The organism is Streptomyces sp. NPDC004838, assembly GCF_053600955.1.
In genome coordinates this window covers 1-56,692 of the sequence record NZ_JBSGAW010000039.1, presented here as the reverse complement: position 1 = coordinate 56,692, position 56,692 = coordinate 1, and the positions used below count along the sequence as shown (strand labels likewise).

Genomic DNA, 56,692 nt, shown 5'->3' with positions numbered 1-56,692 from the left:
CCTCCTCCAGGCGGATCGCGGTGGCACACCGCCGCTGGATGGGCCTGGAGGCCATGGTCGGCGTCAAGTTCTACCGCCGGGTGGGCATGATCACCGCCTGGGCCGAGGACGAGATGGACGCGGTCCTGGCGGCGGCGTCGGCGGCCAACCTGCCGGTGGACGTGGTACCGCCGGACGAGGTCCCGCACGTCCGGTTCCCGCCGGGCACCGTCGGCATCCTCGAACGCCACGGCGGCATCCTGCTCGCCGACCGCGCCCTCCAGGTGATCGCCCGCTGGCTCACCGAGCAGCCCAACGTCACCCTGCGCCCCTGGCAGGAGGTCAAGGCGGTCGACCCGGAGACCGGCGAGGTGCACCTGCCCGACGCGGAGACGCTGGGCGGCGACCTCACCCTGATCGCCACCGGCCCCTGGTCGAAGAACCTGGTCGACCTGTCGATGGTGCTGCACCGGCAGACCCTGGTCTACCTCAAGCCCCCGGAGCAGCTGAACGGCGTCTGGGCGAACACCCCCGGAATCGGCCGGATCGGCGCCGAGGGAATGGCCTGGCTGCTGCCCCCGGGCGACGGCACGCTCCTGAAGATGAGCTCGGCCTCGGCCTGCCGGGAGGCGGACATGGTCACCGCCGGCACGCCGGAGGAGGAGCGCGAGTGGGCCGAGCACGTCCTGCTCGAACCGATCCTGGCCGAACCCGACCGTTACACCGTGATGGCGGTCAAGCGCTGCCACTACCTGCTGGACGCCAAGACCGGCGCCGCGCACCTGAACCGGATCGGCCCGCACACCTGGGCCAGGACCGCCAGCGGCGGCGACGGCTTCCGCACCGCACCGCTGGTGGCCGAACGCATTCTCGAAGCACTCAGCACGGATTCCCGGGAGGAGACGACATGAGCACCGACGACCGTGTGCTGCTGGTGATCGGCAGCGGACTCAAGGTCTACCGCGAGTACCTGATCGAGTCCGCCGCCCGCCGGGCGGCCGAGCTGGACCTCAAGCTGGTTCTGGTCAACAACCTCAAGCCCGTCTGGCAGCAGTCCTACTTCGACGAGATCACCGTGGTCAACGTGTTCGACCACGACGAACTCCGCAAGGCGGCCCGGGAGATAGCCGGCCGCCGGACCGTGGTCGGACTGTTCTGCTACGACGAGCCGCTGGTCATGCCGACCGCCGAACTGGCCGCCGAGTTCGGTGTGCCGGGCCTGGGCCTGGCCGGCGTCGAGGGCTGCCGGGACAAGCACCGCACTCGTACCCGGCTGACCGCCGCCGGGCTCCCCCAGCCCGGCTTCGAACTCACCGACAGCCTGGAGCAGGCCCGCGAGGCCGCCGCCCGGATCGGCTACCCGGTGGTCGTCAAGCCGCGGGCGCTGGGCGCCTCGATGGGCGTGGTGCTCGCCCAGGACGAGACCCGGCTCGACCGCGCCTACACCGTCGCCTCCAACGCCAGCCTGGTCGGCGACGAGCCCTACCGGGGCGGGGCGATCGTGGAGGGCTTCGCCGATGGCCCCGAGATCAGCATCGACGGCGTGGTGCACCAGGGCGAGTACCGGGTGATGTTCATCGCCCGCAAGGAGACCGGCCACCACCCGTACTTCGAGGAGGTGGGCCATGTGGTGGACGCGGCCGACCCGCTGCTGCACGACCCGGAGCTGACCGACGTCCTGACCAAGGCGCACGAGGTGCTCGGCGTCGAGAACGGCATGACCCACGCCGAGGTCAAGCTCACCTCCTACGGCCCGGTGATCATCGAGATCAACGGCCGGCTCGGCGGGGACCTGATCCCCTTCCTCGGCCGGATCGCCACCGGGATCGACCCCGGTGAGCTGCTGGTGCAGGTCGCGGCCGGACACCGCCCGGACCTCGCCTTCAGCCGACACGGCGTCGCGGGCATCCGCTTCGGCTACCCGGAGCAGGACGTGACCGTCCGCGAGATACGGGTGCCGACCGGTCTGCCGGGCCTGGTCACCGCCTCCCCGATGGTCGAGCCGGGCACCGAACTGCGCCTCCCGCCCGGTGGCTACCTGGCCCGGCACTCCTTCGTGGTCTGCACCGGCGAGTCCACCGAGGAGTGCGCCGACCGGCTCGGGGCCGCCCTGTCGGCCGTCGGCCTGGACGCGGACCCGCTGGAGCGCAAGGACATCAGGGCACGGCTGGAGATGCCGGCCGGACTCCTGGACGTGGAGAAGTGAACGTCGACTACAACGGGCGCCGGTTCCGCAAGCTGGCCGCCGACGACGGAGTGACCACCCGCTACCTCCAGACCGAGGACCTGGTCTGGGCGACCTTCGCCGGCGGGCCGATCCGCCGGGGCAGCGTGAACGGGATCTGCGGCCCCGACGGCGTCCTCCGGTTCGCCTACACGATGGTCACGGACGGCGGCGACGTGATCGTCGGACACGCCGTCAGCACCCCGGAGCGCGACGCCGACGGCGTGCTGGTGCTGCGGGAGGAGTGGGAGCGGTACGGACCGCACGCGGACACCGGCGTGTCGTACCTGGCCGAAGTGACGGATACGGAGGACACGCGATGACCGGCTGGGAGGGCCTGCGGGAGCGGGTCCGGGGAACGGTGCGACTGCCGGGCGAGCCCGGTTTCGAGGAGAACAGCAGCGCCTTCAACAAGCGCTACGCGGACGTCCGGGCGGCCGGCGTCCTCTCGGCGGCCGAGGTCGAGGACGTCGTCCAGGGCCTCGCCTGGGCCCGCGAGCAGGGGCTGCCGGTGGTGGCCCGCGGCGGCGGCCACAGCTACGCCGGTCAGGCCGCCACCACCGGGCTCGTGATCGACCTGCACAGCCTCGACACCATCACCACCGACATCGAGCGGGAGTTGGTCACGGTCGGCGGCGGAGTCCGCTCCGGGCAGCTCTACGCCGAACTCCAGCGTCACGACCTGGCGGTGCCGCTCGGCAACTCCGACACGGTCGGCATCGGCGGGCTCACCCTCGGCGGCGGCGTCGCCGCGGTCTCCCGGGCCTTCGGCCTGACCTGCGACTCCCTGGTGGAGACGGAGATGGTGCTCGCCGACGGCACCCTGGTCACCTGCAACGAGACCAGCCACCCCGACCTGTTCTGGGCCTGCAAGGGAGGCGGCGGCGGCAACTTCGGCATCAACACCCTCTTCACCTTCCAGGCCCGGCCGGCGGTCGCCAGCTCCACCTGCCTCCTGCTGTGGCCGCTGAACGACGCCGAGGCCGTGCTGCCGGTGATGCAGCAGATCATGCGGGACGCCCCGGACCGCTTCTCCGCCCGGATCGGCGTCAGCCGGTCCGGCGTGGAGGACGGCAACGTGTCGGTGATCGGCCAGCACCTGGGGTCGGCCGCCGAGCTGCGCGAGCTGCTCGCGCCCGCCCTGGCGGTCGGCTCCCCCTCCACCGTCGACATCGAGAACCGCAGCTACTGGGAGGCCAAGGACTTCCTGCACCACGAGACCTCCGGCGACCCCTTCGCGGTCCGCACCCGCACCGTCACCGAGCCGCTCACCGCGGAAGGGGTGGAGACGCTGCTCGTCGCGCTGCGCAAGTGGCCCGGCAGCGGCAACCCGGACGGGGCCGGCGTCGCCCTGTTCACCTGGGGCGGGGCCATCAACCGGGTGCCCGTCACCGAGACCGCCTTCCCGCACCGGGACGTGCTCTTCCTGATCTCGATGGACACCTCCTGGTCCACCGAGGACGACGACGACGTCCGCCGCGTCAACCTCGACTGGCTGACCGACCTGCACGCCGCGATGGGCGCGCACGCCAGGGACGCCTCCTACGTCAACTTCGCCGACCCCGACCTGCCGCAGGCCCAGGCCGCCTACTTCGGCCCCAACCTGGACCGGCTCCAGGAGATCAAGCGCCGCTACGACCCCCAGCGGGTCTTCACTTTCAACCAGGCCATCTGATGACTCCGATGTCCCTGATGTCGAGGAGAAACGGCATGTCACCTGATCTGCGAAGCGCGATGCGCAACTTCGCCACCGGCGTCTGCGTCGCCACGACCTACACGGACCACGACGGGGTCCGCGCCCACGACGCCGTCACGCTCAACTCGCTCACCTCGGTGTCCCTCGAACCGCCGCTGATCTCCCTCTCGCTGCGCCGCGGCTCCCAGTTCCTCGACGAACTGCTCGCGACGAAGAAGTGGGCGATCTCCATCCTCGACCGCGACGCCGAGACGGTGGCCCGGCAGCTCGCCAGGAGCCGCAGCGACCGCGCCGAGACGGTCGCCGCCCTTCGGGCCGGCCCCGGCCCGGCCACCGGGGCCCTGATGCTCGACGCGCAGAGCGGCCTGGAGTGCGTGCTCTGGGACAGCTTCGACCTCGGCGACCACACGATGGTGATCGGCGAGGTGGTCGCCACCGGAACCCGCGACGAGCAGCCCCCGCTGCTCTTCCTGCACGGCACCTTCCAGCAGTTGGCGAGCGCACAGGCCGCCGGGAGCACCGGGACCGCCCAGGTCACTCAGACCGCCCCGGCCGCCCGCACCGCACAGACCGCCCCGGCCGCACAGACCAAGGAGTCCTGACCATGACGAACACCCAGGCGGTCCCCAACACCGCCGCCGGCATCCTCGCCGCCGCCAAGGCGCTGGCTCCCCAGCTGCGGGAGCGCGCGGCCGAAATCGAGCAGAACCGCCGGCTCCCCGCCGACGTCGTCGAGCTGGTCCGCGCCACCGGCGCGTTCCGGATGGGCTTCAGCAAGGCGTGGGGCGGCCCGGAACTGACCTCGGTCGAGCAGACCGAGGTGGTCGAGGCGCTGGCCTACGGCGACTCCTCGGCCGGCTGGGCCGCGATGATCGGCATGGACTCCGGCCTGTACGCCTCGTTCCTCGACGAGACGGTCGCCAAGGAGATGTTTCCCCGGCTGGACATGTCCACGGCCGGCCTGCTCTTCCCTACCGGCCGCGCCGAGCGCGTCGAGGGCGGCTACCGGCTGACCGGCCGGTGGCAGTTCGGCAGCGGCATCACCCACGCCGACTGGGTGATCTCCGGCGCCTTCATCCACCAGGACGGGGCCCCGCTGCTTGTCGACGGCTCCCCCGACTCCATCCTGCTGATGGTGCCGCGGGCCGACGTCGAGATCATCGACACCTGGCACACCACCGGCCTCTCGGGCAGCGGCAGTTGCGACTACGCCATCCACGGCGTCTTCGTCCCCGACGGCCACACGCTCACCTTCGGCGAGGTCCGCAACGGCGAGGGCCCGCTGGCCCAGCCCGAGGTCCACATGCGCAACATGCCCGGCGTTCCGCTCGGCGTCGCCCGCGCCGCCCTGGACTGGGTCCGCGAGCAGGTGAAGGCCAAGTCCGCCCCCACCGGCACCGGTTGGGCCGACGCCTGGCGGGTGCAGGTCACCCTCGCCGAGTGCGAGGCCGACTTCAACGCCACCCGCAGCGCGGTCTACGGCGCGATGAACCGCCAGTGGGACGTCCTGGCCGCCCATGGCACCCTCGACGACCTCACCCCCGAGGAGCGCGCCGCGCTCCCCCTCTCCCGGCTGCACGCCTTCCGCACCGCCCGCTCCATCGTGATGCGCCTCTACGACATCATGCAGACCTCCGCGATCTACAAGTCGAGCCCGCTCGACCGCTGGCTCCGCGACACCATCACGATGTGCCAGCACGTGGTGGCCCAGGACAAGATCCTGCAGTCCGCCGGCGCCCACCTCCTGGACCGCCGGCCGAGCTTCCCGCTCAGCCTCGGGATCACCGGCTGACCCCGACCGGCGTCCTCGAACTGCCCCTCGTCTCGCAAAGGACCCCGCCATGACCGCTCCCCTCGCGCCCGGGACCGCCCCGGCCCCCCGTTCCTCGCGCCCCCGTGAGTACGTGATGTGCCGCCCCGAGCACTTCGAGGTCACCTACCGCATCAACGAGTGGATGGACCCCGCGAAACCCACCGACCGAGCCCTGGCCATCGCCCAGTGGGAGGACCTGCGCGACCTCTACCTGCGGCTCGGCCACACCGTCCGCACCATCGAGCCCGCCGCCGGGCTCCCCGACATGGTCTTCGCCGCGAACGGCGCCGTCGTCGTCGACGGCAAGGTCCTGGTCTCCCGCTACCGCCACCCCGAGCGCCGCCCCGAGGCCGCGCTGTGGGCCGCCTGGTTCGCCGAGCAGGGCTACCCGGAAGTGGTCCAGGCCGCCTTCACCAGCGAGGGCGAGGGCGACTACGTGCCCACCGGCCGGACCGTACTGGCCGGCAACGGCTTCCGCTCCGACCCCCGCTCGCAGGAAGAGGCCCGCGCCCTGTTCGGCCGGCCGGTCTTCGGCCTGAGGCTGGTCGACCCCCGCTTCTACCACCTGGACACCGCGTTGGCCGCGCTCGACGACAACCAGATCGTCTACTACCCCGGCGCCTTCGACGCCGAGAGCCTTGAGGTGCTGCGGGCCCTCTTCCCGAACGCCGTCCTCGCCGACGAGGAGGACGCCCTGGTCTTCGGGCTCAACCTGGTCTCCGACGGCGGCGACGTCATCCTCCCCGAGCCCGCCACCGCGCTGGCCGCCAAACTCCGCGCCCACGGTTACCGCACCCACCACGTGGACCTGTCCGAGCTGCTCAAGGCGGGCGGCAGCGTCAAGTGCTGCACGCTTGAGATCCGCCGCTGATCTGCCCGCGCCCGGCCCCCACCGATCCCGTATCCGACCCCGAATCCGATCCCGTAAGGAGAAGCACCATGACCGAGCAGCCCTGGATCATCGTCGGCTACGTCAACGTCCTCCCCCACATCAAGGAGTTCGCCCCCGGCTCGGTGATCGTCATCGACGAGCCGGACGTGATCCGCAAGTGCGACGTCAAGAACGCCCTGGAGGGCGCTGCGATGCTGCGCGAACTCATCGAGTGGGAATACCAGTTGCCCGCCTCGGCCGACGAGTTCTACAGCACCTATCCCGACCTCGACCCGGCCGTCGTGGCCCCGCTCGTCGAGTACGCCACCCCGTTCGCCGCCCGGCTGGCGGAGCGGTACGGGCTGCCCGGGGCCGGCGCCGGAGCCGCGCAGATCATGCGGGACAAGTCGCTGCTGCGCCGGGTCACCCGGGCCGCCGGCGTCCTCAACCCGGCCTCCGGCGAGGTCGAGTCCGTCGACGAGGTCCGCGAGTTCGCCGCCGCCCACCCCGGCTCCCTGGTCCTCAAGCCCTCCAACCGGCAGGCCTCCGTCGGCACCAAGGTGCTGCACTCCCTCGACGGCCTGGACGCCGCCTGGACCGAGTGCGTCAGCCAGGACGAGGGAAACCGGGTCCCCGACCGGGAGCGCGAACTGCGGATGCTCATCGAGCAGTACGTCCACGGCGACGAGTACAGCGTCGAGTTCCTGGTCCGCGAGGGCGAGGTGCTGTTCTCCAACGTCACCGGCAAACTCCTCTACCCCGGGCCGCGCCCCATCGAGCTCGGGCACACCATCCCCGCCGCCGGCATCTCCGACGAGCTGTCCGCGCTGCTGGTCGCCCAGACCGAGGCGGTGCTGCGCGCGGTCGGCTTCGGCAGCGGCATGGTGCACTGCGAGTGGATCGTCAGCGGCGGCCGTCCCTACCTCGTCGAATGCGCCGGCCGGTTCCCCGGCGACGGCATACCGATGCTGATCGAGGAGGCGTACCGGATCAACCTGGCCGGGGCGTTCTACACCGTCATGCTGGGCGAGCGGCCCGAACCGCTGCCCCGGAAGGCCGCCGGCGGCGCCGCGGTGCGCTTCCTGGAGGCCACGCCCGGCGAGGTCGTCTCGGTCGAGGGCGTCGAGGAGGCCCGGGGACTGCCCGGCGTGCTGTCGCTCTCGCTGCCGCTGGAGGCCGGGGACACCGTGCGCGAACTGTCCAGCTCCTGGGACCGGGTCGGCTCGGTGATGACCCGGGGCACCACCTCGGCGCAGGCCCTGCGCAACGCCGAGGCCGTGGCCGGCGCCGTCCGCATCACCACCGCCTGATCAGCACCGACCGATCACCGGCGGACAGTGTCACCGGGCGTGAAACGAGGGCGGCGGCCGTGCGGCGGTCACGGCCCGCCCCGCCCCCGGGCCCCCGCCCGCCCCTCCGGCTCGCCGGACGCACGACCCCTCTCCCCGGTCCCGTGTGGCCGGCCCCACCCCCCTGACTTCCCAGGAGCCACCATGCTGCGTACCGCCGCCGTCATCGGAACCGGGCTGATCGGCACCTCGATCGCGCTCGCCCTGACCGCCAAGGGCGTCACCGTCTACCTCGTCGACCGCGAACCCATGGCCGCGCTCACCGCGGCGGCCGTCGGCGCGGGCATCGCCGAGGTCCCCAACGAGACCGTCGACCTGGCCGTCCTCGCGGTGCCGCCGGCCGACCTCGCCCTCACCCTCGCCGAGGCACAGAAGCGCGGACTCGCCCATGCCTACACCGACGTCGCCAGTGTCAAGTCCCGCCCGATGCGGGAGGCCGCCGCGCTGGGCTGCGACCTCGGCTCGTACCTGGGCGGCCACCCGATGGCCGGCGGGGAGCGCTCCGGGCCCCTCGCCGCCCGCGCCAACCTCTTCGAGGGCCGGGTCTGGGCCCTCGCCCCGTTGCCCACCACCTCCGAGCTGACCCGGCGGACTGTCGCCACGATGATCGACCTCTGCGGCGCGCAACCGCTTGTGATGGACCCCGACGAGCACGACGCCGCGGTCGGCCTGATCTCCCACACCCCGCACCTGGTGGCCAGTCTGATGGCGGCCCGCCTGGAGACCGCCGCGGACTCCGAGATCGCGCTGGCCGGCCAGGGAGTACGGGACGTCACCCGGATCGCCGCCGGTAACCCCCGGCTGTGGCTGAACATCCTGGCGTCCAACGCCGACTCGGTCGCCGACCACCTGACCGCCCTCGCCCGCGACCTGGAGACCGCCATCACCGCCCTGCGCGGCCTCACGGCCGGCGACGCGGCGGAGTCCGACGCGGCCGCCGACTCGCTGCTCGGCCTGCTGCGCAGCGGCAACACGGGCCGCGACCGGCTGCCGAACAAGCACGGGGCGCCCAAGACCGGCTATGTGACGGTCTCGGTCCTCGTCGGTGACCAGCCCGGCGAGCTGGCGCGGCTCTTCGCCGACATCGACGCGTCCCGGGTGAACATCGAGGACGTCTCCATCGACCACGCCCCGGGCAAGGCGAGCGGACTGGTGGAACTCCTGGTCACCCCCGAGTCGGCGCCGACCCTCTCACGCAGCCTGCGGGCCCGCAGGGCCGGCCACCGTTCGCCGTCCCGGTAGTGCCTGCCCTGCGGGCGTTCGCGGAGTTTCCCGATGCCGCCCGGTGGACTTGATCGCGGCGAGTACGGCGGCGAGGCCGGGGGCGTTCTCCTTGTGGTGTTCCATCGCCGCCAGGAACGCGCGCTCGTCGGCGTTCTTGCCGACCGGGACGCCGAGGCCGGCCATCGTGGTCACGTACGCCTCCTTGAGCCGGTCGTGCCACGGATCCAGATAGGCCCCGTACTCGCGGCGCAGATACGCCTCGACCGGCCGGACGTCGGCGCCGAGTTCCGCGGCGTAGGCGACGGTCGGGGTGGCGTACCAGGCCGGGCCGGACGGGCGGACACCGGACGGGGTGAACGGCGACGGGAGACGCGGGTCGATCGTGACGCCGGAGAGATCGACCAGCCAGGAGCCGGGGATCTTCTTGTCGAACACCGGCCGGCGGACGTGCTCGGGGCCGCCGAGGCCGACGGACAGTCTCGCGGCGGCGGCGAGGAAGGCGGTGTTGATGTCCAGGCCGACCGCGTACGGCAGGGCGCACTCCGCCCCGGTGAGAGTGTCGATGTCACGGGTCCACTGGTACGCCTCCTCGTCGAGGAAGCCGCCCTCCCAGCCCTGTGCGACGGGGTGCTCCGCCGGAGCCTCCGGCGGCGCCGGATCAACCACGGCACCGAGCGCGCCCGGGTTGGGCGCCGGGACCCAGGCACCGGCCGCGTCCTGGGCGGCGCGGGTCGGCGGCCGCAGAGCGGTCATCAGCTCCAGGCCGGAGACGGCGGTGGAGCCGCGCGGGGTGAGAACGCGGGTGGCGTACGTGCCGAGGACGCGGGCGAGCTCCGCCGGCGGCAGATCGAAGGCGCCGGGCCGTTCGGCCACGGAGCCGACAGGCCGGGGCGGAGGTCGTCGAACCGCGGAGCGGCGCCGGGGTGCTCCGGGGCGGAGGCGGGGAGGCCACAACGCCGCCGGAGCCGGTGGCCGAAGCCCCCCGGGACCTGCCCGGAGGACAGCGCTCCCGCGGTCGCGCCTCGGGGGATGTGGGCACGACCACGGGAGCCGGTCCGGACCGGGAGGCCGGGAAAGCGCCTGCTCGTGCCGGAAGCCGACGGAGCCGACGGCGACCGGCCCCTCCGACAGATAATCATACCAACGTGGCGGTTTTCAAGACCCTCCGGCGGCACAACCACCCACACACTCCCCCGGACGGCCTCCCGCCAGTCGCGGCCCGCAGGGGACAAGACGACAGGCGGCACCTTGCCGGTCGGCGGAAACCCTTGGGGTCGAGAGCCCTAAGAAACCGCTATGCTGGTTTTATAACTCCAGGTGTAGCCCCTGAGCCAAGGAGCACCCGTGACAAAACAGAAACGTGCCGCTCGCACACGCCACTCACTCATCCGGTCCGCGGCTGAGGCGTTCGAGCGGCACGGATACGTTCAGGCGAAACTGACCGACATCAGCGCCGGTGCGGGCGTCAGCCCCGGCGCGCTGCACTTCCACTTCGAGAACAAGGCCGCGATGGCCTCGACCGTGGAGGCGGCGGCGGGTGCGAGCCTGCGCCGGGAAGCCTGGCTGGCACAGCGACCCGGCATGAACGCGCTGCAGCGGCTGATGAACATCTCGCACGCCCTGGCGGCCCGGCTGCGCTGGGACGTGGTAGCGCGCGCCGGCGTCCAGCTGAGCTACGAGGCCCCCCGGCGCACCGGGCCGGACCTGAACCAGGAATGGCAGCTGTGTGTGCGGCAGTTGCTGACCGAGGCCGCCGACGAGGGCCTGCTCGCCGACCAGGCCGGGCAGGCCGGCGCGGTCGCCGTGATCGTCGCGGCGACCACCGGCTTCGAGCTGCTCGGCAGAGAGGACCCGGCGTGGTTCTCCACCCCGGCGCTCACCGCGTTCTGGCGGCTCTTCCTGCCCTGTCTGGCCCTGCCGGAGGTGCTCCGCACCCTCGAACCGGGCGGCACGCCCGCCGTCTTCGGGAGCGCCGGGGCCCAGAACGGGTAGGGCGCCGCGGCCGTGACGGGCCCGGGCGGGACGTCACGACCGCCGGCCCTACGGTGCCGGGTGGGGACCGGTGGTGACAGCACGGCGGACGCCTGTCCCGGCGGCGGCCCCGGCAGGGTCAGTACGCCCCGGCGGGGGTGCCGGAGGCCACCAGGTCGTTGAGGACCGCCTCCGCCGCGAGCCCCGGCAGCAGCAGTCCCCAGAACCAGGTGACGGCGCCCACCTGCCCGTCGCGCCCCTCCCGGTCCTCGTATCCGTCGTACCCGTCCTGCCTGCTCAGGACCCCGAACCCCATCGTGACGGCGACCACCGTGGCCGCCACCGTGGCCGCCGTCACGTCCCGCGCCATCGCCCCCTCCCGGTCGGCCCGGACGAGCACGTCCTCGACCCAGGCCCTCCAGATACGGCGCGCGCCCGCGGCGGGGCCCGGTGACCCGAGGTGCCGGCCGGGGTCGAAGCCGGCGCGCAGGACGGCGTCGCGGCCCAGCCCCCGTACCACGGCGTGCGTGGCGTCGATCAGCAGTTGCAGGGCCCCGCCGGGCACCCGGTCCCCGCTGCCGGTGATCCGCGCGAGTCGGTGCACCGCCTCGATGCTCACCGCGTCGGCGAGGGATGCCTTGCACCCGAAATGGAAGTGCAGCGCTCCGTTGCTCACCCCGGCGCGGGCACTGATCGCGGACAGGGACGCCCGTGCGAAGCCGTACCGGTCGAACATCTCGGCGGCGGACTCGATCAACGCGTCGCGCGTATGGACCGCGCGTTCCTGCTGGGCCATCGCGGCGCTCCGTTACGGCGGGGACAGGGGGGCACGTGGGCAGGGCCGAGCCGGGGCTCTGCCGGGGGCTCACCATCCTAGACCAACAAACCGCTCGCTCGGTTTTCAGGGACCGCGTTCACATCCCGACACGTCGCGCTCCCGGCGGCCGCGCGGAATCCGCCGGGAATTCGCAGGGGCGATACAAAGAACCGGTACTCCGGTATATTTTGAGCGCCGTCGTGCCGCTGCGAGGAGCGGCCGGGCCCGCCCCGGGCGAGGACCCGGGCGAGGACCCGCGACGGTGCCGGTCACGGAGACGAGGAGTGCCCGATGGTGCGCCCGATACGTACGGACGTGGTCGTTGTCGGGGGAGGTCCGGTCGGCATGCTGCTCGCCGCCGAACTGGGCGGCTACCGGGTGGGAGCGCTGGTCCTGGAGGCGGCGGCGGCCACGTCCGCGAGGCCGAGGGCCACCACCCTGCACGCCCGCACGGTGCAGTCACTGGCGCGGCGGGGCTATCTTCCCGGGCCGGAGCGGGCGTCGGACACGGGGACGGTCAGCAGCGCGTTCCACTTCGCGGGCCTGCCGGGGCTGTTCATCACCGCCCCCGCGGCCGAGCCCGTGCCGATACTCAAGCGGCCGCAGGCCGATCTGGAGCGGCTGTTCGAGGGGCGGGCGCGCTCCCGGGGGGTACGGGTCCTGCGGGAGCACCGCATGATCGAGCTGCACCGGCGCTCCGGCGGGATCCGGGTGGTGGCCGAGGGGCCGCAGGGGCGGGTGGTGTGCGATGCGGCCTATGTCGTGGGCGCCGACGGGGCGCGCAGTTCGGTGCGCGAGCTGGCGGGGATGGCGTCCGACGCGTACGGGGCCACGGTCTCCGCGATGATGGGCCTGGTCCGGCTGGAGACGGCCGGTGCGCTTCCTGCGGGCTGGCACCGCACGCCGCGGGGGTGGGTCGTGGCCAAGGACGCTCCGGGCGGCGGCACGCACATCCGCACGGTCGACCACACCCGCCCCCATCCGGACCGCGGTCTGCCCCCGACGCTGGAGGAACTGCGCCGGGAGACGTCGCGGATCATGGGCCGGGACATCGGCATGACCGCGCCGCGGTGGCTGAGCCGGTTCAGCGACTACACGCGGCTGGCTCACTGCTACCGGGCAGGGCGTGTGCTGCTCGCCGGGGACGCCGCCCATGTGCACTTCCCGATCGGCGGTCAGGGCCTGAGCACAGGGCTGCTGGACGCCGTCAACCTGGGCTGGAAGCTCGCGCTGACGGTGCGGGGCACGGCCGGCCGCGGTCTGCTGGATTCGTACGACGCGGAACGCCGGCCCGCCGCCGGGCGCGTCATCGGGAACGTCCGCGCGCAGGTGTCGCTGATGCATCCGGAGGCCCGGCTCGACGCGCTGCGGGCCCTGTTCCTGGATCTTCTCGCGAAGGACCGGGGCGGTGCCGGTCTGAGCGCCATGATCAGCGCGCAGGACACGGTTCTTCCGGCGCGTTCGGCGACTCCGTCGGCCTGGGAAGGAAGGTTTCTTCAAAATATCGCCCTCACCACGTCCGCGGGGCCCACGGACGTGATCCGGCTGCTGCGGGACGGCCGGATGCTTCTTCTGCTCCCGGGCCCGGACGGCTGCGACGCGGAGGAGAGGGCCGCCCGGGAGTGGGCCTGCCACCTTCGGGTCGTGCGGGCCGAGCCGTCGGCCGGGTTGCCGTGCGCCGCCCTGCTCGTACGCCCCGACGGCTATATCGCCTGGGCCTCGGACGGCGGGGATCTGGGCGCGGCACTCTCCGCCCATCTGGGCGGCGGGGGCGGGTCCCGCCGGGGTGGGTGACCGGGCGCGGCGTTGCGCCGGACCGGACCGGTCCCTCCCGTCTCCGCCTTCTCCCGCGGGTTCCCCCGTTTCTGCCGCCGCACCGGGCCGCGGCCGTGCGCCTCCGGTTCCGCGCCGGTCCCCGCGCGGCCGGCTCACGGTCAGCCGGCGGCGGCCACCAGTTCCGTCTTCCCCGGGAGACCCGTCACCTCGGCGAAGACGACGGCTCCCCGGTCGGCGGAGAGCTCGACGGTGGTGAGCACGGAGGACAGGACGACGTTGGGCAGGAGGTGGCGCAGCAGTTCGGAGGTCCGGCGCCCCAGGTCCTGGTAGCCGCTGATGATCTGCGACATGGCCTGGACGCCGGCGAAGGAACCCACCAGGACGTCGGAAGTCTCGGCGGTGACCACGTGCGGCAGCAGTTCGCCCTGCTCCTGGGCCTTGTCCAGGAAGGCGCGGATGAAGTCGCTCCAGCGCAGGAACGGCCCGCTGCGGTCCAGGTCGGTGGCCTGCTGGTCGAGCGACAGGCGTACCCCGGCGCGCACCATCGGGTCGGTCTGCAGGCGGTAGGCGTGGAGGGCGACGGTGTCGACGATCTCCTGGACCTTGCAGGTGCGGGCGGGAATCGTCAGGCGCTGGTCCTGTTCGGCCAGCACGCCCTGCGCCAGGTGCTCCTTGGACTGGAAGTGGAAGTACAGCGCGCCCTTCGTCACCCCGGCGGCGGCGAGGATCTCGGTGATGGTGGAGGCTTGGTATCCGCGCTCCTCGAACACCTTCGCGGCGGCCGCCAGGATGCTCTGGCGAGTACGAATGGCTCGGTCCTGCTTTACCACTGTCCCTCCGTTCACAGATCGCTGAGCCCTGAGATGGCTCTTCAAAAAAACCGTCAAGTATGTATCTTACAACCCGGGTGGGGGCCCCGGTCGGCCCGCCCGGTAACTTCTTCCGGCAGGAATCATGACCGGCAGGCGCCGGATTCACCACCGGCCCCTGCCGGGAGGGCCGCCCGGGCCCGACACCGGAGACGGCGGGCCCGGCGTCCCGGCCCCGCAGGAGGCGCGGGCGGGGGCCATCCGGCCCCTCTCCGGGATCGTGTGGACGCCGCGGCAGCCGCGTCCCCCGGCGTCCGCCCGGCTCGGTTCGGCACGGGCCGGCGCTCGCGGCGCCGGCGACCGCTCCCCGGGACCGCGCTTCCGTCCGGTGTGTGACCCGCCCTGCTGTTTCACTGCCGACGCACGCGGTTTCTCCAACCACTCGACAAACAAAACGTACACCCGTTATTTTTCACGCACGGTCAAACGCCGGACCGGCACGGGGCCGTACGTACGCCGGGGGGAGCTGTCGTCTGACGCGTCACATCGAACTCCGCCTGCCTGCCAGCGCATCGGTGTCACCGAGTTCGTCCAGCCATTCCAGACGCTTGGTCAGGTTCTTGAAGTGCGACCAGGTCGGGCCCTTGGCGGGCTTCTTCAGCCGGTTGAACAGCGTCGTCCCGTCGCTGTCGCGCTCCTCCAGCAGCCGCATGAGCCCCGCCCGCTGAGCGGCGCTCATGCGGTCGTGGACGCCCGCGCAGACCGAGGCGTTCACCTCGGTGCGGATTTTCGAGGCCGTCTTGTCGAAGGTGGAGAACCCCGGCAGCTCCAGCCCGGCCTCCACCACCTTCTCCAGCGCGATGTCGATCAGATCCGCCGGGCGGTTCTTCGCCGCGGCTTCCTTGCGGATCGACTGCTCGACGATCCCACGGTCCTTCGCCTGGTCGTACGTCACGCCGGCCTGCTTGCGGACCAGGCCCCGGTGATGCTTGGCCGTCCGCTCCGCCCGGTACACCGGCAGCGTGCCCTCCGGCAGCTCCACCGCCCGCCGCACGAAGTCCACCACCATCTCCGGGACGTCCTCCAGCACCGGGAAACACCCCATGCGCCGGTACGACTTCAGCATCAGCAGCAGGGCCGGCAGATGCTCATCGCACTCCGTGGAATCGGCCGCCCACTCCAGCTCATCGCGGCTCGGGGAGAAGAACAGATGCAGCTCATGCGCGGTGATCAGCCGCTTGAACCGCGGATACGCGGTCCGTTCAATCGATGTCACAACCCACCCGAGGCCCCAGACGACGCTCGACATCACCACCAACGACACTGAGCCGAATGGGTGATGGGCGACGAGCGCTCAGGGCTTCAAGATCATCTTGTTGCCCCTTTGGCGCGTATCTCGGTCACACCCCTGGAAGGCGAGTACATCCGCGACCGCCCCCTCGAAGGCCACGAGTCCGCCCGCAAGCGCGGCAAGACCATCGGCGGCGCGGGCGTCACCGACGACCACATGCTCTCCATGGCCCTCCACCTGCGGGAGCAGGAGATGAGCCTGCGCGACATCGCCGCCCGCCTCGTCATCACCACCGGCAAGAAGAAGGGCCAGCACCTCTCAGCCGCGACCGTCATGCGCATGCTCCGCGAGCACGACGAACAGACCACTGCGCCGATGCGACCCAGCCGCCGAGCTGGGCCGGAGCCGCTTGGCGTTGTTCTCTCGGCGTGTACTACCGGGACCCCGCTGTGGCCCGTTCAGTCGCTGCCCCACTCCCCCCGCGTTGTGCTCTCTCCCCCAGGGGAGCAGAAAACCGTCCAGTCCGTATTATATGAGGGGTGAGAGCCATCCCGCCGGGCGTTCGGCGTTCCCCGGGCGGAGAACGGGCGGGAATCCAGTCAGGAGGGGACCTGATGATCCTTGTGACCGGTGCCACCGGGACGGTCGGGCGGGAGGTGCTGCGGGGGCTCCCGGCAGGTCTGCCGGTCCGGGTCCTCACCAGGCGCCCGGACCGGGTCGCCGAAGCCGCGGCGACGGCCGAGATCGTTCAAGGGGAGTATGGCGACCCGCGGTCGCTGGCTCGTGCGCTGCGGGGAGCGGTCGCCGTGTTTTTGGTGACCGGCTGCGTCGGGGAGGACGATTCACGTTTCCTGCGGGCAGCGCGGTGCGCCGGGGTGGAGCACGTGGTGAAGCTCTCCGCAGCAGCCGTGGAGGACCCGCTGGCCGATGATCCGATCACCCGGAGGCAGCGGGAGAACGAGGCCCTGCTGCGCGCGTCGGGGATGGAGTGGACGCTGCTGCGTCCACGCTCGTTCATGTCCAACACCCTGTCCTGGGCCGCCTCGGTACGTACGGAGCATGTCGTGCGGGCGCTGTACGGTTCGTCGGCCAATGCCTGTGTCGACCCCCGTGACATCGGGGATGTGGCGGTACGGGCGCTCACCGCGCCGGGCCTGACCGGGCGGGCCTGCACGCTGACCGGACCGCGGGCGGTCAGCGCGGTGGAACAGACGGCCCAGCTCGCCGAGCTGCTGGGCCGTCCGCTGCGTTTCGAGGAGTTGGAGCCGGCCCGTGCCCGTGCCCTGTGGAGCGAGCGGCATCCCGCGCCCGTGGTCGACGCCCTGCTGCACAGTGCGCAGCGGCAGCGGGACGGTGCCAAGACGCGGGTGGAGAACACGGTGGCGGAGCTGGCGGGCCGGCCGGCGAGGTCGTTCCGGGACTGGGCCGCGGCCCATCTGCCGGCTTTCACGCAGCTGTGACGCCGCCCCGGCCGGGGCGGCGGACCGTCCGGCCCTCAAGCCGCTTCACCTGTGGAGGCGGCTTGAGGACCGGTGTGCTCCGGGGAGTCAGGCGCGCTGCCTCACCACGACATCGTCACGGTCAGCCGTTTGGCGGGGCCGCCGTCACGATGGAGCTGAAGACGAGCGAGCCGTCCTGATGGCCCGTCACGCGCACTGCTTCCGCCCCGCCGGGAGTTTCCCGGGGCAGCCGGTGGGCCTCGACGATGCAGGGGGCGTCCAGCTCGGCGTACCGCTGGAAACTGCCGGTGATGCCGAGAGGGAGGAAGGTGGAACGTTCCAGCACGGCTGCCGCCCCTTGGCGGGCGGCCTCCAGCAGCACCATCCCCGGCACATGGTCGACCGGGTGGTCGAAGAGCACGGGATGGCGGGTGTCCACTCTCAGCTGCCAGCGGTTGCGCTCGCCGATGGGTGAGAGCACGACGTCGGCCGACGACGTGCGGCCCATGGTCTGCGGCGCGGCGGGCGCGGTGAGGGCCAGCAGCTGCCGCTGGTCGTCAAACACGTGCTCGGGCCGTACCCTCCGGTACACGGCGGAGCTGGTGCAGGCGTAGGAGATGCGTCCCGTCGCGGCGAGTTGTCCGTCGCGGCGGACAGCCGCCTCGTAGCACAGCCCCGCCAGACGGCCGCCCCGCCGCTTCACCTCGGTACAGGTGACCTCGATTTCGAGCGAGGCGGGCGTCTGACGGACCTCCAGGTGCTCGGGGTGGACGGTGAGGGTGAGGTCCCCCAGCAGGAAGTGATGATCGAAAGGAACGCCGAACTCGGCGTGCGCCAGGAGGGCACCGACCTGGCGAATTGTTTCGGCTGCCATCAGCGGATCGTGGAACCTGCCGCCGATCGGGGTGAAGAAGCTGTGACTGCGAGGCCACTGGGCGGCCACCATGAAGCGAGCGTCGTCCAGCCGCTCCCAGTCGGTCAGCATGACTTCGGCCACGGCGGCCCGGTGCACGAACTCCTTCGGGACGGTGGCCGTCAGTGTGGGGTAGTGCGGGATGTGGAGCGGGGTGGGTGACAACGCATCCCACTGGCTCGAATACGTGGTGATCGCAGGGCGCTCAACTCGAAACGTCGCGGTCATTGTTCCCCCTGAACAAGCTGCTGGCGAGTTGTGCTCTCGATAGTCCGAGACTCGACGAAAGATACATACCAACCGGTTTAATTTCCAGATCAAATCGATCCTCTGTACGTACATTTTCCGGAGAGGGATGTTCCGCTTGCTCTCCCTCGGGCATCGCCCCAGCTCCGCGTCGTGCGGCCGTCCCGCCGCGCCCTTTCCGTCCCCGGCGGGCCTCAAGCGGGGACGGAGCGGTTCTGTAGCCGGGCGGCCCCCGCGGAGGGCGTGGATCCCGGGACCGGTGCGGCGGGCCGGCCGGGGTGTGCTGCCGGGCGGGGAGGCCGAGCGCCGCGCGGGCGGGCTTCTCCGATCCGGAACATCATGGTGTTCCGGATGGGCAGGCGCCGGAGCACACGGCCGACGGCCCGGTCGCCCGGGTGTTCCCGATGCCGTCATCCGCCCCGCGCCTGTTCTGAACCCGCCGGGACGGCTTCGAGTCCGACCTGCGCGCACTGCTGCGGAAGTCCTCCGCGTCGGGCCGGTTCTCCGAGCGGCGGCCGAGTACCGAGGTCTTCGACCGGCGGAGGGGTCCCGCCGGGCAGTGCCGGCGGGGCGGCGGGGTACCGGGAGGGGAGAGCGCCCGATATCACACCGTGATCGGAGGCCGGGCCGTCTGTGATGATCACCGCGCGGATCACCGTCACCGTCACCGGCCGCGACAACCGCAGGCCGCCCGCCGAGACCGGGCCCGCCCCACCGCTGACCGGCTTGCCCTGTGCCTCGCCGTCCTGTGCCTCGTCCGTAGGCCGGCACGCCGGCCGGGGGCGGGGGGAACGTTTTTGACCGGGTTCGAGGTGCAGGTTTCGAGGTCCAGGGTGCGGGAGCGGGGCCCGGCGCGGCCGGGTGGCTCGCCGGAATGCGGCGGCTTTTGCCGGAGGCCCGTTGCCGGAGGGTCCCGGCCGGAGCACCGGCGATCCGGGAAAGAGTGCCGTGCACCGGCCACCGGCCGCCCGCCGGGCCGGGCACCGCGTCCGCGGCATCGCCGCCCGGGAGAACGGCTGTCCGGCCGTGGGCCTCCACCACTGACCGGGCGGCCTGTTTCGCCCGGCCGGGCCCGCCCGCAGGCGTCGCGGGCAGCCGTTCGTCCGGTTTCTCCCCATGGGGTCGCCTCGCCGTGCCACCCGCCCGGTCGGAGATTCCCGCCGGATCCGGGCCAATGCCCGCTCCATTCCGGGTTTTTCATGGCATTTCTCCCGCTATGACGAACCGGGGGCATCCGTGGGGGTCGCCGGAAGCGTTCCGTGAAGGGTTGGGATCTCGCGAGGATTGACAAACCGACGACGCTGTTTTTTTATGGGGGCGGGTCCGGTTCTCGCTGCGCATTGGCCCCCGGGACCGCGAACCGCACAGGCCGGAACCCGGCCTCCGGGCACATCTTGGGGGAGACGTGGACATCGAAGTGCTGGGCACTCTGTCGGTGCGGGAGAACGGGGTGCCGATCGCTCCGACGGCACCGAAGCCGAGGCAGGTTCTGGGGCTGCTCGCGCTCCACGCGGACCAGGTGGTCTCGGTGGCCACACTGATCGAGGAACCCCTGGGGGAAGTCCCGGGCAGCCGGATCGGCGTCGAGATCAAACGGCTGGAGGAGGCCCGGCTGTGCGCGCTGGACCAGCGCATCGAGGCCGACCTGCTGCCGTGAGGCGCTCCACGTCTTCCAGAGGCTGCGTTCCACGCTGGTCTCGGAACTGGGGCTGGAGCCCTCGTCGGCACTCAGCCGGCTCCAGCGCTCGATCCTCGTGACCCGTCACGAGGCGGCGGTCACCGCCGGCGGTGCGCGGCTCGTCGTGGGGTGAGCCGCGCCGGCCCGGCCCGCGAAGGACGGGGTGCGGCCTCACCGGCCCGCTTGCGCAGGGTGAGGTGAGCCGGTCGACCCGGTTCACGAGATCCCGCTGTTCCCGCGAGAGTCGTTCGATGTGGCGGTGCAGCCGGTCGATCTCGTCGCGCAGCAGGTGCAGGCCCGACTCGGCGCCGGCCCGCTCCTCGAACGCCCTGCCCGGACGTGCCGCCCCGGCCCCCTCTCCCCCGTGTGGCCGGCGGGCCGGGCCGCCGTCTGCCCGGCCGTGAGCCGGTGCGGGTCCCGATGGTGCAGGATCGCCTCCATGTGGCCGCGCAGCTCGGGCCCGGGTTCGGTGCCCAGGTCGTGCACCAGTCGGCGGCGTGCCCGGTCGTACGCGCCGAGCGCCTCGGCCTGCCGGCCGCACCGGTACAGCGCGGTCATCAGCAGTTCGTAGGGCCTTTCCCGCAGTGCCGCGGCCCTCTCCCCCGGCCTCTCCCCCGGCGTCCGGGTGTCCCGGGCCGGGGGATCCTGATGCTTCCTCACATGCGCTGGTGCAGAGGGATGTTCAGCCTTCTGGCCGGCCTTCCCGTAGAAGCCGTCCTCATGGATCGCCTCCACGCGGACCTCCTGCCCCTGGGACTCCGGCCACTCCTCGCGCGCAGCCGCGCCGGCTCGTCGTCGGCCTCGGACGCGGCCAACGCCACCAGCAACGCCCTCTACCAGCGCATCGGACTTGTCGACGGGCCGGGCCGGTGCGTCTGCGCATGTCGACGGCGAGCTCGTCGAGGGTGATGGCGTCGTCCTGGTCCAGGAGGATCGTGTACTTGCTGGGCTTGGGCGGGGCCGGCTGCCGGGACCTGGGGGCTGTCGTGCCGTCCTGCCGTCACTGGCGTTCTGGGCTGTGGTTTCGTTGCCGAACCGGTCGGACAGGCCGGTCAGCAGGTCGCTGACGGTGCTGGTGTCGACGGCGAAGTCGTCGGCGTTCTTGCGGCTCACGCGGGGTTCTCCGGGAGGTACCCGGCCGTTGACGGCCAGGGAATGGAACATGCGCGCCACGTCGGAACGCGGCTCGTACTGCGCGATGGCCTGCCCGCGGTTCTTCTCCTCCGCCACGACGGTGCGGCTGCGGGACGGGCTGTCTTCCGGCGGAGGTTGCGAAACCCTCGACGGACGCGGGCCGGGGACAGCCGTTCGGTCTTCACGGGCCGTTCCCAGGGGCGGCGCAGGTCCTCGGCGAGGGGACGGGCGAGGCGGAGCTGGGTGTGTGCGGCGATGATCAGCCAGGTCCACAGGTCGGCCGTGGCGGGGTGACGGACGCGTGGCGCGGTCCAGCCGAGCGTCTGTTTGATCATTCTGAAGGTGTGCTCGATGTCGAACCTGCGCAGGAACGTCCGCCACCACAGGTCCACGGTGTCCGGGGCGGCGTCGGTGGCCGAGCACCACAGCCACACCGGCTTGGGGGCGGCCTCGCCGGGCAGTCGTTCCACGGTGAGACGGATCAACGTGCCGTGCAGCAGTGGGAGTTCTTCCGCGGCGTGCTCCGGCCAGGGGCCGCGGTGGGTCAGGCGGGGGTGCATGCGGTCCCAGGCCATCGCCTCCGCTTTCCCGTAGCGGGTGGTATCCGTCACCGTGGTGACCTCGGGTGCGTGCCAGGACTCCGGCTTGGCGAAGGTCAGCACGCCGCCGTGCTTGCGCGGACGCCCGCCCCGAGGGCCGGAGCGGGCCGGGCCCGCGTCGCGGAGCATGACGCGGTCCGAGCGCAGGCGCCCGGCCAGGACCACGGGCAGGTCGGCCAGGGCGTGGGAGAGGTAAGCGCTGTCGTAGCCGGCATCCATCACGATCAGGATGTCGGGGTCGCCGATGCTCCAGTGGCCTGCGGCGATGATGCGGGTGACGACTCCGCGCAGCTGGGCGGCGGTGACCGTGGCGGCGTCGTCAGCCGGCCCCAGGCGGACGGCGTCCAGCAGCGCGCACCAGGAGGTGCGGCCCGGTTCGAGGGCCGCGACGAAGGAATAGGGCCATCCCGGGATCAGCTGGTCGCAGCTGCGGTCGGCGCGGCGGCCGTGGACATGGCAGAAGAGCCGGTCAGGGCTGGTGTTCGCGTCGGGACGCAGCCAGTTGGAGACATCCGCCGCCAGGGCGATGCGGCCGTCGGTGATGCGGGGCAGCGGGAGGTCGGCCAGCGCCCGGCGGATGCGGGCCGGTTCGCACCAGCCCTTGTCCAGAGCCGCGTACAGGGCGCCGTGCCCGCGCCGCATCTCATGCGCGAGGGAAAGTTCGACCAGCGTCCTGACCGGGCCATCGGTGCACAGCACCGCGTCGGTCAGCTCGAAGAGCACGTCCGCGCGGGCGTACAGGCTCTCGTAGAACTCAACCCGAAAGCGGGACAAGACGTTCAACGCGCCGCTCGCGGGCGCGGCGGCAGGGAAACTCATGAACAGCGGCCGTTCTCTCGTGCTTTGTGACTCGACATCTCGAAGCGTGGAGAACGGCCGCCTCCGCTGTCCCGGGAAGAACCGCAGATCAGCAGGTCGGGTGACCCGCGAGGTTAAACGCCAAGCTCAGGGGCAGAGCGCGGATGTCACGCCCAGGGCCGCGCGGACCCAGGTGGCGCTGTCGGTGGGGGGCAGACCGAGGACGTGTTGCTGGGAGAGTCCGCGCAGAAGGGCGCTGAGAGTGGCGGCGAGTCGGGCCGCGTCGTCGGGGGGGAGCGGGCCGGAGGGTGTGGCGCGGCCGACCAACAGCCGGACCAGCCTCTGCTGGGGCTCGTCGACGCTGTCGTGGAAGCTGGTGCCCGAGCTGCCGTCCCCCTGCAGGGCGAGGCCCAACGCCTCGGACTCGATCCGCAGCGCGCGCCAGCCGTCGACGCCGTCGACGCTCTCGAAGTAAGCGCGGGTGTACGCCTCCACGGCGCGCTCCAGCGACAGTTCCGGGGCGTCGCCGAGAAACGCCGTCGCCGCCTTGATGCCGCCGAGCTGGCTGTCGATGACCGCGTACAGCAGACCCTGCTTGGACCCGAAGATGGAGTAGATCGCGCCGGTCGTCAGATCGGCCTTGCGGGCGATCGCCTCGATGCCGACCGCGTGGTATCCGTGCTCGACGAACAATTGCTCCGCGGCCTTGATGAGCGCCTCTTCGTTGCGCTTCCGCGCCGCGGCCCGCCTGCCCGCCATTCCGCGCCTCCCTCGGATGTCTCCCGCTGTCGTGCCATTGTGCCCGCCGGAACCATTCCGTAGAGTCACTATTACTGTAGCAACTCTACCGAATGGGGAGGCCCCGTGCCCATCGACATCCCCGCGACCATCGCGGCGATCCCATCCATCGACCGGTTCCCGAGCGTCGACGAGATGCAGGCCGAGCTGGACCGGCTCGCGGCCGGGTACCCGGAGCTGGTCGAGATCCGGCGGATCGGCACCTCACGGCAGGGCGAGCCGATCCGGATGCTCTCCATCGGCAGCGGCGAGCGGAACGTCCTGGTCTTCGGCGGACCGCACCCCAATGAGCCCGTCGGCGCGCTCACCGTCCGCGAGCTGGGGCGCGCCCTGTGCGCCGACGACGCTCTGCGGAAGGATCTGGGGTGTCGCTGGCACTTCGTCCCGTGTGTCGACCCGGACGGCGCACGGCTGAACGAGGGCTGGTACGCCCGCCCGGACAGCCGGGAGCGCTACGGCCGGGAGTTCTACCGGCCCGCCGGTGACGAGCAGGTCGAGTGGACCTTCCCGCATCTGAGCGGCCCGGGGTACTTCGACCGGATGCTGCCCGAGACCGTGGCGCTGACCCGTGTGATCGACGAGCTGAAGCCCGCCGTGATGTGCTCCCTCCACAACGGCGAGTACGGAGGTGTCTTCCACTACGTCAGCACCGCCGACCCCGACCTCGCCGCCCGTCTCGCCGCCGTACCGGGGTACGAGGACCTGCCGCTGCACAAGGCCGTCTGGGAGATCCCCGCGAGCAACCTCATCGCCCCGGGCGTCATCCTCGCCCCCGGCATCGCGGAGACCACGGCGGCGATGCCCGCCGGGGTGGAAGCGGCGACGGGCGCGAGCAGCATGGACTACGCCGCCCCTTACGGCACGGTCTCCGTCATCACCGAAGTCCCCTACTGGGAGGACGAGTCCGCCGCCGACACCTCCCCGTGCGGACGCACCTTCGGAGAGATCGTCGGTGAGATCATCACGGCTTGCGAGGAGACGGCACAGCAGCTGACCGGTCTGATCGAGGACGCCGGCAACGACCTGACGCTCGACACCCCCTTCCGGCGTGCCTTTCAGGACGGCCTGCGCGGGCTGGCCGAAATGTCCTCCGGCTGGCGTGCCCTCCTGTCGGACGCCGACGCGGCGGGGTGGTCCGCGACCGTGTCCGAGGAGTTCTCGTTCCGCATGCTGCCCCACATACTGCGCGTCCGCTACGGCGGGACCGCGCTGCGGCTGTTCGGCGCGGAGACCGGCGCGGGCAATGTCCGTGCCGGAGTGCGCCGGGGTCTCGCCGAGGCCGAGCGGCTCTTCACGGGGTGGCTGACGGAGGCCGACACCGCACTGCCGGGCAAGCGCGTCGACATCCGCCGGGTGGTCGCGGTGCAGGTCGGGTCGGCGCTCGCCGCCGCGGAGTTCGTACGCGACAGGGACGCCGGACCCGCCTAGCCCCCGGCCCTCGTACCACCGGCCGCAGTGGAGTTCGTACGCGACAGGGACGCCGGACCCGCCTGGAATGCGCCCGCCCGCACCGGGACACCCGACCCCCTGGAACCCGGCCTCCTCCCTCTCATCCCCCCAGCGCCACCGCAGAGTTCGTACGCGACCGAGCGGCCGGGATCCGGCTGGATCCTGGCGGACCTCACCCCCACGGCCACCACGGAACTCGTACGACCGGGCCGCCGGATCCCGCTGGATCCCGGCTGCTCCCCGGTCCCCTTCGCCCCCGCCTTTCCTCGCTTCCCATCGGGGCCGCCGTCCCCGAAAATCCGGAGGTCAGCCGTGCAGGACACCCCTTCTCCCAGCCGCGCCCCCATCGTCGTACTCGTCGGCGCGGTCGTCGGCTTCACGCTGATGGAAAGCCTGATGGCACCCGCTCTGCCCCTCATCCAGCGCGGGGTGGGCGCCTCCCTGGCGTCGATCGCCTGGATCTTCACCGGGGTCCTTCTCGTGGGCGCCGTCAGCGTCCCCGTCGTCGCCCGGCTCGCCGACATCCGCGACAAGAGACCCCTGTTCATCGGGGTCGTGACCATCGCCGCCGTGGGCGTCCTCGTCGCCGCCCTCGCAGAATCGGTTCTTCAGCTCACTGTCGGTCACGCCCTCCAGGGCGTCGGGCTCGGCCTGATCCCCCTGAGCGTGGCGATCATCCGGGACACCCAGCCCGAGAGCCGCGTCCGCAGTGCCAACGGGCTCATCATCGGATCCTCCGCGCTGGCGACGGTGGCGGGACTGCTCATCGCCGGTCCCCTGCTCGAACGGCTCCACTACAGCTGGCTGTACTGGCTCACCCTCGCCCTGCTGGCCCCGATCGCCCTCTGCTCCTGGTGGGTCCTGCCATCCTGCCCGCCGGTGAACCGGGACGGCCGCCTCGACGTCCCCGGGGCCGTCCTGCTGGCCGGTTCGCTGACGGCACTGCTCATCGGCGTGACCAAAGCGGCGTCCTGGGGCTGGACCTCACCCGCGTTCCTCGGTCTGGAGGCGCTCGCCGTTCTGGGACTGATCGCGTTCTGTGTCGTCGAGTCGCGCACCGAGCACCCCCTGGTCCGGCTGCGGCTGGGCGGCCGTCCGGTCGCCGTCGTCTGTCTGGTGTCGTTCGTCATCGGGTACGTCGTCTCGGCCATCAACATCGCCATGCCCACCATCGTCGACGCACCGGGCATCACCGGATACGGCCTGGAGGGGGATGCCACCACCGCCGGGCTGCTGCTCCTTCCCCTGGGCATCGCGGGCCTTCTCGCCGCACCCCTGACCGGCTGGCTGGAACGGCTGCTGGGGGCCCGGGGCGTGATGGCACTGGCCGGTATCGCCATCGCCGGTTCGTGCGTGGCCCTGTTCTTCGCCCGTCAGGGGGCCGCCGCGCTGGCGGTGTCCTCGGGGCTGATGGGCATCGGCATCGGCTGGGGCCTGACCCAGGCGATGAACACCGTGGCCACGGAGATCCCCGTGGAGCGGGTCGCGAGCGTCACCGGGCTCGCCTTCGTCCTCAAGAGCGTCGGCGGCACGCTCGGCGGACAGATCAGCGCGAGTGTGCTCGCCGGGAAGCCCATGGCGGAGCTGCCGCTGCCGTCCTGGTCCGGGTTCACCACGGTGTTCTGGATCGCGACGGCGGTGGGAGTGATCGCGGTGGGCCTGAGCGCGTTGCTGCCGCCGGCCGCGCGCCCGGCCACCGTCCCGGCGAAGGTCGCCGACTCCGTGGCCTGATCTCGGCGCACGCCCCGGCCCGGGGGGCGGCGGTGCCCTTGCGGGTACCGCCGCCCCCGGGCTCTTGCGTACCTCGGGCACAGGGGTCGGCTTCGCGGGCCCCTGCTCCCCGAGCGCGTCGTACGGCCCGGCGCCCCGAGCGCACCCACGTGGTCCGGGGCGGAGCCCCCGGCGCACTACCCAGCCGTGATCGGCTACACCACGACAAGGGACGCCATCCCTCCGCCTCATCCTGGTTCAGGGCGACGCGGTCCCCGCCCCCGGCGCGGCGCAGCACCGCGGACAGCAGCTCGTGGTCGGCGGCGCCGCGCGGGCCCTCGAAGGGCGAGTGCAGCACGGGCGACAGCGCCTGTCGCGCGCACCCGGCGACGTCGGCCGCGTCTATACCCGTATGAGTAGGCTGGGCTGGTGTCTGAACTCCTGGCGTTGCACGACTACTTCGTCCGCTGTGTGGAGAGGTCCGACAAAGTCGGCTTCTCGCTCCGGGACGGCAGGGAGTTCCTCGGCTGGGTGGTCGAGGCGGAGGAGGGCCGGATCCTTGTCTCCTGGGCGCCGGGCCCCTTTGACGACCCGGTCGACGACGGTGACGGGGAAAGTGGCGACGAGTGGGTGACGTTCACATCGATCCGCCCAGGCACGATCGGCCACTATGACTGGACGGTCCGCCGCTGGGTGGGCATGCCCGGCTGAACCGCCCGGCCCGGCAGGGGGTTGCGGAGTGTCAGGAACAGCGGGTCCTCCAGCTCCAGCAGACCGTCGAGGGCGTCGGGCACGACGGGCAGCAGCAGGGTGCGGGTGGAAGGCATCGGTCCCTCTCGGGTCAGCGGACGGTGACGGCAGTCTGCGGTGCCCCTAACCCAGTCCCGTTCGATCTCGGCGCCGCTCGCGTCGAAGTCACCGAACCGAAGGAGGGTGGCGCGGCCCTGCCGGGCGGTGCGGCGGCGGACGACGTCGGCGTAGGACTGGGAGGCGAAGCCGCGGACCACAAGGACCGGGAGGCCGTACTCGGCGAGCCAGGTGGTGAACATCTGCCGGAGGGTGTCCTTCTCCGCCGCGACGTACAGGGGCCGCTGGCCCTGGGTGCGCTCGAGGCCGAACCAGCCGACGACCTCCCCAAGGAAGGCGGTCGCGTCCGGCCAGGCGGGCGGGACGTGAACCTCGCACAGGGTGTCGATCAGGTCCGGGAAGTTCCCCTCGCGGCGCGCCTTCGCGAGGTGGGAGGACAGGTGCCGGTACATCGACGGCGTGTGCGGCAGCACCCCCTCGGACACCAGCCGGTACATCACCTGCCGCAGCGTGACACCGCCGTCGTAGCCCTCCACGATCTCCCGGGCCCGCGCCACGACAGCAGGCCACCGGATCCGTACACGCGACATAGGAGTACATGTACCCAATCCGCAGCCGGGGGCGGGGCGGAGGACCGTGTCGTACCTCCGTGGTACTCATGTCCCATGAGCCAGTTCCGCGATTTCAACCTCAAGCTGCTCGTCATCGAGGAGCTCATGTACGGCTCCGAGCCGCTTCTCCCGGTCTACGACCTGCCCGCGCGGCTGGCCGAGCGGGGGATCGGCGACCCCGCGTCCTACGTCCTGGAGAACGGCCTCCACGCGGAGGTGCTGCCGGAGTCCCGCGCTAATTTCGAGTCCCTGGAGATCCCGGCCGAACTGCTCGCCCGCGTCGAGGAGCTGTGCTTCGACGCCGGGGCGGACGTCTTCCGGCACTGTGCCCCCGCCTGGGACGGCGAGGACGACCTGTTCGACGTCCGCTCGCTCGACGACCTCGCCTTGCTGCCCAGCCTGCGGGAGGTCACCTTTGTGGAGGACGGCGTCCTGACGGTGCCGGACGCGGCGGAGGTCTTCGCCGCGCGCGGCATCGACACCGACTGAGCCCATCGGGGAGGGCGGGGGCCAAAACTACCCGGCGGAGACATTCCGCCGTATCAGGGCACGGTGATGACGATCTTGCCGCGCGCGTGTCCGGTGGCGCCGACCAGCCCAGCCGGATATGCGGCGTTCAACACCTGACGGACCGCGCCGGGCGGTGCCCGCCGGCACACCCGGCAGAGGCAGGGGCTGGCCGCCGTCTCAGTCGCGGTACTTGCTCAGGTCGAGGTTCCTGGACGCCTCGACATCCTCCTTCATCCGGGACGTGCCGCCCTGACAGCAACAGCCGGGCCCGCCGTCGCGTGCGTACCCGAGGCGTCGTCCGGCCTGGCCGTCCCGGCACTTGCGGAAGCTCTTCCCTTTCTTTCCCGCGATGACATACGCGAAGGACAGCATGGAGTAGGCCCATCCGAACCCCTCACCTGCCGGCGCGGTCATTCTCGGAGTGATCAGATACACGGGAACACTGTGTTCCTTGGCGAAGGCGATGAGCCGCTCACGCGCATGGGGGTCGCGTGGCGTGGTTGTGCGATGCCCGAGGGACTCGGCGGCGGCCTTCAAACCGTGTGTGATCAGATGTTCGAAGAAGCTCATGGTTTCCCCCCAATGCGGCTGCCTTCCCCCGGAAATCTAGCAGCCAATATCGGGATTTGGGACGGCTCTTCTCGATGCATGGAGCAGCTACCGCCAGGGCATCGCAGCCTTCGGCAACTTGCCCTGCTGGCACGTTGTACTCCAGATCGGCAAGTACACCCGCCCCGAGGAACTCGGCACCATCCCGCCCAGCCTCGACGTACGCTCCTGGGTCCCGCAGCGGGCGATCCTGGAACAGGCCGATGCCTCCGTCACCCACGCCGGCATGGGCGGCTGCGGCGAAGGGCTCCTCGTCGGCGTTCCCATGATCGCCGTGCCGCAGGGAGCCGAGCGGTTCATGAACGCAGGACCGGCTGGTGGAACGCGGCGTCGCCCGCCGTGTGGACACCGCTGACGCCAGCGCCTCGACCCCTCGCGCGGCGCTGAACGCCCTGGTCACGGATCAGGAACGCGTCGACCGGCCCAAGCAGTTGCAGGCCGCCGCCCGGCCCCGATGGCGGCGCCCCGCGCGCTCAGGATCGTGGCGAGGACGGCGCCGACCGGGGGCTGTTTCGGGGTAGGGGAGGCGGTTGTTCGTCGGTGTGGTCACAAGTCCGGGAAGCGGGGGGCGTGGTGGGGGCGGGGTGGTGGATGGTCGGGGGGTGACGGGACTCGGGGGGCGCCGCCAGCGGCGCAATTGGCGGCTGGTCGGTGTCTTGTGTGTGCTGGTGGCGGTGGCTTCTGCCGTGTATGTGGTGCGGCAGCTCGGTCACGGCGGTCTTCAGGCGTCCGACACCGCGGGGCTGCTGGCGGTGGCGCTGGCGGTGGTGGCGGGTCTGGTGGCGGTGGTGGCGCTGCGGAAGCAGGCGCAGGCCGATACCGCGGCGTTCGCGGACGCATCGCTCGCCCGGGGGTGGGCGGGAACGCTGGCCCGGCAGGTGGAGGCCGGGGAGGGCGCGGTGCGGCGGCAGCTCCTCGGCGACGACACCAAGCGCATCAACCTCACCTACCGCCTCGTACCACCGGGCGCGGGCCGGGCGGCTGCGGCGCCGGGCGCGGGGCGGCTGTTCACCAACGGGCCGGGAGGGCCGGCCGTGCCCGACATCGCCGCCTACTACCGCGAGACGAAGCCGGAGCGTCTGGTGATCACCGGGGCGGCGGGCGCGGGGAAGACCGTCCTGGCGCTGGAACTCCTGCTCGCGCTGATCGACGGCAGGAGTGAGGGTGATCCGGTGCCGGTGCGGATCCCGCTGTCACGCTGGGACACCGAACGCCAGTCCTTACCGGATCTGCTGGTGGAGAGGCTGGTGGAAGCCTACGACTGGCCGCCGGCCATGGCGGGCGGGCTGGTCCGTCACCACCTGGTCCTGCCGGTACTGGACGGACTCGACGAGATGGACGCGGTGGGCCCCGGCGGGGCACCGGACCCGGCAGCGCCGCGGGCTGCGGCGGTCGTGCGGGCGCTGAACGCGTATCAGCAGGGCAGGGAGGCGGGGCCGCTGGTCCTGACCTGCCGCACCGGGCACTACGACACCCTCACGGGCGGCGGGGTGCCGGGCGCCACCGTGCTGGACGCCGCCCGGATCGGGATCGAACCCGTCGACGCCGCCGACGCCCGCGGCTACCTCACCGGGCGGGCGCTCGACGAAGCCCGATGGCAACCACTCACCGACCACCTCGCCACCGAACCAGGCGGGATGCTCGCGACCGTACTGTCCACCCCGTGGAAGCTCGGCCTCACAGCCACCGTCTACCACCACGACGGCGACCCCGCCGAACTCCTCGCACTCCCCGACCCGGACGCAGTAGACCGGCATCTCCTCGCCCGCTGCATCCCCGCCGCCGTCCGCCATACGCCCAACCCCCGCAGATACACGGCACAGCAGGTCCACCGGTGGCTCCATCGTCTGTCGGTCCACCTCGACCCGGCCGGCACGACAAGCGGCACCCGGGCCCCAGCGGGCGGGCAGGGTCCGGCAGAGGCCACCGATCTCGTCTGGCACGAACTGTGGCCCCTCGCCGGACGGTTACGGGTCCGCACCACCGACGCCGTCCTCACGGGCCTCGCCATCCTCACCACCCTGCCCCTTGCCTGGGCCCCCAGGAAGCCGGTCACGACAGTTGTGGTTGTCTTCCTCAGCGCCCTCCTCGGCAGTCTTGTGGGAGGGACGGTCACACCTGAATCGCCCCGCCGGCTCGACACACGGCGGCTGCGCACTTCCCAGGGGCTCAGGGACCTCGCGGGCGGGGCCAGGCTCGGGGCCAAGGTGGGAGCCGGGGCTGGAGTCGCCGTAGGGGCCGCGGGCGGGCTCGTGGCTACGGTCGAGGGCGGCACCGTGAGGGAAGCGGCGCTCGGAACGGTGGTCGGCGCGGTGATCGGAGTGGTGATCGGACTCGTGTACGGGGTCACCGACGAGGCGACGAGGCGACGAGCGAGCTGACACACGTGTTGATGGCGGAGGAGTCGGCGTTCTGGGAGTGGACGGCCGTTGAGGTCCTGGGCCCCGCGGAATCCGGGTCGAAGAACTCGTAGCTGAGCCACCTCAGCATCCGGCCATACAAGCGTCCGAACGGCCAGGTCATCGCCCTGCTGGTCGTCGCTCCGTCCAAGAGCGAGCGCGAGCGGGTGATCCCGATGTCCGCCGAGTTATTCCACGCGATCGCCCAGATCATCCGGTGCCAGACCCGCGGCGGCCAGGCGATCCCGCTGCTCAGTAGCGCCCGCCTCGTAACGTTCGCGGCGAGCTTCGTGCCGACAAGTCCTTGGCAGATTTACGCCACTCCGGGACAATGAGGGACTTACCGCGTCGCACTGCCAGGGGGAGGGAGGGGACGCGAGCCGATCGGCGTTAATGCGTTCCCGTGCGCGTATGAGCGAGACACTCAGGTTCCAGGTGGTCCGGGGTGCTGAGCGCCGACGTCCCGGCGGGGGCGAGCGACTGGTCCTGTTCGACGAGCCCGTCGATCCTGCACAACTGTTCGCCCGGGAGGGCACGGAGGCGCCCAGCCCGCGGGAGTATCCGGGGCAGGCGCTCATCGAGGCCGCGAACGCCTGGCAGGCCGACGCCTCGTACTTCGCGGATCCGGATCGGGCCCGTACCCCGCACGAACCGTGGCAGCCCGACACTCCGCGTCCCTTCGCGGTGGTGATCGACCTGTGGCGGCAGCTGGACCGCTGGCTCGTGGGTGCCGGGCAGGCTCCCGAGGTCGACGCGCTGGTCTCGATGACGGGTCGGCTCGCGCAGAGCGTGGTGAGAATCGACCCCGACCCCTGTGACGACAACGAGCGCCTGGTCCTCGCGTTGGTGGCCGACGACCGCTGGCGTGCGGCGTGGAACTGCGTGCGGCGCAGCTTCTGCGCGACGCTCGCTGCGGACGCGTCCGACGGTGAGGCAGCCTCCCGCAGGGCGGGCAAGCTGCAACGGCTGTTGCTGGTCGCCGGATTGATCGCCGCGCTCGCCGACCGGCAACTGCGGCCGGCCTCGGCGGACGAGGTCCGGGCGTTGCTGCACCACCGTTTCGTGGTGGTGCCGAGCCCGCCATTCCCCATCGTCGACGTGGAGCCGGTGACGCCACGGCGGCGGGCCCGGCTGGCGCAGCGCGCGGGCTTCGGTGACCTGTGGGTGGTTCGGGACGAGTGGTCCTGCTATCAGCCCGGGGAGATCGCCCACATCGAGAACGTCCTCGAGGGAGAACACCGCAAACGTACGCACAAGCGGGTCGACGAGACCGAGACTACGGAGACGACCGAGACCGAGACCAGGAAGGTCAACGAACTCGATACGCAGACCACGGACCGTTTCCAGCTCAGCGAGGAGGCCGCACGCGGCAGTTCGCTGGCGGTCCGTGTGGACGGCCAGGTGGACACCAGTGGCCAGTACGGGGCTACACAGTTGCAGACCCATGTGGCCGGAAGCCTTGACTGGTCGGTCCAGGAGGCCACCCGGCACGCGACCGAGACCGCGCACGAGAGCGTCGAGCGAGCGGTGCGCCGTACGGAGGAACGCGTACGGACGGAGCGTACGACCCGGTCGCTCACCCGGATCGTGGAGACCAATCTCCACGAGATCGACAACAGCGATCGTCCCGAGGGACATGTCGTCGGGGTGTATCGCTGGGTCGACAAGATCCAGCGGATGCAGCTGTTTCGCTATCCGAATCGGTATCTGCTGGAGTTCCAGATACCGGAGCCGGCGGCGCTGGTGAGATGGATCGGCGATCAGCAGGAAGTGCCCAAGCCGAGCACACCAGAGCCGCCGCCGTTTACGACGGACCGCAAGCCGTTAACGGCCGATGAGAGCAACCTGTTCACCATGTCCTCGTTCGGGCCCGACAACTACGGCCGGTTCGCCGCCCGGTGGCAGGCTGTTGTCGATCCACCTCCCGAGGCGACCGTGTGGGTCACCGGGTCCGCGGCTATCGCGCTGGAGGAACCGGAGGGCAACAGCACGTCCGTGCCCACGCTCGGGGTGCCCCCGTCGTCCAGCACCACGATCACCCTGGTCGTCCCTGACGGGTACGTTGCCGACTCGGTCACCGTGGCGGCAGCAGGCCCTCCCGTGCACGCCGACTGGCAGGACCATCCCGAGGGATGGAACGTGCTGCAGAACGACGGCTGGACCTTCCGGGACGGTTACCACAGCATTCGCGCCGAGGTCACGGTCGGCGGCGCCAGCATCGCCCTGGACAACGGCTTCGCGAATAACGCCACGGTGATGCCGGTCGGCGACGTACCGCTGCCGCAGTACCTGGACGCCTGGCTCTCCACCTCGTCCACGAGCGCGCTGACCAGCCGCCCGGAGCGCGAGGTGGCCGTCGGCGTCACCTTCGCGGGCGCGTACAAGGGGACGGTGTCGGTGGCCCTCGCGTGCGTCCCGAAGCAGGTGACCACGGACAGCTGGCGGCTGGACACCTATCGGACCCTGCTGAACGCCCACCGTGAATGGCAGGCGCGCTACGACAACGAGGCCCGGGCGATCCAGGCCCGCTCCGGCATCGAGATCCCCGGCTTCTCCCCCGCCCGGGGCCGCGAGGTGATCCGTGAGGAGCTGAAGCGCCAGGTCATCGAGATGCTGTACGGGTACCGCTTTGCCGGCAAGAGCGCGGTCGTACGGCCGGAAGGCGGTGGTCCCCCCGTCACAGAGGCGGACGCCGCGCTCGACACGGCTCCCGAGATCCAGTTTCTCGAGCAGATCTTCGAGTGGGACAAGATGACCTACGTCCTCTATCCCTACTACTGGGCGGACAGCGGTCAGTGGTCCGCACTCCAGCCGATCGAGGGCGCCGATCCGGAGTTCACCCGGTTCCTCAGATCGGGCTCCGCCCGGGTGGTGGTCGCGGCCAGGCCCGGTTACGCCAACGCGGTCAACCACTGGCTCTGGTTCGGACGCCCCTGGGGAGGCGGCCAGGCCCCCGCTCCTGAGCAGGACGGATACGTCTCCATCGCGGACGAGATCAGGGCACTCAACCAGGCGCCCGACGACGGGGAACCATACGACTCCTGGGAGGTACGGACGCCGACCACCCTCATCTGGCTCGACCCGGACTCGTCACTGCCCAAGTACAACCCTCGCCCGCAGCTGGATCCGCCCGCCGATCCGCAGGACCGGTTGTGCCGCGCGGAGGACGCCGGCCATGGTGGGTGACGCCGCGTCGGATCCCCAGGCCAGCAAGGTTCCCGTGGCGAAGCGCACGTTGTCGCAGGCCGAACGCGGCCATCTCGTGGCGGAGATACGCCTGGCCTTCCAACAGCAACGCGCCATGTGGGAAGTCGTACGGACCGGAGTGGAGTTGGGTGCCGAGGAGGTGCAGGACCAGCGGCTGCGAGCCGCCGAGACGCCCCCCGAAGCAAATCCGGCGCTCGACCTGTTCGTCTTCTTCCTGATGTGGTCGCTGGAGGGGCCGCTGGTGGCGGGCCTGCTGGGCGCGGTACGCAACGTGATGGCCAACGCGCTGGCGCGGCAGATGCGTCTGCAGTCGCGGGCGTACCACCATGTCGTAGCCGGAGACGCCGCGAAGAATCTTCCCGGGCTGGTTGAGGCCCGCCGCATCGCCGCATCGCGGACCGGTCGGGCCGAGCGGCGCTCCGAGGCGGCGCGCGGCGGAGGTTTCAGCCGTGAACAGCGGGCCCGCGTCGCCAAGAAGTATGCGGAAGCCGCACAGCGCGAACTCAGGGATCTGGAGCGGCAGGTCCGGGTACGGCGCGGCGGCCTTCGCAACACCGCGCTCGCGCTCAGTGGCATGCGCGTGGAAAACCTGCCCGACTACATCGTGGCACTGCCCAACGTGGCCCTAGGGCAGTGGGACCCCGGAAAAACGGCGGGCGTCACCACACAGCCGACTTCGCTCGCCGGGCTCTCCCCCGGTGTGACGGTCCGCGCACAGGTGGAGAAGCAAGCCCGCGAAATGATCCAAGAGTCCTACTTCCAACAGGAACACATCGAACTGCTCTGCCTCGACCCGACTTTAACCATCGGCCAGGCCGCCGAGATCTTCGAGGACATCGGCCCCGTGACGCCTGTCGACTTAGGCCGACTAAGTGACTACTTCCAGCTCGTCGCGGCCGCGTTGATCTGGTCCATGCTGCTGGGCACACTTCAACTGCGCGTGCGCAGGGTGGCCGAGCAGGACGCCTCCCGACGAATCGCCACGCGTTTCGCCAAAGAGCCCGACCAACCGTACGGGCGGTTGTTCACCGCGCCCGAGCAACATCGAGACTATCTGGTCGCCCGTTTCGGCGCGGCCGCAGAGGCATGGGCCCGCGACACTCCGCAGAGCGTGCTCATGCCTGGCCCCTATCCGCGCCGCCCCGGCTCCGCCCCACCCCAGGAGGTCGAGGCGTACATCGCGGCAGGGCACGACGCGGGACCCCAGACCCTGTCGGACCGCATCAGCGATGTGATGGGCCTCCGGGTGAGCGGTGCCGAGGTCCGGCTCGACCTCGTACTCCAGTGGCTCGGCTGGCTAGCGGAACAGTCCCCGGACTCGCTCCTGCGGCCACCCGGCCGATGACACCCGTGGACGTCTTTGCCGTCACTTAGCTTGATCATTAACCTCGCTGCTGTTTCAGGCGGACGTGTTCGGTGAGGGTTTCGATTCGTTTCACGGTCTTCCCAGGCTCGTGACGTGGGGCTGGCCTGCGGCTCTTCGAGCCGGGTTCGCGTCCGGGGCCGGGTTTGGAGGGTCTGGGCACGTCGGCGGGACGGGCGGTCTTCACGCAGAGGTGGCGGAAACCCCGCCGGACCCGGGCAGGGGTGAGCCGACGAGGTTACGTCGGCCGCTCCCAGGGCCGACGAAGGTCCTCGGCGAGGGGCCGGGCAAGGCGGAGTTGGGTGTGGGTGGCGGTGATCAGCCACGTCCACAGGTCGGCCGTGTGCGGATCGCGGACCTTGGGGACGGTCCGGCTCGGGACCTGGGTGTAGGAGCGCACCTCGAACGGTCTGGCCTCGGGGTCCCGGCCGGGATCGCGGCCGCGGTCTCGGTGGGGCTCGCAGGCGGGATATCGGTCGCGATCACGGTCGGGGTTCCGGCCGGGCTCGCGGGTGCGATCGCGGGCGGGGTGGTGCACGAGCCGAACGCGAACCGCGGAGCGCGTGCCGCCATGAGGACCGACGCCCGGCCGGACGCCGGGCGGACCGATCGTGATGGTCAGGACGAGACGACGAGATCGAGGGTGGATTCGATGGAATGGAGTTGAGCTGCGCGATGATGTGCTTGACCCACTTGTCGCCCGGGTGAGCGGCGGCGTGCGGTGCGACCGTGCCGGTGAGGAACCGGCGCCAGCCGGGAGGCACACCGCAACGGCACCACCCCACCCGACTGGATCGCTGCCACCAACCTCATCACCCACGGCATCGACCCCGCCCAATCCGACGCCGTCGTCACCCCCCACGCCACCGACGCCCACGGCATCGACCTCATCACCCGCACCCCCGACGGCCGCGCCACCGCCTTCCAGATCAAGAGCCACCGGCAACGGCCCGGTCGTGCCACAGGCCGCTGGCCTCGGCGAGGGTTTCGAGGGTGTACCGGCGCGGGCCCTGGAACGCGCGTCACGGAGCGGGGAGTTGGCCGAAGACCAGCGGTGGGCCGACCTCGCGGCGTCCCTCGGACCCGGGGAAGTCGCCGCGCGCGCCGCCCGGTTGAGGGACGCGCTGGGCTAGGAACTCTCCGCCTGACACCGCGCGGTGCCGACTCGTGGGCCGAGTCGGAAATTGACGATCCGTCATTCCTGAAAAAAGGGTGCCCGCGATAACTGTGGCTCACCTCACGGGGGTTAACCTGGCGGCTGGATATCGCCCGTACGGGTGGCACAGGGACGGAGAGTCGCGGTGGCGGAGGAAATCGACACGAGCAAGCCCAGTATCGCGCGGGTGTACGACGCGGTCCTCGGCGGCAAGGACAACTACGAGGTCGACCGCGTGGTTGCCGAAGGGGTCAAGCAGACGGTGCCGCACATCGGGGACGTGGGGTGGTTCAACCGGGCCGTGCTCGGCCGGGCGGTCAGCCACCTGGCGTCCGAGGTGGGGATCAAGCAGTTCATCGACCTCGGTGCCGGGCTCCCCACGCTGGAGAACACCCACCAAGTGGCCCAGCGCGTCAACCCCGACGCCCGTGTCGTCTACGTCGACAACGATCCGATCGTCCTCGCCCACGGGCACGCCCGCTTGGGGGAGAACGCGAACACCGGCGTCTCCAGCGCGGACCTGCGCGACCCGCGGACCGTGCTCCGGGAACCCGCCGTCAAGCGGCTGATCAACTTCGACGAGCCTGTCGGCGTGCTGCTCGTCGGCGTCCTCCACCACTTGCACGACGACGAGGACCCCAAGGGCATCGTCGACGCGTACATGTCCCACGTGCCCTCGGGCAGCCACCTCGTGATCACGGCGTTCTGCGACAGCGGACCGGAGGCCCGGGCCGTCGAGCAGACGATGCTGCACCTCCTCGGTACGGGGCGCTTCCGCACCACCGAGGAGATCACCGCGTACTTCGACGGGTACGAGCTGTTGGACCCCGGTGTGGTGTCCCTGCCGTTGTGGCGTCCGACGGAGCCGGTCGAGGAGCCGTTGAACGTCGCGCAGCGACTGATGGCCGGGGGGGTGGCGCGCAAGCGCTGAGCGTTTTCAGAGTGGCCACCGACGGGGTGACGGTGGCGAGGCCGCAACGCACGAGGCACCCGTGCTGTTGAGGGAGATGTTCGAAGTCTCAACTCGTCAGCGCAGGTGCCTCATTGGTCCCATATCCTGCCGCACTCGACCTGCCCCATGGGCTGGTCGAGTGGGTCACCATGCTCATCGTCACCCGCGAGGGTGACCGCCGCTCGCGGGTGCCGCTCGGTGACGATGCTGCGGACCGCGGGCCAGTTCCGGACCTCCCGCCCCCGGGGCTGGACCGGTAGGCGTCCACCAGAGCGCGGGCGGTCTGCCCGGGCCGGCTCCACGCCCGGGCAGACCCGCACCATGTCCGTGCCCATGGGGGCCTTCGCCGAGCTTTCGGCCCCGCACGTGCCTGGCAGCCCGGGGCCGGCCCTACAGCAGTGCGCTCCACCTCATCCGCCGCTGTAGCTGCGGGTGTGCGGATCGGGGCGGGTGGCGCCCTGAATCAAGCGTTCCAGTTCAGCGTCGGCCCAAGGGCGGTCGCTCTGGAGTTCTCGGCGTCGGCCTTCGGCGATGTCGGCGTACAGGTCTTGGTGGGCTCCGGCCGGGTCGCCTCGGTAGTCGGTGATGCGCTGACCTGTCCATGCCCAGTACAGGGCGGATCCCAGGGCGAACAGCTCAGCCTCCGGGGTGAGCCGGACGTGCTGCTCCTCCCCGGTCTTCAGGAGCTGAGCGGCGGTCTCCGGCGCGATGACGTGGATCAGTCCGCCGCGGTAGGGGAACGGGAGGGGGAGATCGGGGTGGTGCGCGTTGTCGTGGTCGATGAACTCGACCCGGCCGCTGGGGAGGAGGATCACGTTCTCGGTCTGCATGTCGCCGTGAGTCCAGCCGGTCGCATGGAACCGGTGGAGCGTGGTGAGCGCGGTGCGGGCGCCGTCCCGCATCTGTGCCCGCTGCCCGGCGGTGGCGGTGCCCTCACGCGCGGGGGCGAAGACGTCCCACAAGGAGCGGCCGTCGACCCAGGGGATGGCCATCCACCGCCCCTCGGTCCCGGTGGCACCGCGCGGACCGGGGTGACGGCCTTGACGGTGGAGCAGTTCGTAGGCGGCGTGCTCGTGCGCGAGGTGGCCGCGGGCGCCGGGGACAGCCGTCTTGATGGTCCAGGAGCCGGCCCGCCAGGTGTCTGCGCCCTTGCGGCCGGTGAGGTGCTTGGGCGGCTGGTGTTCTCCTGGCCGCTCTGCCGGAGTTCCTCGGCGGCCTCGCGGCCGGACTCCTGCTCGCCGCCGGGGCCTGGACCGTCCAGAAGATCCGCGCCCGTCGCACCGAACCCGGGACAGCGGAGAGGGGCGTTCCGCCAGTGGAATAGACGTCCCGGTAGGGCGGAGGCTCTGCGGTACGGCATGGAGCCGGTCGTGGCGGCCAGGCTCCGCGAGGCGGGCCCTGGTGCGGGGACGGCACCGTACTTTCCTCCGGCGCGAGACGGGCAGCTCGCCGAAGGTGCCTCCGCTGTGTGCCCGCGCCGCTGTGGCAGGCGCTTCTCGAATACGCCGAGCCGGTGATCTGATCGCCTTGGGCACGGAGGCGAAGCGGCGGGGCCTGTTCAGCTTGGCTATCGCCTCCTGCGTGCGCGCCGCAGGCGGGGTTAATCGAGCGGTACCCATTGCGGACGGCCGTCGATCGTGCCGCGCACGCCCCGGATCCGCCGGGGGCTGTCGGGCTCTCCGCAGGCGGTGGACAGCGGGGACAAGGCCGTTCAGCCGAGGAAGCGCAGCACTTCGCGGCAGAGTTTGTCGAACGAGGGCGCGGCGTGGCGGGCTGCGTCGAGGTCGAAGTGCTGGACGAAGGAGGGCTGGTGGGCGGGAGGCCGGTAGGTGCTGCCGGCCGGCATGCGGTCGGACAGCCATTCCTTGGCTTCGCGGATCGTCTCCGGATCGGGCGGAGGTGGGAGGTCGTGGGGCAGTCCCATGTGCCCGGCCAGTCCCCTGGCTCCGGCCAGGAACCGTGCCTCGAACTCCCGCACGGCCGCGACCACGGTCAGAGGGACGTGCGCGTGGCTGTTCCGCGCCAGGCTGTGGCAGACCAGCCTGATCCCGCTGTCCGTCGCGGAGATCCGCCGCCTGATCGGACTGGTTCCCCACCCACAACACCTCACCGTGGCCCACCATCTGCACTGGTCATGGTGGAGATGGGAGGACCCGTGGGACACGCCGAACTGCTGGCACGACACCGCCGTGTCATGCCGTCATGGATGCATCTGTACTACGACGAGCCGATCGAACTGGTCCAGGGCTCGGGCCGCAGGATCGTCGACGGCGAGGGCAGGGAGTACCTCGACTTCTTCGGCGGTCTGCTCGCGACCATGGCCGGCCACGACATTCCCGAGATCACCGAGGCGATCGCGGCCCAGACCAAGCGTCTGCTGCACTCCTCGACGCTGTACCTGATCCGTTCGCAGATCGAACTCGCCGAGCGGATCGCGGGGCTTTCCGGCATCCCGGACGCGAAGGTGTTCTTCGTGAACTCCGGTACGGAGGCCGTCGAGACGGCGATGCTCCTCGCGACCCAGCACCGCCGCTCCAACCAGGTGCTCGCCCTGCGCGGCAGCTACCACGGGCGGTCCTTCGGCACGGTGGCCGCGACCGGGATCCGCGGCTGGTCGGCCACCTCACTGAGCCCCGTCCATGTCACCTATGTCCACAGCGGCTACCGCTACCGCAGCCCCTTCGGGCATCTCGACGACGCGGGGTTCACCGCCGCGTGCACCGACGAACTGCGCACGATCATCGAGACGTCCACCTCCGGCGACGTCGCCTGCCTGCTCGCCGAGCCCGTGCAGGGCGCGGGCGGCTTCGCGACGCCGCCGCCGGGCTTCTTCGCCGCCATGAAGGAGGTGCTCGACGAGTACGGCATCCTGCTGGTCTCCGACGAGGTCCAGACCGGCTGGGGCCGCACCGGCGCGTCCTTCTTCGGCATCGGCGCCCATGAGGTGACCCCGGACGCGATGACGTTCGCCAAGGGGCTCGGCAACGGGCTCGCCGTGGGCGGGGTCGTCGCGAGGCCGGAGCTGATGGACAGTCTCACCGCCAACTCCATCTCCACCGCGGGCGGCAACCCGGTCGCCATGACGGCCGGGCTCGCCACCCTCGACTATCTGCTCTCCCACGACCTCCAGGCCAACGCCGACAAGGTCGGCGAGCGGCTGCTGACCGGACTGCGCGCGATCGCCGGCGGCTGCCCGCTGGTGGGTGACGTACGCGGTACGGGCCTGATGATCGGGGTGGAACTCGTCCTGCCCGGCACGAAGACACCCCACACGGCGGCGACCACCGCGGTCCTGGAGCAGGCACGCGAACAGGGGCTGCTGATCGGCAGGGGCGGTCTGCTGGGCAACGTCATCCGCGTCACCCCGCCGATGACCGTCACCGTGGACGAGGCGGACGAGGCGCTGGCCGTGCTCCGGGACGTGCTGACGCGGGTGAGCCGTTCGGTCATCAACGGCTGAGGCGACGGGCGAGGGCGTGTCCGCGCCGGACGGTACGAGCGGACACCCCGAGGCCCCTCGGTCAAACCCGGCCCCGGCCCCGGGCCCGCGGTCGGACCCGGCCCCATGGGCACACCCAGACTTCAGACCCGGGCCCGCGGCGGGAGCGATCCGGGGGCGGTCGACCGCCGAACCCCGTGGGCGGTACACGCGCGTTCGCGGGTCAGTCGGTGATCTCGATCTTCCCGTTCGCCGGCCCGGAGGCGGGCACTTCCCCGTCAGTCCGGCCACGCAGGGTGATTCCCTTGAGCAGCTCCGCGAGGTCGACTCCGGTCGTGGAGTTCAGGAGTTCCATGCCCTGGACGACGTTGTCCGTGACCGTGCGGGAGAGTTGACTCGCGCCATCGGTGGAGATCACGGTCAGCTTGTCGATGGCGCTCAGCGGCTCGGCGGCCTTGCCGACGACCTGCGGCAGTACCTCGACCAGCATCTGCAGCACGGCCGCGTCACCGTACCGCGCGAACGCATCGGCCTTCTTCTGCATCGCCTCCGCCTCGGCAGATCCCTTGGCGGCGATCGCCGCCGCCTGGGCCTCGCCCTCGATCCGTACAGCGTCGGCGATCGCCGCACGGTGAGCCTTCTCGCCCTCGCCGGTCAGCCGGGAGCGCTGGGCGTCCGCCTCGGCCTCCTTGACCAGGGCGATACGGCGCGCTTCGGCCTCCTGCTCGTCCCGGTAGCGGGCGGCGTCGGCGGGCTTGCGGACCTTGGTGTCGAGTTCGCGGTCGGTCAGCGCGGCCTGCCGTTCGGCGACCTTCTCCTGCTGGCTGAGGATCTCCTGCTGCCGGTCGGCCTCGGCGAGCGGACCCGCCGCGTTGGCCTTCGCCGCCGCTTCGTCCGTCTCGGCCTTGATCTCGGCCTGCTTGAGGGCGAACGTCCGCTGCGCGATGGCGATCTCCTCCTCGGCCTTCAGGCGTGCCTGCTCCGACGCCCGCCGGGCCACCGCCTCGGCGATGTCGGCCTCCTGCTTGGCGCGGGCGGCCTCCGGGCGGCCGAGGTCCTCCAGATAGGAGCCGTCGGTCGTGATGTCCTGGATCTGGAAGGCGTCCAGCACCAGGCCCTGCCCGGACAGGCTCGCTTCGGCCTCCTCGGCGACCTGCCCGGCGAAGGCGGCCCGGTCACGGATGATGTCCTCCACGGACATCCGGCCGACGATGGACCGCAGCGCGCCGGAGAGCACCTCCTGGGTGAAGCCGACGATGCCCTTCTGCTGCATGAGGAACCGCTGGGCCGCGGCCCGTATGGAGTCCTCCGTGCCGCCGACCTTGACGATGGCGACGCCTTCCAGATGGGCCTTGACCCCTCGCAGCGTGACGGCTCCGCGCACGGCGACCGGGATGTGCCTGCTCGACAGGTCGAGGGTGAACTTCTGCTGGACGAAGGGGACGACGAAGACTCCGCCGCCTACGACGACCTTCTGACCGCTGTTGTCGGTGAAGATCTGGCCCGTGGCCGGGTCGGTGGACTTCTTGCCGCGCCGGCCGGTGATGATGAAGGCCTCGCTGGGGCCCGCGACCTTGTACCGGGTGATGACGACAAGGCCGAGCAGGACGAGGAGTGCGACGATCCCCACCGCTGCGGTGATGACTGGACTCATGAGGGAATCCCCCCTGCCGCCCGGGGGTGGCAGCTCGAAGTCGATTGGTTGAGTGGGTGCCCGCCGGATCAGCGTTCGACGCGGCGGACGGAGACCGAGGTGTTCGACAGCGCGGCCTCGACCCAGATCTCGGCTCCGCGCTCCACCGGAGCCGGGCTCTTCGCCGCGAGTTTCACCGGCTGGCCGCCCAGTTTCACCAGGACCTCGCCGTAACCGCCGGCGGGGATGTCGGTGACGACGGATCCCGCGGTGCCGATCAGGTCCTCTCCGCGCGGAGTCGCGACGGTGTCGCCGCGCATCAGGACACGGCTGAGTTTCCAGGTCAGCCAGCCCGCCGCCACCCCGGCGACCGCGCCGATCGCGGTGGCGGCACCGGTTCCGAGACCGGTCGTGCCCAGCACGATCACGCCGCCGAAGCCGAGCATCGAGACGAATCCGGCGATGACCGGCAGGGAGAGCAGCCCGTCGAAGAGACCGTCGAGAACGCCGCCGAGAAGCCCGTCGAGTATCCCGTCGAAAACGAGTGACAGAACCAGCAGCACGATGCCCGCGATGCCGAGCCCCAGAAAGAACGTCACTGCAGCCGCCTTCCTGTTCCCACCGGTTCCCCGTCGGTCGCTGTGACCGATGTCAGGGTCTCACGTGCGGACAGCGGAGCGCATTGCCTGAACCCGGCAATCTCCGCGCCTCATCGATGCCCGCCTGCGCCCCGGTGTCACCGCGCGTCCGTGCGGGAGAACGGCGTCGGGAGAGGCAGGTGTCTCCGGCAGAAGCACGGGCGGGCCGCCCTCGCGTTTCCGCTGCCCGTCGTCCCCGGTGCGCAACCGGCACCGCCGAACAGGGTGGGGCCGGTGGCTCAACATCCGCGCCGGGCCGGTCGGCGGTCCCACCGCCCCACCTGAGGCCAGCCGGGAACGGGCATGCCCCGAACCGGTGGCGGATGCGAGTGACGCCCCATGGGCATCCCCACAGGCACCTCCGAACCCATCCCCCTCAAGGCCCCCGACTTCCCGGGCAGTTCGCCCGAACACGCAGATTCTCGCTCGGCGTGCCAGGCCACTTCACCGTTTCGCCCAACGGCTCCCCGGTACTGTTCGTCCGCGCCGCGAACCGTACCGATAGCCGTCAGTTCCCTGTAGCTGTACGAGGAGAGCCGCGAGCGGGTCCTCGCCGACCCGGCCGAACTCGGGAAGGACGACGGCAGGGTTCCGGAGGCGGAACGGGCGCGCCGGGAGCGCGCGGGAGCAATCGTCGGGGGTGGTGTCGTACGCGACCGACGCCGACGTGCGTCTCGCCGCCTTCGCACTCGGCGTCCTGTGGACCGTGCGGAACGGACGGCGGCGCACCCCACCGAATCGGGACGGCGGGCGCGGCGGTCCACGCGGTGCCGCCGGTGGACGGGTCGGCGCGCAGGACACCGTCCATGGCCGTCCAGAACAGACCCTCGTCGGCGGCGGCCGCCATGCCGTCCACTTCCCCCGCCGCGGTCCAGGGGCCGTCGGCGGTGAGAACGCCGGTGACGGTCACACCCGGTTCAGGCAGAGCAGGGGGGAATGCTCCACACCCTGCGGTGCCGGGCGCAGCCAGGGCAGCGGGCCCCGCCCGGCCAGTGCGGCCAGCGTGGTCTGCCCGGCCGAACTCGAAGAACTCGAGTACCACCGGGTCAACGCCGAGTACCGTGCGCGCCAGGAGCGCGGCGAGACCGGCCCGGGTATCCCCCATGACGAGACCCGCCCCCGGATCCTGGACCTGCTCCCCCGCACCCTGGAGCAGCCCGCGACACTGCGCACGGTGCTCGCCGAGACGGATGCGGCCTGGGCCCTGTGGCATCAGTGCGCGAAGCGCTTCCGCCGGCAGGAGAAGACCGGCACACGGGACTCCTTTCTGGATCCGCCGACCTGCCGCGAACGGCTCGACGCGGCCGCCGAACCGTGGCACCGGCCACCGCCCGGCGAGGACGAGCGGGCCGCCGAACGGACACGCCACCTGCGGCAGATCGCCCTCATCGACCGGCACGCCCGTGCCGACGACGCCGTCGGTACCCGCTTCCGCGCCTTCATGGACCACCAGCTCCAGCTGGCCGGACTCCGCTGAGTCCTCGACCAGGAGGAGCCTTACGACTTCGGCCAGCCCTACATGGACATCTGCATGGCCGACTGGGTACTCCTCGCCCCCGCCTACAAGACCACCGACACGAACACCCTTGTCATCAAGGGCAGGTTCACCCTCGTCGACCCGTGGCTCCCCCGCCGGACCCCGTAACCCCGCCGACAGCGCCCGCCCGGAGAACAGCACCGCCGCCCCCGGGGCAGCCGGGCGGAACGACGGCCGGGACGGGCGGTCGTCCGCAGCCCCGGGGCCTGCGCCGCTCCCGGAACCGGACGGCGCCACCCGTCCCGTCCACCCTGCCCGGCCGGACACACCCCGCCCACACCCCGGGCGCCGGATCACGCAGACGGCGCACCCCTGCGGAGCACGTCGTCGTCCGATACAGCGCCGCTCGACCACCGGGCGCATGCGGGCAGCCGCTGCCGAGAGCACGAAGGGAACTCGGGCAGCTCCTCGACGAGACCACCCGGTGGCCCACCGTCCGGACGTTCACCGCCGCCGGGCGGGCCGCCGAGGGCACAATGCGGGTATGACTCCCGAGTCCTCCCGACGGACGCCGCCCGCCGCCGAGGTCCTGCGCGAGCGGTACGCCTCCCGGCTGCCCGCCTCGCTCACGGACCTGGACGGGCCCGGCACGGACAGGTCGACCTCCCACTGCACGTGGTGTGGTCCGGGCTGCGGACCTTCGACCTCGACCGCCCCCACTCACGAATGAGCCTCTACCGCGCCGTCCTCGCCGAAGGACAGCACGACGACCTCGCCGCCTACCTCAACGCCGGCCTGCTCACCGCGCAGTGGCCCGCCCTGCGCACCCTGATCAGCAGAACGGTCCGCGACGTGTGGGAGGCCGCATTCCCCCAGCTGCCCGCACAGGCGGCCGGGGCGGCGTGAACCTCAGCGGCCTGCACCGCCGGCTCCGACGTGATCGCCATCGGCGCCCCCTATCCCCTCGTCGTCACCGGCGGCTACGCCGTCCAGGCCCACGGCCTCGTCGAACGCCTCAGCCAGGACCTCGACCTCGCCACCGAGAATCAGGTGCGCCCACTATCGCGTCGGCTTGGCCGGCCGAGCCTATGGGGGCAGCCAGTCGGACTGTGACAGGCCGACATCAGCCCGTTACACATGAGGGCTCCTCAGACTGAGTACGCCGGACCCGCGGTCTGAGTAGACGGACGCTGCCGGAGGCCGGGGCCGCCCGGGTTGGCTTCGGGGCATGAACGCATCCGAATCCGTGCCACCCGCCCCGACGGCGATGCCAAGGGATCTCACCCGGCTGTGGGCTGCGCTGGCCGCAGTCCTGTTCCTGCCGGCGGCTGCGGGCGCCGGTGTCCTGGCACTGGCGTCGGAGCGGACATCGCGATGTCTGACCTACGGGGAGCAGTGCGCCTCCGGGATGCCGGGGTGGCTGTTCGGATGGGGTGCCGGGGTCGGCGCCTTGGCTCTGGTCATCGCCGTGGCAGCACCGGCCGTGCGAATCCGGCGGGCGGCGCTCGCCGTCCAGGTCATCGCCGAGTGCACCGCCCTGCTGGTCATCGTCAGCCACGCCTGACGCGCGGCCCGACCAGGGCGGCAGCAGCGAGAGTGCTTGAGGCCCTCGGGCGGTTCAGGCGTGCCGTGTCGCGGAGACGGGATCCGTGTCTCCACAGGACTGTCGGACCCCCGCCGCTGCTCCGCCTTCCGCCAGGCCAAGCCCACCCGTTGCCGGACTCTGACCACCACGACCAGGACCACAGAGCCCACGTGAAGGACAGGCCATGACCGAGCCGCAGGACACCCCCGACGACACCTGCCCGCCCTGGTGCGCCCCCACCAAGGACCCCGTCCTCCTCACCCTCCGACAGCACTACGAGATCGAGGGTGAGCAGCGGCATCCCGGGATCTGCGTAATCTGCCGCACGGCCTTCCCCTGCGACGTCCGCCGCGTCCTGCCCCCCGCCCACCGGGAGCACATCGGTGACCACCGACTGACCCACCGGCCAGGGAAGGAACACGCTGGCCCGAGGGTCCGTGACCGACCACCGGTCCGGGCCCTCACGTGCGCGCGCGAGACGAGAGCCGCCGCGGTACGACGTGCGTTTGACCGGTCGCTCGCACATCGAGGAGACCGGCGAGCCGTCGCTCAACGCCGCGCTCGACAGCGGGCAGACGATCCACCGCAAGCAACGCGGGAACACGGGCGGGCGGCCTCCGGCTTTCGATCGCAACGACTACAAGGCCCGGCACGCGGTCGAGTGCGGGATCAACCGGCTCAAACGCAACCGGGCGGTGGCCACACGGTTCGACAGACTCGCGGTCCGCTTCGAGGCCACCGTCCAGGCCGCACGTGCGGACCGTTTCGACCAGCAGCACCGCCCCGGCCTGCGAGACCGTCCCGCTGCCACCGCCCTCGACGCCGACACGCGGGTACAACCCGATACGCCTGCTCACCTGGAGAGTGCTTCTTTCCGTGCAGCCAACAGGACCCTAGACAAGTCCCACCGTTGCAGGTCAGAAGCACTCTCCGCTTATTTGATCAGGGCATGGACGAGCACGCTCTGCTTCGGCAAGCCGGTCCCCAAGAGCAAGGCACCGAAGAAGGCGGCCCAGGCGGCGACGGCGGCAACCGCTGGGGTGCCGTGGTGCAACACGCAATTCCCCAGCATCCTTGCGACACGGCTCATCGAATGTGACGTGCGGACGGTGCCCGTCATCATCAGAACCAACGGCGTCCCGGACGCGATCGCCTACTTCACGTTCCTGCGCATGATCAATCTCGACGGGCAGACCTGCCGCCCGTCCTCGGCGCGCGGGCCGCACTGCTCGACCGCCGGATTCGACTTCGCGGCCGGCGTGGTCCGCGGTACATACGGCTTCGTCTGGTACGGGCTCGGAGAATCGTCGAGCGGACTCGGGTCAGGCGCGGTGTAGTCCGGCGTGGGAAGGGTGAGGTCGACGGGCAGCTCCACACGGAACGGCGCCCACGGCGACCAGCTCGTCTCGTACAGGCTGCCATCGAACGCGGACGTGTGGAACACATAGTTCGTGTTCAGAGACAGCTTGCCCGCCGGGACGTCCACCGTGACGGTTGACCCGGATGCGACGTAGGGGGAGACGATGACGCCATACGGGTTGTCGCCGACCATCACCTTCGTCTTCGGCCTGCCCGCGGCATCCGCCGTCCACACCTCGAACGACAACGTGGACCTGTCCCCGTCGGCGTCGGTCACCGTGTTCTTCAGCTGGACCTTCTGCGAGATGACCCGCTGGAACCCGGCAGCGTCCCTCCTCGGCGACGGCGCGGCCGTCGGGTTCCTGCCCGACACCGGGCGGGAACCCGCGGCAGCAGCCGACGGCACTTCGGCCCCCGCGAAAGGAGTACTGGAAGGCGCCGCGCTCGGATCCGGCCGGGCCGCGCTGCCCGTGTCGGCCGCAGTCGCCGCGCCGGTACTCATGAGCAGCAACATGACGGCACCGACAGCTACACGCGAAACTATGTGCCCTCTTCTTGACGTACCTAACAAAACGTTTCCCTTCTGCCACTGCCCCCGCTTGCTCCCGGGACAGAGCTGGAACGGTTTGGTGGTCGAGCCCTGATCTTCTACGGCCCGCGTGAACGCTCAACAAAGCGCCCTTGGCCAGGCGTTCACCCCGGTACACGAAATCAATGCCGAACTTCCCTGTCGACACCGCAAGGCAGACATGGCTCGATGACCACACAGATCTCCACTGTTCTCTCTCGCCCCCCTCCGACACGTGCCATCCACGGCTTCACCTGGAGCGGCGTCAGGCTCATGGCAGGTCATCATGCGGGTATCGCGGTGGAGAGAAGGCCACAGCTTGGCCGAGAGGACTCGCAACAGCACGTCTATCACGACGCGAACCGGCGTCCCTTCACGGTGCTGAACAGACGTCGGCAGCCGGGCTCCCAGCGACCCGCTTCGGGAGGTGCCATTGCCCGGCACGGTTCGATTGCGGCAGTTTCGGAGAGTGGGTACCGGTGTCCCCCGTCGGTCGGCTAGAAGAGGCCGGAGCGCATGTGTTGCGTGAGGTTCTCGAGGATCTCGCGCAGCCACGGGCTGCGGACGGCCGGCAGCCGGACCAGGGTGTGCTGGAACGTTCCCGGGTCGGCCCGGAACAGGTGACGGGGGCGCGGTGCGGGCGGGTCGTCGCGGAGAACGCCGTCGGGCATGGTGCCCGATGCGGGGAGGTGTAGGTGCGGATCGGGGAAGGCCAGCCACATCCACACCCCGAACGGCAGCGGCACCGGGTATGCCGATGCGGCCCGGCCGGCCGGGCCCCAGGTCTCCCCCGTCTGCGGATGGATCGGCACGAGGAGTATGTCGGCGTCCGCGTCAGGGCCGGACAGCCCCGGTCCGGCCAGGAATCCGCGCCGCGCTGGCGGGCCCGCGGGCAGCAGGGCGTCGAGGGCACGCTGGAACACTTCCGCGACCAGGCCGTGCGGGACAGTCACCGGCCGGCCATCCGAGGCAGCCAGGAGGTGGGCGAGCGCCTGGCCGGCCGCCGCCTCCCACCGCGGACTCCATGACCACCAGTGGTCCAGCCCGAGCGGTGAGCCCCATCTGGTAATCGGCTCGAACGGAGGTGTGCCTTTCCCCTCCGTCATCAGTTCCGCCCAAGAGAGCGGTGTGGTGCCGGTGTTGCCGGCGGGGAGCCGGCGCACGGCATCCGGCGCGAGCCAGACCGCCTGCCAGAGTGAGCAATCGTCGATCCGGTTCGCCACGGGAAGGCCGCACGCCTCGCAGGCCATGTTGGGGCCGTCACCCCAGTCGAGGCCGCAGCAGTAGCCGCCGCCCTTCTCCGGGATGAGCACGGTGCCGCGTGTATCCCCGGGTGCGATGACGATCGTGCCAGGCGCGCCGTCGGACAAGGCGTAGACCGGTGCGTAGATGCCGCGGGCCGCTGCCTCGTCTGGATCGGTCTCCTCCCATCTGCGCCACGGCGGCCCCCAGGGCTCCGGTTCCACGGCGAACGTGCCCGACTCCATGAGTACGGGGAGCTGAATCCCGTTGCCGTACTTCTGATGGGCGTGGGTCGGCAGCGCGACCGGAGAGAGCGGGACGGTCAGCCTGGCGCCGCACCCGGCACACACGAAAATGAACAAATGTCCTCCGCTGGAGAAACGGAGAGCATCGTCGCAGCTCCGCGGCGGACCAGCCCATGTGTTTTCCTCCGCTGCAAATCCGAGCACCGCCGCGGCGCGAAGCATCACCGGCAGAAGTCCCTGCCCGCCCCCGCGCATGCCACCCGGTGCGGGCGCCGGGTGCGGTTCAGTGGCCGGGGCGGTGACGCGCGGGAGCGCTGTGGCCCGGGCCCGGGCCCGGGTTCTGGGGCTGGGGCTGGGGCTGGGGCTGGGTGAGACGCCGGGCCGACTGCGTCAGCCGCTCTGTGCGGGCTGCGGAATCGGCGATGATCCTGTCCAGGATGGCCTCCTGCGCCGTGGTCAGATGCTGCCGCTCAATGGTCAGAGCGGGGCGGACGGAGCGTAGAGGGTGGTGAGGGCGGCGTCCAGGCGGAGCCGGCCGGTCGGCGTGGCGGGCCTGGAATGGCGCGCTGCCACCGGGCCATCCACCGGGCGGTGTTCGCGATACCGGTTCCCGCGGCAGTGCCGCCGGAGGCGCCGCAGGACGCCTCCGGCAAATACCGTGCCCGCTACGACGAGCTGGGCCACCATCGCACCCCGCATCCGTTCGAGGACCGCCGCGAAGAGATCAGAAGCAGAGCGGACGCCCTCATCCGAGAGGTCGCCGACCGGACCAGCCGGGCACCGGAACTCCCCGGCCCACCCCGCGCCCCGGCCCCGGCCAGCCCCCGTTCTCCCAGCCGCCCGGCCCCAGCCCCCGCGGCCCCAGGCCCTGAAACCAACACCGGCCCGGTCGGGGGTGCTTCTCCGCCCCGCAGCGGACCGCTGAGGCACCTTCGTGGCCGTCCTCAAGCTCGAGCTGTGGCTTCCCAGGCGGCGGTTACGCACCCTTCCTCCCAATTCCACCATCCCTTGGTCTCGCCGTGTTCCAAGACCTTGCGGATCTGGGGCAGATCCGCCTCCGGCGGGACATCCAAGGCCACCATCCCGTACCTCTCGATCCCCTCGCCGGTCGTGCCGAGACGGTGGAAGACCTCCAGCACGCTCCGCCGGGCAGCGGCTGAGCCGTCGTCCTTCAGCACGATCAGCCGGATGGTGCAGTTCTGAGACGGCTGGACCGTCTCCCCGGCCCAGAGAACACCGTCGCCACCAAGCTCCGCCTTGATGATGTCCCCGCTGGCGACGCCGCGGACGAACCAGGGCGTGTTGTCCAGCCGCACGGTGCCGTCGCCGAGGTCCACGGCCCACAGGCTCTCGACGCTCACCGGCGGCCAGCCGTCCTCGTCCATGTCCATCCGGAAGTGGACTTTCACGTGGTCGTCACTGATGTTCGTCACCGCGCCATCATCCACGCCCGCGCCGGGGGCGGACTCCGCGCAAGCGTCGGCCCGTGCGCGGTCGCTCCACCGCCGGCGGCGTTCACGGCCAGCCCGGCCCAGGCCGGGTTCCGGCCGGGCGGCGTCTCGTCTCCTTCCGGAACCAGCCGTGAGCGGGCTGTGGCCCCAAGATTCCCGGCGGCCCTGCCGGTCTGCCGGATTGCCCACGGCCGGCGTATCCGGGCCTCTACGATGCCAGCTCCTTCGCCGACCCGAGCGATGTCACGACGACGAGCAGCAGGTCCGCCGTGTCACCCGGCCGCAAGAGAACAAGGGACTGTCCGATGCACAATGCCACCGTCCAGGTGCCCGACGGCTGGGGCCTGTCGCCGCAGGAGTACGCCGACCGGGCCACCGGCCTCTACGCCCGTGCCCGGGCGGCCGTCGCCGCCCACACCGGCCATCTGCGCGAGGCCGCCGCCGACACGGCCCGGGAGACGGAAAAGCTGACAGCAGCGGTCGCCCGCGACGACCTGGCAGCGGTGGAAGCGGGCATGGCACGCCTGTTCACCCTGACCGAAGCCGTCCTCGCCCACAGCGCCCGCACCGCACCCCTCCACGACCTCCTCGGCACCACCCCGCCCCCCGCAGCACGCCCCGTGGACGTACCCCGGCTGCGCGAGGAGGATCTGCCTCCTCTTCCGGAGGGCGACGTCGTACCGCCGGGCACGACCCTTCCGACGGAGGAACTGCTCCGGACGCTGGAGGAGCTGGCAGAACTGCGGGCACCGGTCTTCCGGGAGCGGTTCCGGCTCGCCACCGAGCACTTCACCCGGGTCCTGGACCTGCTCCCCCGCACCGTGGAGCAGCCCGCCGCCCTGAGCGGAACGCTCGCCGAGGCCGACGCGGCCTGGGCCCTGTGGCACGAGACCGGGAAAAACGGCCGCCCGCACGAGCAGACGCGCACCCACGACGACTCCTTCCTGAACCCGCCCACCTACCGCGAACGGCTCGACGCGGGATCCGACCCACGGGACCTCAACCCGCCCCGCCACCACACCGAAGACGAGGACGGACACGCCGCCGAACGGGCCCGGCACCAGCGGCAGATCGCCGCCATCGACCGGTACGCCCGCGCCGACGACGCCACCGGCACCCGCTTCCGCGCCTTCATGGACACCCAGCTCCAGCGGGCCGGGCTCCGCAGAGTCGTCACGATGGAGAACCGCACCGATTTCGGAACCTCGGACATGGAGATCTGCAGCATGGTCGCGTGGACACTTCTCACGCCCGCCTACAGGACCACCGACACCGACACCCTCGTCCTCCGCGGCAAGGCAGCACTCGTCGAAGCCTGGCTCCCCCGCCGGGCGCCGTAACCGGCGGACACCCCACGGCACACGGCCGGAGTTCGGTCGCCGGGGTCTTACGGTTCCACACGGCGGGAAAGCCTGCTCCGGCCTGCGCTACCCGGGCTGGTGGGCCGGGGCAGGGAGCAGCTGGACCAGGCCGACCCAGGTGTCGTCGTCCGCGTGGACATGGGCGGCTCGGACGGTCCAGCGGCCGGGCGGTACCGGAACCGGGGCCTGTTCCGGCAGGGTGTTCCCGCCGGGGTAGGCGGTGTCCAGCCCGGCCCCTGCTTCGGCGGAGTCCATGAGAACCGCTGGGCCGTCCGTCTCCCAGATACCGCACGCCTCCCAGGCGGTTTTCGGGTCGGCAAGTACGGCTGCGGCGGCCGTGACCAGATCGGCTTCGGACCAGGCGGCAAGCCAGCGGACGAAGAGTCGCTGTTCCGGCAGATAGCAGGTGGTGGCGGGCTCGTCGGCCAGGACAAGCCCCTGCCCGCCCTCCGGGCCGACCGTGATCACTCCGGCCAGTCCGTCCACCTCGCAGGCACGGTCGTAGTCGTCACGGGTGCCGCCGTCGCCGTTCACCAGGCCCGACATCGTGCAGCCGTCCCACCGATTTTGTCCGGACTCCGGAACGGCGATCAGGGGACCGCCCATCGACGCGACCCACTTGAGACACGGCCCGGCCGAACCGGCCCCGGCAGGAGAGGGAGTCTTCATGACGCCAGTGTCCCCGTTGGCCACCGGCCGTGTTCACCGGACTGCGGCAAAGGCGGTCCGGCTCGTGCCCGCAGCCCGCGGCACCTGCCGGGGCTCCTGATCGGCCGGGCCGGGCTGCTCGCCGTCCCTGATCACCCCGGGCAGGGGCCTCGTCTGAGGCCCGGCCCGCAGCAGAGGCCGGAGCACGCCGCCGCCGTGGCCGTCGGCCATGGCGTCGCCCGGCGGCCCGGGGGCTGGCGTGGCGTGTGCCGTCAGGTCAGGGGGTCTTCGCGGGGGGGCAGCGCCAGGGCGAGGTACTCGGTGAGGGCGGTGCTGTCGAGTTTGCCGTCCATCGCGAGGGAGCGGTGCAGCGTGCTCGCGACGGCGTCGCGAGGGATGCCGAGACGGTTCCCGGCTTCGCGGACGATGTCGCCGATGGCGTACTGGCCGTGGTCGGGGTGGTGGCGGATGAGCCAGTCCAGGGTCTGGGCGATGGGTGTGGCCAGGGCGTAGAAGTGCGTGCGGTCGTCGCCCTCGTCGTCGTCCCAGCTGTGCTGCTCGGCCAGGTCGTTCAGCACGGCGTGACGGACGGTGGCGGCGAGGGAGGCGGTGGGGATGATGCTGTCCAGTCCGTCCGCGACGTTCCAGGCGAGCTCGTCGGAGATCTCGCGGACGGCTGCCTCGCTGCGGTGGCGCAGCACCCACCGTCTGCGGGTCTGGGGGCGGCGGCTCCAGAGGAGGTTGTGGAACCTGGTGCCGAAGCGTTCGCGGAGGTCGCTGACGCCGGAGGGCAGGGCGTCCGGGGTGGTGGAGACGGCGGCCGCGCACTGTCCGGGGAACGGCGGCGCTGGGTGACCCAGTCCTGGGCGACCGGGCGGGACCATGCGCGGCGGCCGCTGACGGTGGCCTGGGGCAGGGGTACGTCGCCTTCGCCGCGGGAGGCGTACGCGCGCAGGGTGGAGGCGGCGATGCCGGCCAGTTCCGCGAACTCGGTGATGCCCAGCAGCTGGTCGCCGGCGAGTTCGGGCGCGGAGAGTTTCACCACGCACTTCTCCAGCGGGAACGTGTCGCCGCGCCGGGTGCGGTGCAGGTCCCACAGGGCCAGGTGGTTGGGCCAGCATCCGGTGAGGGGGCCGGTCCGGGTGTCGAAGTGCTCGATCCCGTATACGCGGCCGTCGCCGGAATCGGCGGTGTCGTCCAGGAAGCTTGAGGCACTGACGGCGACCGCGTCCTGTGCGGGGGTGCGGACGTAGTCCTCGTCGGCCGCGTCCCAGATCTGGCCGGGCCGGTACCAGGCGGAGCCGTCCCATCAGTAGCCGCCGGCACGGAACAGCAGCGGGCCGCCGTGCCAGTCGGTGTGCATCACGGCGGCGTCGGCGTCACGCACGAGCAGGACGGACCGGCCGTGGTCGGGGTGGTGGCGCACGCACCAGGCGAGGTCGTGGCGCAGGGGGTCGGTGGTGAAGGCCCGCCAGCCGCCGGCCTGGCGTTCCAGGTCGTAGCGGCCCCACCTGCCGTCGCCGCGGTTGCGGCCGACGGCCTCGAGTTCGCGGGGGTCGTCGAGCGGGATGTGGGAGTCGTCGACGAAGGGCAGATCCGGGACGGGGTGATCGGTCCGGAGTCCGTTCGCAAGAGGGCGCAGCGTATGCATGAGGGTTGTCGTGTCCTTCCACACCTGAACGCTGTAGACGACTACAGCGGAACGCGGTGAGGGCTACAGCGTGGTGAAGTGCCGCTCTTTGGCGTGAAGTTGACCTGCCGCACCGGCGGTGCCCGGCCGGGGGCGGGGGCACCGGGGCGGCCGTTCCCCTGGCCGGCGGCCCGGACCGACCAGCCGCCGGCCGGGCCGGGCCCTGCAGCGGACTCTGCCGGCGCCCCGGGCGGCAGGCGGGTTCGCGCCAGCCCCCGCCCCAGGGCCCGGTGTTCCGCCCGGGATCCGCCCGCGGGCACTGCGGGGACGGGCCCCGGGGCCCCGGCGATGCCGCGGTGAGAAACACCAGGGCGTTCAGGGGCGCGGTCGGCCAGACACTCACCGACTCGCCCGCACAGAGGTGACCGTCCGGCCCGGGACGGTCGAGGACGTCATCGAGCGGAACACGAGCACGGTCGCCGGGCGGCTGGGCATCCAGGTGAGAGCGGCCTGGCGGCACTTCGGCGCCGACGCGCCCGCCGACACCATCGCCCGCCGGCACCGCGGCACCGGGGCGGGCGATGACGGGGCCGGGGTGGGGCAGGCCCCGGTGCCTGTGCCGGGCAGCACCGGACTCGCCCTGATCCTTGCCCGCGTTACCGCCCTGGAAAGCGGCCGGGGTTCCTCCCGAGGCGGGACCGTTGGTGGATGAGCGGGGGCGGCATGCGGTGCGGTGCGACTGGGCGGTGTCGGCCGGCGGGCTTGAGGTGCGGCTGCCGGCGCGGCTGAACAAGGCGCGAGCGGCGGGAGGTTGCCGGTCGAGGTGCTGCGGCAGTACGCGGGTTTCGGGCCGCCCTGGGCGACAGCCGGACCCGAGGAGCGCGAAGCGTGAGGGCGTCGCGTTGTTTCGCTGAGTGCAATCTGCGCGAGTACAGGACAGTTGCACTCAGGGCGACGCCTGCCGGTATCGCCCGGAGTGCGACTCGCCGGGGGGGTTCGTTGGCGGTGAGCGGCCGGCATGGCTCGCGGGGAGCGCGCTGACCGCGACCGGGTGTGCTGTCAGGGGATACGGCCGACCTTCAGGACGATCACGGTGATGGTGTCGTCTTCCGGCTGGTACAGGATGCGCCAGTCGCCGACGGAGAGCCGCCAGTAGGCGGAACCGCCCAACTGCCGGGCACCCGGCGGGCGGGGCTCCTCGGCCAGGGCGCGCACCAC

The 56,692-nt window shown here is 71.4% G+C and carries 47 protein-coding genes and 8 pseudogenes (1 of these 55 cut by a window edge); 33 read left to right on the top strand and 22 right to left on the bottom strand.

Annotated elements, in window-relative coordinates; genetic code table 11:
* The 9 genes from ACWEFL_RS32675 to ACWEFL_RS32635 all read left to right on the top strand — a co-directional run.
* On the top strand, positions 1 to 890 hold the 3' portion of the coding sequence (locus ACWEFL_RS32675) for an NAD(P)/FAD-dependent oxidoreductase (RefSeq protein WP_451719784.1). The gene continues 184 nt to the left of window position 1, outside the view; the window shows 890 of its 1,074 coding nt (coding positions 185-1,074); its start codon lies beyond the left edge, outside the window; its stop codon occupies positions 888 to 890.
* The gene (locus ACWEFL_RS32670) at positions 887 to 2,185 is read left to right on the top strand and encodes an ATP-grasp domain-containing protein (RefSeq protein ID WP_451719781.1); all 1,299 of its coding nucleotides are present in this window, start codon (positions 887 to 889) and stop codon (positions 2,183 to 2,185) included. Before ACWEFL_RS32675 ends, ACWEFL_RS32670 begins: the two co-directional genes overlap by 4 nt.
* The gene (locus tag ACWEFL_RS32665; RefSeq protein ID WP_451719778.1) at positions 2,182 to 2,526 is read left to right on the top strand and encodes a hypothetical protein; all 345 of its coding nucleotides are present in this window, start codon (positions 2,182 to 2,184) and stop codon (positions 2,524 to 2,526) included. Before ACWEFL_RS32670 ends, ACWEFL_RS32665 begins: the two co-directional genes overlap by 4 nt.
* Positions 2,523 to 3,878, top strand: a complete 1,356-nt coding sequence (locus tag ACWEFL_RS32660) for an FAD-binding oxidoreductase (protein ID WP_451719776.1) — start codon at positions 2,523 to 2,525, stop codon at positions 3,876 to 3,878. Before ACWEFL_RS32665 ends, ACWEFL_RS32660 begins: the two co-directional genes overlap by 4 nt.
* A 35-nt stretch (positions 3,879 to 3,913) precedes the next feature.
* Positions 3,914 to 4,501 carry a flavin reductase family protein gene (locus ACWEFL_RS32655; protein WP_451719773.1) on the top strand — a complete coding sequence of 196 codons (588 nt, stop codon included), beginning with the start codon at positions 3,914 to 3,916 and terminating at the stop codon, positions 4,499 to 4,501.
* A 2-nt stretch (positions 4,502 to 4,503) separates the two neighbouring features.
* Positions 4,504 to 5,691 (top strand): acyl-CoA dehydrogenase family protein, encoded by a 1,188-nt coding sequence (locus ACWEFL_RS32650; RefSeq protein ID WP_451719770.1) that lies wholly within the window; start codon positions 4,504 to 4,506, stop codon positions 5,689 to 5,691.
* A 49-nt stretch (positions 5,692 to 5,740) separates the two neighbouring features.
* Positions 5,741 to 6,583 carry a dimethylargininase gene (gene ddaH, locus ACWEFL_RS32645; RefSeq protein WP_451719767.1) on the top strand — a complete coding sequence of 281 codons (843 nt, stop codon included), beginning with the start codon at positions 5,741 to 5,743 and terminating at the stop codon, positions 6,581 to 6,583.
* Between the two features lie 68 nt (positions 6,584 to 6,651).
* Complete coding sequence (locus ACWEFL_RS32640; RefSeq protein ID WP_451719764.1) at positions 6,652 to 7,893, top strand: ATP-grasp domain-containing protein; 1,242 nt, start codon at positions 6,652 to 6,654, stop codon at positions 7,891 to 7,893.
* Positions 7,894 to 8,079: 186 nt separating this feature from the next.
* The gene (locus ACWEFL_RS32635) at positions 8,080 to 9,174 is read left to right on the top strand and encodes a prephenate dehydrogenase (RefSeq protein WP_451719811.1); all 1,095 of its coding nucleotides are present in this window, start codon (positions 8,080 to 8,082) and stop codon (positions 9,172 to 9,174) included.
* On the opposite strand, the pseudogene ACWEFL_RS32630 reads toward ACWEFL_RS32635, so the two are convergent.
* Positions 9,111 to 10,011: pseudogene (locus ACWEFL_RS32630) on the bottom strand (telomere-associated protein Tap); the annotation flags it as partial. The gene ACWEFL_RS32635 and the pseudogene ACWEFL_RS32630 overlap by 64 nt on opposite strands.
* Positions 10,012 to 10,500: 489 nt before the next feature.
* Here ACWEFL_RS32630 and ACWEFL_RS32625 point away from each other — a divergent pair.
* On the top strand, positions 10,501 to 11,148 hold the full coding sequence (locus tag ACWEFL_RS32625) for a ScbR family autoregulator-binding transcription factor (RefSeq protein WP_451719761.1): 648 nt from the start codon (positions 10,501 to 10,503) through the stop codon (positions 11,146 to 11,148).
* Positions 11,149 to 11,266: 118 nt separating this feature from the next.
* On the opposite strand, the gene ACWEFL_RS32620 is transcribed toward ACWEFL_RS32625, so the two are convergent.
* Positions 11,267 to 11,923 (bottom strand): TetR family transcriptional regulator, encoded by a 657-nt coding sequence (locus tag ACWEFL_RS32620; RefSeq protein WP_451719758.1) that lies wholly within the window; start codon positions 11,921 to 11,923, stop codon positions 11,267 to 11,269.
* Positions 11,924 to 12,235: 312 nt separating this feature from the next.
* Between ACWEFL_RS32620 and ACWEFL_RS32615 the strand changes: the two genes are divergently transcribed.
* Positions 12,236 to 13,738, top strand: a complete 1,503-nt coding sequence (locus tag ACWEFL_RS32615) for an FAD-dependent monooxygenase (RefSeq protein ID WP_451719755.1) — start codon at positions 12,236 to 12,238, stop codon at positions 13,736 to 13,738.
* Between the two features lie 140 nt (positions 13,739 to 13,878).
* Here the strand turns inward: ACWEFL_RS32615 and ACWEFL_RS32610 are convergent, their stop codons facing one another.
* Both ACWEFL_RS32610 and ACWEFL_RS32605 read right to left on the bottom strand, forming a co-directional pair.
* Positions 13,879 to 14,550 carry a ScbR family autoregulator-binding transcription factor gene (locus ACWEFL_RS32610; protein WP_451719752.1) on the bottom strand — a complete coding sequence of 224 codons (672 nt, stop codon included), beginning with the start codon at positions 14,548 to 14,550 and terminating at the stop codon, positions 13,879 to 13,881.
* A gap of 520 nt (positions 14,551 to 15,070) precedes the next feature.
* On the bottom strand, positions 15,071 to 15,805 hold the full coding sequence (locus ACWEFL_RS32605; RefSeq protein WP_451719749.1) for a DUF4158 domain-containing protein: 735 nt from the start codon (positions 15,803 to 15,805) through the stop codon (positions 15,071 to 15,073).
* Between the two features lie 108 nt (positions 15,806 to 15,913).
* On the opposite strand from ACWEFL_RS32605, the gene ACWEFL_RS32600 reads away from it, so the two are divergent.
* Positions 15,914 to 16,363, top strand: coding sequence for a hypothetical protein (locus ACWEFL_RS32600; RefSeq protein ID WP_451719746.1), 450 nt, complete (start codon positions 15,914 to 15,916; stop codon positions 16,361 to 16,363).
* 71 nt (positions 16,364 to 16,434) lie between these two features.
* The gene (locus tag ACWEFL_RS32595; RefSeq protein ID WP_451719743.1) at positions 16,435 to 17,280 is read left to right on the top strand and encodes an NAD(P)H-binding protein; all 846 of its coding nucleotides are present in this window, start codon (positions 16,435 to 16,437) and stop codon (positions 17,278 to 17,280) included.
* A 121-nt stretch (positions 17,281 to 17,401) separates the two neighbouring features.
* Here the strand turns inward: ACWEFL_RS32595 and ACWEFL_RS32590 are convergent, their stop codons facing one another.
* The gene (locus ACWEFL_RS32590) at positions 17,402 to 18,337 is read right to left on the bottom strand and encodes a ScbA/BarX family gamma-butyrolactone biosynthesis protein (RefSeq protein WP_451719740.1); all 936 of its coding nucleotides are present in this window, start codon (positions 18,335 to 18,337) and stop codon (positions 17,402 to 17,404) included.
* Positions 18,338 to 19,823: 1,486 nt separating this feature from the next.
* Here ACWEFL_RS32590 and ACWEFL_RS32585 point away from each other — a divergent pair.
* Positions 19,824 to 20,229, top strand: a pseudogene (locus ACWEFL_RS32585) (BTAD domain-containing putative transcriptional regulator).
* Between the two features lie 83 nt (positions 20,230 to 20,312).
* Here ACWEFL_RS32585 and ACWEFL_RS32580 read toward each other — a convergent pair.
* The 3 genes from ACWEFL_RS32580 to ACWEFL_RS32570 form a co-directional block, all read right to left on the bottom strand.
* Positions 20,313 to 21,260 (bottom strand): BTAD domain-containing putative transcriptional regulator, encoded by a 948-nt coding sequence (locus ACWEFL_RS32580; protein ID WP_451719737.1) that lies wholly within the window; start codon positions 21,258 to 21,260, stop codon positions 20,313 to 20,315.
* On the bottom strand, positions 21,206 to 22,648 hold the full coding sequence (locus ACWEFL_RS32575) for an NF041680 family putative transposase (RefSeq protein ID WP_451719734.1): 1,443 nt from the start codon (positions 22,646 to 22,648) through the stop codon (positions 21,206 to 21,208). The genes ACWEFL_RS32580 and ACWEFL_RS32575 overlap by 55 nt, the downstream gene beginning before the upstream one ends.
* A 126-nt stretch (positions 22,649 to 22,774) precedes the next feature.
* Positions 22,775 to 23,386: a TetR/AcrR family transcriptional regulator gene (locus tag ACWEFL_RS32570; protein WP_451719731.1), complete on the bottom strand. Its 612-nt coding sequence runs from the start codon at positions 23,384 to 23,386 to the stop codon at positions 22,775 to 22,777.
* A gap of 105 nt (positions 23,387 to 23,491) precedes the next feature.
* On the opposite strand from ACWEFL_RS32570, the gene ACWEFL_RS32565 reads away from it, so the two are divergent.
* From ACWEFL_RS32565 to ACWEFL_RS32555, 3 genes are all read left to right on the top strand, one after another.
* Positions 23,492 to 24,853: a M14 family zinc carboxypeptidase gene (locus ACWEFL_RS32565; protein ID WP_451719729.1), complete on the top strand. Its 1,362-nt coding sequence runs from the start codon at positions 23,492 to 23,494 to the stop codon at positions 24,851 to 24,853.
* 333 nt (positions 24,854 to 25,186) lie between these two features.
* Positions 25,187 to 26,605: an MFS transporter gene (locus ACWEFL_RS32560; RefSeq protein ID WP_451719726.1), complete on the top strand. Its 1,419-nt coding sequence runs from the start codon at positions 25,187 to 25,189 to the stop codon at positions 26,603 to 26,605.
* Positions 26,606 to 27,013: 408 nt separating this feature from the next.
* Positions 27,014 to 27,295: a hypothetical protein gene (locus ACWEFL_RS32555; protein ID WP_451719723.1), complete on the top strand. Its 282-nt coding sequence runs from the start codon at positions 27,014 to 27,016 to the stop codon at positions 27,293 to 27,295.
* On the opposite strand, the gene ACWEFL_RS32550 is transcribed toward ACWEFL_RS32555, so the two are convergent.
* Complete coding sequence (locus ACWEFL_RS32550) at positions 27,253 to 27,981, bottom strand: hypothetical protein (RefSeq protein ID WP_451719721.1); 729 nt, start codon at positions 27,979 to 27,981, stop codon at positions 27,253 to 27,255. The genes ACWEFL_RS32555 and ACWEFL_RS32550 overlap by 43 nt on opposite strands.
* A 75-nt stretch (positions 27,982 to 28,056) precedes the next feature.
* On the opposite strand from ACWEFL_RS32550, the gene ACWEFL_RS32545 reads away from it, so the two are divergent.
* Complete coding sequence (locus ACWEFL_RS32545) at positions 28,057 to 28,491, top strand: DUF6892 domain-containing protein (protein WP_451719718.1); 435 nt, start codon at positions 28,057 to 28,059, stop codon at positions 28,489 to 28,491.
* Positions 28,492 to 28,689: 198 nt separating this feature from the next.
* Here ACWEFL_RS32545 and ACWEFL_RS32540 read toward each other — a convergent pair whose 3' ends face one another.
* The gene (locus tag ACWEFL_RS32540) at positions 28,690 to 29,082 is read right to left on the bottom strand and encodes a hypothetical protein (RefSeq protein WP_451719716.1); all 393 of its coding nucleotides are present in this window, start codon (positions 29,080 to 29,082) and stop codon (positions 28,690 to 28,692) included.
* 85 nt (positions 29,083 to 29,167) lie between these two features.
* On the opposite strand from ACWEFL_RS32540, the pseudogene ACWEFL_RS32535 reads away from it, so the two are divergent.
* The 4 genes and pseudogenes from ACWEFL_RS32535 to ACWEFL_RS32520 form a co-directional block, all read left to right on the top strand.
* Positions 29,168 to 29,727 (top strand): annotated as a pseudogene (locus tag ACWEFL_RS32535) (nucleotide disphospho-sugar-binding domain-containing protein); the annotation flags it as partial.
* 68 nt (positions 29,728 to 29,795) lie between these two features.
* The gene (locus ACWEFL_RS32530) at positions 29,796 to 31,502 is read left to right on the top strand and encodes an NACHT domain-containing protein (protein WP_451719714.1); all 1,707 of its coding nucleotides are present in this window, start codon (positions 29,796 to 29,798) and stop codon (positions 31,500 to 31,502) included.
* Between the two features lie 429 nt (positions 31,503 to 31,931).
* Entirely contained in the window at positions 31,932 to 34,706 is a 2,775-nt protein-coding gene (locus tag ACWEFL_RS32525) for a hypothetical protein (RefSeq protein ID WP_451719712.1), read from the top strand.
* A complete protein-coding gene (locus ACWEFL_RS32520; protein ID WP_451719709.1) occupies positions 34,696 to 36,072 on the top strand; it encodes a hypothetical protein in 1,377 nt (458 codons plus the stop codon). Before ACWEFL_RS32525 ends, ACWEFL_RS32520 begins: the two co-directional genes overlap by 11 nt.
* 37 nt (positions 36,073 to 36,109) lie before the next feature.
* Here the strand turns inward: ACWEFL_RS32520 and ACWEFL_RS32515 are convergent.
* Positions 36,110 to 36,487: pseudogene (locus tag ACWEFL_RS32515) on the bottom strand (NF041680 family putative transposase); the annotation flags it as partial.
* 229 nt (positions 36,488 to 36,716) lie between these two features.
* Positions 36,717 to 36,842: pseudogene (locus tag ACWEFL_RS32510) on the bottom strand (RacP protein); the annotation flags it as partial.
* A 549-nt stretch (positions 36,843 to 37,391) separates the two neighbouring features.
* On the opposite strand from ACWEFL_RS32510, the gene ACWEFL_RS32505 reads away from it, so the two are divergent.
* Both ACWEFL_RS32505 and ACWEFL_RS32500 read left to right on the top strand, forming a co-directional pair.
* On the top strand, positions 37,392 to 38,177 hold the full coding sequence (locus tag ACWEFL_RS32505; protein ID WP_451719707.1) for an SAM-dependent methyltransferase: 786 nt from the start codon (positions 37,392 to 37,394) through the stop codon (positions 38,175 to 38,177).
* 113 nt (positions 38,178 to 38,290) lie between these two features.
* Positions 38,291 to 38,392, top strand: a pseudogene (locus ACWEFL_RS32500) (IS5/IS1182 family transposase); the annotation flags it as partial.
* 216 nt (positions 38,393 to 38,608) lie between these two features.
* Here ACWEFL_RS32500 and ACWEFL_RS32495 read toward each other — a convergent pair.
* Positions 38,609 to 39,190: a hypothetical protein gene (locus tag ACWEFL_RS32495; RefSeq protein WP_451719705.1), complete on the bottom strand. Its 582-nt coding sequence runs from the start codon at positions 39,188 to 39,190 to the stop codon at positions 38,609 to 38,611.
* 719 nt (positions 39,191 to 39,909) lie between these two features.
* A complete protein-coding gene (locus ACWEFL_RS32490; RefSeq protein ID WP_451719702.1) occupies positions 39,910 to 40,188 on the bottom strand; it encodes a hypothetical protein in 279 nt (92 codons plus the stop codon).
* A 144-nt stretch (positions 40,189 to 40,332) separates the two neighbouring features.
* Between ACWEFL_RS32490 and ACWEFL_RS32485 the strand changes: the two genes are divergently transcribed.
* Entirely contained in the window at positions 40,333 to 41,658 is a 1,326-nt protein-coding gene (locus ACWEFL_RS32485) for an aspartate aminotransferase family protein (protein ID WP_451719699.1), read from the top strand.
* A 202-nt stretch (positions 41,659 to 41,860) separates the two neighbouring features.
* On the opposite strand, the gene ACWEFL_RS32480 is transcribed toward ACWEFL_RS32485, so the two are convergent.
* Together ACWEFL_RS32480 and ACWEFL_RS32475 are read right to left on the bottom strand one after the other, a co-directional pair.
* Positions 41,861 to 43,291, bottom strand: coding sequence for a flotillin family protein (locus tag ACWEFL_RS32480; protein WP_451719697.1), 1,431 nt, complete (start codon positions 43,289 to 43,291; stop codon positions 41,861 to 41,863).
* A gap of 68 nt (positions 43,292 to 43,359) precedes the next feature.
* Positions 43,360 to 43,869, bottom strand: coding sequence for a hypothetical protein (locus tag ACWEFL_RS32475; protein ID WP_451719694.1), 510 nt, complete (start codon positions 43,867 to 43,869; stop codon positions 43,360 to 43,362).
* Between the two features lie 682 nt (positions 43,870 to 44,551).
* On the opposite strand from ACWEFL_RS32475, the gene ACWEFL_RS32470 reads away from it, so the two are divergent.
* From ACWEFL_RS32470 to ACWEFL_RS32445, 6 genes and pseudogenes are all read left to right on the top strand, one after another.
* The gene (locus tag ACWEFL_RS32470; protein WP_451719692.1) at positions 44,552 to 45,385 is read left to right on the top strand and encodes a hypothetical protein; all 834 of its coding nucleotides are present in this window, start codon (positions 44,552 to 44,554) and stop codon (positions 45,383 to 45,385) included.
* Between the two features lie 544 nt (positions 45,386 to 45,929).
* Positions 45,930 to 46,291, top strand: a pseudogene (locus ACWEFL_RS32465) (hypothetical protein).
* Positions 46,288 to 46,432: pseudogene (locus ACWEFL_RS32460) on the top strand (nucleotidyl transferase AbiEii/AbiGii toxin family protein); the annotation flags it as partial. The pseudogenes ACWEFL_RS32465 and ACWEFL_RS32460, both read left to right, overlap by 4 nt.
* 181 nt (positions 46,433 to 46,613) lie before the next feature.
* Positions 46,614 to 46,949, top strand: a complete 336-nt coding sequence (locus ACWEFL_RS32455) for a hypothetical protein (protein WP_451719689.1) — start codon at positions 46,614 to 46,616, stop codon at positions 46,947 to 46,949.
* 527 nt (positions 46,950 to 47,476) lie between these two features.
* Positions 47,477 to 48,307, top strand: coding sequence for a hypothetical protein (locus tag ACWEFL_RS32450; protein ID WP_451719816.1), 831 nt, complete (start codon positions 47,477 to 47,479; stop codon positions 48,305 to 48,307).
* Positions 48,308 to 48,493: 186 nt separating this feature from the next.
* The gene (locus ACWEFL_RS32445; RefSeq protein ID WP_451719813.1) at positions 48,494 to 48,973 is read left to right on the top strand and encodes a hypothetical protein; all 480 of its coding nucleotides are present in this window, start codon (positions 48,494 to 48,496) and stop codon (positions 48,971 to 48,973) included.
* Between the two features lie 421 nt (positions 48,974 to 49,394).
* Here ACWEFL_RS32445 and ACWEFL_RS32440 read toward each other — a convergent pair whose 3' ends face one another.
* Positions 49,395 to 50,501: a hypothetical protein gene (locus ACWEFL_RS32440; RefSeq protein WP_451719686.1), complete on the bottom strand. Its 1,107-nt coding sequence runs from the start codon at positions 50,499 to 50,501 to the stop codon at positions 49,395 to 49,397.
* Positions 50,502 to 51,328: 827 nt separating this feature from the next.
* Entirely contained in the window at positions 51,329 to 51,817 is a 489-nt protein-coding gene (locus ACWEFL_RS32435; protein WP_451719684.1) for a DUF4265 domain-containing protein, read from the bottom strand.
* A 323-nt stretch (positions 51,818 to 52,140) separates the two neighbouring features.
* Here ACWEFL_RS32435 and ACWEFL_RS32430 point away from each other — a divergent pair, with 323 nt between their 5' ends.
* The gene (locus tag ACWEFL_RS32430) at positions 52,141 to 53,175 is read left to right on the top strand and encodes a hypothetical protein (RefSeq protein ID WP_451719682.1); all 1,035 of its coding nucleotides are present in this window, start codon (positions 52,141 to 52,143) and stop codon (positions 53,173 to 53,175) included.
* A gap of 87 nt (positions 53,176 to 53,262) precedes the next feature.
* Here the strand turns inward: ACWEFL_RS32430 and ACWEFL_RS32425 are convergent, their stop codons facing one another.
* The 3 genes from ACWEFL_RS32425 to ACWEFL_RS32415 form a co-directional block, all read right to left on the bottom strand.
* Positions 53,263 to 53,865 carry an Imm21 family immunity protein gene (locus tag ACWEFL_RS32425; RefSeq protein WP_451719679.1) on the bottom strand — a complete coding sequence of 201 codons (603 nt, stop codon included), beginning with the start codon at positions 53,863 to 53,865 and terminating at the stop codon, positions 53,263 to 53,265.
* A 251-nt stretch (positions 53,866 to 54,116) separates the two neighbouring features.
* A complete protein-coding gene (locus tag ACWEFL_RS32420) occupies positions 54,117 to 54,728 on the bottom strand; it encodes a hypothetical protein (RefSeq protein ID WP_451719677.1) in 612 nt (203 codons plus the stop codon).
* Positions 54,729 to 55,153: 425 nt separating this feature from the next.
* Positions 55,154 to 55,495 carry a hypothetical protein gene (locus tag ACWEFL_RS32415; RefSeq protein WP_451719675.1) on the bottom strand — a complete coding sequence of 114 codons (342 nt, stop codon included), beginning with the start codon at positions 55,493 to 55,495 and terminating at the stop codon, positions 55,154 to 55,156.
* 400 nt (positions 55,496 to 55,895) lie between these two features.
* Between ACWEFL_RS32415 and ACWEFL_RS32410 the strand changes: the two genes are divergently transcribed.
* Entirely contained in the window at positions 55,896 to 56,186 is a 291-nt protein-coding gene (locus tag ACWEFL_RS32410) for a hypothetical protein (RefSeq protein WP_451719672.1), read from the top strand.
* Positions 56,187 to 56,533: 347 nt separating this feature from the next.
* Here ACWEFL_RS32410 and ACWEFL_RS32405 read toward each other — a convergent pair whose 3' ends face one another.
* Positions 56,534 to 56,689: a type II toxin-antitoxin system RelE family toxin gene (locus ACWEFL_RS32405; RefSeq protein ID WP_451719808.1), complete on the bottom strand. Its 156-nt coding sequence runs from the start codon at positions 56,687 to 56,689 to the stop codon at positions 56,534 to 56,536.
* Positions 56,690 to 56,692 lie beyond the last annotated feature (3 nt).

Excerpts from the sequence above, each read along its gene's own strand:
- ACWEFL_RS32670 (WP_451719781.1), top strand. The coding sequence starts at position 887 with ATGAGCACCGACGACCGTGTGCTGCTGGTGATCGGCAGCGGACTCAAG.
- ACWEFL_RS32660 (WP_451719776.1), top strand. The coding sequence starts at position 2,523 with ATGACCGGCTGGGAGGGCCTGCGGGAGCGGGTCCGGGGAACGGTGCGA.
- ACWEFL_RS32655 (WP_451719773.1), top strand. The coding sequence starts at position 3,914 with ATGTCACCTGATCTGCGAAGCGCGATGCGCAACTTCGCCACCGGCGTC.
- ACWEFL_RS32650 (WP_451719770.1), top strand. The coding sequence starts at position 4,504 with ATGACGAACACCCAGGCGGTCCCCAACACCGCCGCCGGCATCCTCGCC.
- ddaH (WP_451719767.1), top strand. The coding sequence starts at position 5,741 with ATGACCGCTCCCCTCGCGCCCGGGACCGCCCCGGCCCCCCGTTCCTCG.
- ACWEFL_RS32640 (WP_451719764.1), top strand. The coding sequence starts at position 6,652 with ATGACCGAGCAGCCCTGGATCATCGTCGGCTACGTCAACGTCCTCCCC.
- ACWEFL_RS32620 (WP_451719758.1), bottom strand. The coding sequence starts at position 11,923 with ATGGCCCAGCAGGAACGCGCGGTCCATACGCGCGACGCGTTGATCGAG.
- ACWEFL_RS32615 (WP_451719755.1), top strand. The coding sequence starts at position 12,236 with ATGGTGCGCCCGATACGTACGGACGTGGTCGTTGTCGGGGGAGGTCCG.
- ACWEFL_RS32595 (WP_451719743.1), top strand. The coding sequence starts at position 16,435 with ATGATCCTTGTGACCGGTGCCACCGGGACGGTCGGGCGGGAGGTGCTG.
- ACWEFL_RS32580 (WP_451719737.1), bottom strand. The coding sequence starts at position 21,260 with ATGTTCCATTCCCTGGCCGTCAACGGCCGGGTACCTCCCGGAGAACCC.
- ACWEFL_RS32575 (WP_451719734.1), bottom strand. The coding sequence starts at position 22,648 with ATGAGTTTCCCTGCCGCCGCGCCCGCGAGCGGCGCGTTGAACGTCTTG.
- ACWEFL_RS32570 (WP_451719731.1), bottom strand. The coding sequence starts at position 23,386 with ATGGCGGGCAGGCGGGCCGCGGCGCGGAAGCGCAACGAAGAGGCGCTC.
- ACWEFL_RS32550 (WP_451719721.1), bottom strand. The coding sequence starts at position 27,981 with ATGTCGCGTGTACGGATCCGGTGGCCTGCTGTCGTGGCGCGGGCCCGG.
- ACWEFL_RS32545 (WP_451719718.1), top strand. The coding sequence starts at position 28,057 with ATGAGCCAGTTCCGCGATTTCAACCTCAAGCTGCTCGTCATCGAGGAG.
- ACWEFL_RS32540 (WP_451719716.1), bottom strand. The coding sequence starts at position 29,082 with ATGAGCTTCTTCGAACATCTGATCACACACGGTTTGAAGGCCGCCGCC.
- ACWEFL_RS32525 (WP_451719712.1), top strand. The coding sequence starts at position 31,932 with ATGAGCGAGACACTCAGGTTCCAGGTGGTCCGGGGTGCTGAGCGCCGA.
- ACWEFL_RS32520 (WP_451719709.1), top strand. The coding sequence starts at position 34,696 with ATGGTGGGTGACGCCGCGTCGGATCCCCAGGCCAGCAAGGTTCCCGTG.
- ACWEFL_RS32495 (WP_451719705.1), bottom strand. The coding sequence starts at position 39,190 with ATGGCCATCCCCTGGGTCGACGGCCGCTCCTTGTGGGACGTCTTCGCC.
- ACWEFL_RS32485 (WP_451719699.1), top strand. The coding sequence starts at position 40,333 with ATGGTGGAGATGGGAGGACCCGTGGGACACGCCGAACTGCTGGCACGA.
- ACWEFL_RS32480 (WP_451719697.1), bottom strand. The coding sequence starts at position 43,291 with ATGAGTCCAGTCATCACCGCAGCGGTGGGGATCGTCGCACTCCTCGTC.
- ACWEFL_RS32455 (WP_451719689.1), top strand. The coding sequence starts at position 46,614 with ATGAACGCATCCGAATCCGTGCCACCCGCCCCGACGGCGATGCCAAGG.
- ACWEFL_RS32445 (WP_451719813.1), top strand. The coding sequence starts at position 48,494 with ATGACGCCATACGGGTTGTCGCCGACCATCACCTTCGTCTTCGGCCTG.
- ACWEFL_RS32430 (WP_451719682.1), top strand. The coding sequence starts at position 52,141 with ATGCACAATGCCACCGTCCAGGTGCCCGACGGCTGGGGCCTGTCGCCG.
- ACWEFL_RS32425 (WP_451719679.1), bottom strand. The coding sequence starts at position 53,865 with ATGAAGACTCCCTCTCCTGCCGGGGCCGGTTCGGCCGGGCCGTGTCTC.
- ACWEFL_RS32420 (WP_451719677.1), bottom strand. The coding sequence starts at position 54,728 with ATGGTCCCGCCCGGTCGCCCAGGACTGGGTCACCCAGCGCCGCCGTTC.
- ACWEFL_RS32415 (WP_451719675.1), bottom strand. The coding sequence starts at position 55,495 with ATGCATACGCTGCGCCCTCTTGCGAACGGACTCCGGACCGATCACCCC.